This window comes from Streptomyces sp. NPDC046557 (assembly GCF_040645975.1).
Lineage (GTDB): Bacteria > Actinomycetota > Actinomycetes > Streptomycetales > Streptomycetaceae > Streptomyces.
Genome location: NZ_JBEYZH010000017.1, coordinates 55,090 through 111,909, shown reverse-complemented (window position 1 = coordinate 111,909; position 56,820 = coordinate 55,090). Strand labels below are relative to the sequence as shown.

The 56,820-nt window shown below is 69.1% G+C and carries 51 protein-coding genes and 7 pseudogenes (2 of these 58 cut by a window edge); 28 read left to right on the top strand and 30 right to left on the bottom strand.

Translation table 11 applies throughout. The annotated features are described in order from the left end of the window. A protein-coding gene (locus tag ABZ934_RS24770; RefSeq protein ID WP_361317062.1) for a divalent metal cation transporter crosses the window boundary here: on the top strand, positions 1-215 show its 3' portion. The gene continues 994 nt to the left of window position 1, outside the view; only the last 215 of its 1,209 coding nucleotides appear in the window; its start codon lies beyond the left edge, outside the window; the stop codon is at positions 213-215. A 699-nt stretch (positions 216-914) separates the two neighbouring features. Here ABZ934_RS24770 and ABZ934_RS24765 read toward each other — a convergent pair. The 4 genes and pseudogenes from ABZ934_RS24765 to ABZ934_RS24750 form a co-directional block, all read right to left on the bottom strand. Then, entirely contained in the window at positions 915-2,087 is a 1,173-nt protein-coding gene (locus tag ABZ934_RS24765; RefSeq protein ID WP_361317060.1) for a hypothetical protein, read from the bottom strand. Further along, positions 2,087-2,188 (bottom strand): annotated as a pseudogene (locus tag ABZ934_RS24760) (polysaccharide deacetylase family protein); the annotation flags it as partial. The gene ABZ934_RS24765 and the pseudogene ABZ934_RS24760, both read right to left, overlap by 1 nt. 252 nt (positions 2,189-2,440) lie before the next feature. Next, on the bottom strand, positions 2,441-3,706 hold the full coding sequence (locus ABZ934_RS24755) for an MFS transporter (RefSeq protein ID WP_361317058.1): 1,266 nt from the start codon (positions 3,704-3,706) through the stop codon (positions 2,441-2,443). Next, on the bottom strand, positions 3,703-4,758 hold the full coding sequence (locus ABZ934_RS24750) for a RimK family alpha-L-glutamate ligase (RefSeq protein ID WP_361317055.1): 1,056 nt from the start codon (positions 4,756-4,758) through the stop codon (positions 3,703-3,705). The genes ABZ934_RS24755 and ABZ934_RS24750 overlap by 4 nt, the downstream gene beginning before the upstream one ends. A 417-nt stretch (positions 4,759-5,175) precedes the next feature. Here ABZ934_RS24750 and ABZ934_RS24745 point away from each other — a divergent pair. After that, positions 5,176-5,376 (top strand): annotated as a pseudogene (locus tag ABZ934_RS24745) (integrase core domain-containing protein); the annotation flags it as partial. 154 nt (positions 5,377-5,530) lie between these two features. Here ABZ934_RS24745 and ABZ934_RS24740 read toward each other — a convergent pair. From ABZ934_RS24740 to ABZ934_RS24730, 3 genes and pseudogenes are all read right to left on the bottom strand, one after another. Continuing rightward, a complete protein-coding gene (locus ABZ934_RS24740) occupies positions 5,531-6,406 on the bottom strand; it encodes a hypothetical protein (protein ID WP_361317052.1) in 876 nt (291 codons plus the stop codon). A gap of 813 nt (positions 6,407-7,219) precedes the next feature. Continuing rightward, positions 7,220-7,342, bottom strand: a complete 123-nt coding sequence (locus ABZ934_RS24735) for a hypothetical protein (RefSeq protein WP_361317049.1) — start codon at positions 7,340-7,342, stop codon at positions 7,220-7,222. A gap of 486 nt (positions 7,343-7,828) precedes the next feature. Beyond that, positions 7,829-7,973, bottom strand: a pseudogene (locus tag ABZ934_RS24730) (amidohydrolase); the annotation flags it as partial. A 348-nt stretch (positions 7,974-8,321) separates the two neighbouring features. On the opposite strand from ABZ934_RS24730, the gene ABZ934_RS24725 reads away from it, so the two are divergent. From ABZ934_RS24725 to ABZ934_RS24695, 7 genes are all read left to right on the top strand, one after another. Beyond that, a complete protein-coding gene (locus ABZ934_RS24725; RefSeq protein WP_361317046.1) occupies positions 8,322-9,617 on the top strand; it encodes a glycosyl hydrolase in 1,296 nt (431 codons plus the stop codon). Between the two features lie 51 nt (positions 9,618-9,668). Further along, positions 9,669-10,418, top strand: coding sequence for a hypothetical protein (locus ABZ934_RS24720; RefSeq protein WP_361317043.1), 750 nt, complete (start codon positions 9,669-9,671; stop codon positions 10,416-10,418). A gap of 53 nt (positions 10,419-10,471) precedes the next feature. Then, positions 10,472-11,920 (top strand): glycosyltransferase family 2 protein, encoded by a 1,449-nt coding sequence (locus tag ABZ934_RS24715; RefSeq protein WP_361317040.1) that lies wholly within the window; start codon positions 10,472-10,474, stop codon positions 11,918-11,920. Between the two features lie 20 nt (positions 11,921-11,940). Then, positions 11,941-13,179: a hypothetical protein gene (locus ABZ934_RS24710; RefSeq protein WP_361317037.1), complete on the top strand. Its 1,239-nt coding sequence runs from the start codon at positions 11,941-11,943 to the stop codon at positions 13,177-13,179. 534 nt (positions 13,180-13,713) lie between these two features. Continuing rightward, entirely contained in the window at positions 13,714-13,938 is a 225-nt protein-coding gene (locus tag ABZ934_RS24705) for a hypothetical protein (RefSeq protein WP_361317035.1), read from the top strand. Positions 13,939-14,006: 68 nt separating this feature from the next. Continuing rightward, the gene (locus ABZ934_RS24700) at positions 14,007-15,221 is read left to right on the top strand and encodes an SPFH domain-containing protein (RefSeq protein WP_361317032.1); all 1,215 of its coding nucleotides are present in this window, start codon (positions 14,007-14,009) and stop codon (positions 15,219-15,221) included. Positions 15,222-15,397: 176 nt separating this feature from the next. After that, positions 15,398-16,108 carry a hypothetical protein gene (locus ABZ934_RS24695; protein ID WP_361317030.1) on the top strand — a complete coding sequence of 237 codons (711 nt, stop codon included), beginning with the start codon at positions 15,398-15,400 and terminating at the stop codon, positions 16,106-16,108. 706 nt (positions 16,109-16,814) lie between these two features. Here ABZ934_RS24695 and ABZ934_RS24690 read toward each other — a convergent pair. Next, positions 16,815-18,386, bottom strand: coding sequence for a metallophosphoesterase family protein (locus ABZ934_RS24690; protein ID WP_361317028.1), 1,572 nt, complete (start codon positions 18,384-18,386; stop codon positions 16,815-16,817). 379 nt (positions 18,387-18,765) lie between these two features. Here ABZ934_RS24690 and ABZ934_RS24685 point away from each other — a divergent pair, with 379 nt between their 5' ends. Continuing rightward, positions 18,766-19,839 carry a S1 family peptidase gene (locus tag ABZ934_RS24685; protein ID WP_361317025.1) on the top strand — a complete coding sequence of 358 codons (1,074 nt, stop codon included), beginning with the start codon at positions 18,766-18,768 and terminating at the stop codon, positions 19,837-19,839. A 179-nt stretch (positions 19,840-20,018) separates the two neighbouring features. Here the strand turns inward: ABZ934_RS24685 and tatA are convergent, their stop codons facing one another. Beyond that, positions 20,019-20,294, bottom strand: a complete 276-nt coding sequence (gene tatA, locus ABZ934_RS24680) for a Sec-independent protein translocase subunit TatA (protein WP_361317023.1) — start codon at positions 20,292-20,294, stop codon at positions 20,019-20,021. A gap of 197 nt (positions 20,295-20,491) precedes the next feature. On the opposite strand from tatA, the gene ABZ934_RS24675 reads away from it, so the two are divergent. Further along, positions 20,492-22,006, top strand: a complete 1,515-nt coding sequence (locus ABZ934_RS24675) for an LCP family protein (protein WP_361317093.1) — start codon at positions 20,492-20,494, stop codon at positions 22,004-22,006. A gap of 50 nt (positions 22,007-22,056) precedes the next feature. On the opposite strand, the gene ABZ934_RS24670 is transcribed toward ABZ934_RS24675, so the two are convergent. From ABZ934_RS24670 to ABZ934_RS24660, 3 genes are read right to left on the bottom strand one after another with little or no spacing between them, the layout of a single operon-like run. Next, complete coding sequence (locus ABZ934_RS24670; RefSeq protein WP_361317020.1) at positions 22,057-22,719, bottom strand: transglycosylase SLT domain-containing protein; 663 nt, start codon at positions 22,717-22,719, stop codon at positions 22,057-22,059. 24 nt (positions 22,720-22,743) lie between these two features. Beyond that, on the bottom strand, positions 22,744-25,431 hold the full coding sequence (gene mgtA, locus ABZ934_RS24665; protein ID WP_361317017.1) for a magnesium-translocating P-type ATPase: 2,688 nt from the start codon (positions 25,429-25,431) through the stop codon (positions 22,744-22,746). After that, a complete protein-coding gene (locus ABZ934_RS24660) occupies positions 25,415-25,801 on the bottom strand; it encodes a metalloregulator ArsR/SmtB family transcription factor (RefSeq protein WP_361317015.1) in 387 nt (128 codons plus the stop codon). Before ABZ934_RS24660 ends, mgtA begins: the two co-directional genes overlap by 17 nt. Before the next feature lie 274 nt (positions 25,802-26,075). On the opposite strand from ABZ934_RS24660, the gene ABZ934_RS24655 reads away from it, so the two are divergent. Both ABZ934_RS24655 and ABZ934_RS24650 read left to right on the top strand, forming a co-directional pair. After that, positions 26,076-26,432, top strand: a complete 357-nt coding sequence (locus ABZ934_RS24655) for a hypothetical protein (protein WP_361317011.1) — start codon at positions 26,076-26,078, stop codon at positions 26,430-26,432. A 193-nt stretch (positions 26,433-26,625) separates the two neighbouring features. Continuing rightward, positions 26,626-27,202 (top strand): annotated as a pseudogene (locus ABZ934_RS24650) (hypothetical protein); the annotation flags it as partial. Between the two features lie 27 nt (positions 27,203-27,229). Here the strand turns inward: ABZ934_RS24650 and ABZ934_RS24645 are convergent. Next, a complete protein-coding gene (locus tag ABZ934_RS24645; RefSeq protein ID WP_361317008.1) occupies positions 27,230-28,798 on the bottom strand; it encodes an MFS transporter in 1,569 nt (522 codons plus the stop codon). Positions 28,799-28,835: 37 nt separating this feature from the next. Continuing rightward, complete coding sequence (locus tag ABZ934_RS24640) at positions 28,836-30,743, bottom strand: bifunctional metallophosphatase/5'-nucleotidase (protein WP_361317006.1); 1,908 nt, start codon at positions 30,741-30,743, stop codon at positions 28,836-28,838. A 187-nt stretch (positions 30,744-30,930) separates the two neighbouring features. Between ABZ934_RS24640 and ABZ934_RS24635 the strand changes: the two are divergent. Both ABZ934_RS24635 and ABZ934_RS24630 read left to right on the top strand, forming a co-directional pair. After that, positions 30,931-31,032 (top strand): annotated as a pseudogene (locus tag ABZ934_RS24635) (VOC family protein); the annotation flags it as partial. A 209-nt stretch (positions 31,033-31,241) separates the two neighbouring features. Continuing rightward, positions 31,242-32,075, top strand: a complete 834-nt coding sequence (locus ABZ934_RS24630; protein WP_361317003.1) for a ZIP family metal transporter — start codon at positions 31,242-31,244, stop codon at positions 32,073-32,075. Positions 32,076-32,165: 90 nt separating this feature from the next. Here ABZ934_RS24630 and ABZ934_RS24625 read toward each other — a convergent pair whose 3' ends face one another. Beyond that, positions 32,166-33,170: a cytochrome c oxidase assembly protein gene (locus ABZ934_RS24625; RefSeq protein WP_361317090.1), complete on the bottom strand. Its 1,005-nt coding sequence runs from the start codon at positions 33,168-33,170 to the stop codon at positions 32,166-32,168. Between the two features lie 189 nt (positions 33,171-33,359). Between ABZ934_RS24625 and ABZ934_RS24620 the strand changes: the two are divergent. The 3 genes and pseudogenes from ABZ934_RS24620 to ABZ934_RS24610 form a co-directional block, all read left to right on the top strand. Then, positions 33,360-33,489, top strand: a pseudogene (locus tag ABZ934_RS24620) (IS3 family transposase); the annotation flags it as partial. Between the two features lie 17 nt (positions 33,490-33,506). After that, entirely contained in the window at positions 33,507-33,854 is a 348-nt protein-coding gene (locus ABZ934_RS24615) for an IS3 family transposase (protein ID WP_361317000.1), read from the top strand. Between the two features lie 62 nt (positions 33,855-33,916). Next, a complete protein-coding gene (locus tag ABZ934_RS24610) occupies positions 33,917-34,288 on the top strand; it encodes a DDE-type integrase/transposase/recombinase (RefSeq protein ID WP_361317087.1) in 372 nt (123 codons plus the stop codon). A 79-nt stretch (positions 34,289-34,367) separates the two neighbouring features. Here ABZ934_RS24610 and ABZ934_RS24605 read toward each other — a convergent pair whose 3' ends face one another. From ABZ934_RS24605 to ABZ934_RS24595, 3 genes are all read right to left on the bottom strand, one after another. Next, positions 34,368-34,619, bottom strand: coding sequence for a hypothetical protein (locus ABZ934_RS24605; protein ID WP_361316997.1), 252 nt, complete (start codon positions 34,617-34,619; stop codon positions 34,368-34,370). Positions 34,620-35,383: 764 nt separating this feature from the next. Continuing rightward, positions 35,384-35,524, bottom strand: coding sequence for a hypothetical protein (locus tag ABZ934_RS24600; RefSeq protein WP_361316995.1), 141 nt, complete (start codon positions 35,522-35,524; stop codon positions 35,384-35,386). A gap of 146 nt (positions 35,525-35,670) precedes the next feature. Then, positions 35,671-36,219, bottom strand: coding sequence for a hypothetical protein (locus tag ABZ934_RS24595; protein ID WP_361316993.1), 549 nt, complete (start codon positions 36,217-36,219; stop codon positions 35,671-35,673). A gap of 487 nt (positions 36,220-36,706) precedes the next feature. Here ABZ934_RS24595 and ABZ934_RS24590 point away from each other — a divergent pair, with 487 nt between their 5' ends. Further along, positions 36,707-36,922 (top strand): hypothetical protein, encoded by a 216-nt coding sequence (locus tag ABZ934_RS24590; protein ID WP_361316991.1) that lies wholly within the window; start codon positions 36,707-36,709, stop codon positions 36,920-36,922. A gap of 650 nt (positions 36,923-37,572) precedes the next feature. Continuing rightward, positions 37,573-38,322: a transposase family protein gene (locus tag ABZ934_RS24585; RefSeq protein WP_361316988.1), complete on the top strand. Its 750-nt coding sequence runs from the start codon at positions 37,573-37,575 to the stop codon at positions 38,320-38,322. A 68-nt stretch (positions 38,323-38,390) separates the two neighbouring features. Here the strand turns inward: ABZ934_RS24585 and ABZ934_RS24580 are convergent, their stop codons facing one another. The 4 genes from ABZ934_RS24580 to ABZ934_RS24565 all read right to left on the bottom strand — a co-directional run bounded on the left by ABZ934_RS24580 (position 38,391) and on the right by ABZ934_RS24565 (position 44,229). Further along, entirely contained in the window at positions 38,391-40,235 is a 1,845-nt protein-coding gene (locus tag ABZ934_RS24580) for an alpha/beta hydrolase-fold protein (RefSeq protein ID WP_361316985.1), read from the bottom strand. Between the two features lie 499 nt (positions 40,236-40,734). Next, positions 40,735-41,274, bottom strand: coding sequence for a hypothetical protein (locus ABZ934_RS24575; RefSeq protein ID WP_361316983.1), 540 nt, complete (start codon positions 41,272-41,274; stop codon positions 40,735-40,737). Positions 41,275-42,174: 900 nt separating this feature from the next. Further along, complete coding sequence (locus ABZ934_RS24570) at positions 42,175-43,551, bottom strand: ATP-binding protein (protein WP_361316980.1); 1,377 nt, start codon at positions 43,549-43,551, stop codon at positions 42,175-42,177. Between the two features lie 3 nt (positions 43,552-43,554). After that, a complete protein-coding gene (locus ABZ934_RS24565; RefSeq protein ID WP_361316978.1) occupies positions 43,555-44,229 on the bottom strand; it encodes a response regulator transcription factor in 675 nt (224 codons plus the stop codon). Positions 44,230-44,378: 149 nt separating this feature from the next. Between ABZ934_RS24565 and ABZ934_RS24560 the strand changes: the two genes are divergently transcribed. The 3 genes from ABZ934_RS24560 to ABZ934_RS24550 all read left to right on the top strand — a co-directional run bounded on the left by ABZ934_RS24560 (position 44,379) and on the right by ABZ934_RS24550 (position 46,957). Further along, positions 44,379-44,720, top strand: a complete 342-nt coding sequence (locus ABZ934_RS24560; RefSeq protein ID WP_361316975.1) for a hypothetical protein — start codon at positions 44,379-44,381, stop codon at positions 44,718-44,720. Positions 44,721-45,263: 543 nt separating this feature from the next. Continuing rightward, positions 45,264-45,596, top strand: coding sequence for a hypothetical protein (locus tag ABZ934_RS24555; RefSeq protein WP_361316972.1), 333 nt, complete (start codon positions 45,264-45,266; stop codon positions 45,594-45,596). A gap of 422 nt (positions 45,597-46,018) precedes the next feature. Further along, on the top strand, positions 46,019-46,957 hold the full coding sequence (locus ABZ934_RS24550) for a serine hydrolase (RefSeq protein ID WP_361316969.1): 939 nt from the start codon (positions 46,019-46,021) through the stop codon (positions 46,955-46,957). 15 nt (positions 46,958-46,972) lie between these two features. Here ABZ934_RS24550 and ABZ934_RS24545 read toward each other — a convergent pair whose 3' ends face one another. Then, positions 46,973-47,509: an IS5 family transposase gene (locus tag ABZ934_RS24545; protein WP_361316967.1), complete on the bottom strand. Its 537-nt coding sequence runs from the start codon at positions 47,507-47,509 to the stop codon at positions 46,973-46,975. Between the two features lie 67 nt (positions 47,510-47,576). Next, positions 47,577-47,858, bottom strand: a pseudogene (locus ABZ934_RS24540) (transposase); the annotation flags it as partial. Between the two features lie 32 nt (positions 47,859-47,890). On the opposite strand from ABZ934_RS24540, the gene ABZ934_RS24535 reads away from it, so the two are divergent. Continuing rightward, the gene (locus ABZ934_RS24535; protein WP_361316964.1) at positions 47,891-48,388 is read left to right on the top strand and encodes an NUDIX domain-containing protein; all 498 of its coding nucleotides are present in this window, start codon (positions 47,891-47,893) and stop codon (positions 48,386-48,388) included. Here the strand turns inward: ABZ934_RS24535 and ABZ934_RS24530 are convergent. Genes ABZ934_RS24530 through ABZ934_RS24505 form a run of 6 tightly spaced genes read right to left on the bottom strand, consistent with a single transcriptional unit; the run spans position 48,385 to position 54,517 of the window. After that, positions 48,385-48,705 (bottom strand): SMR family transporter, encoded by a 321-nt coding sequence (locus ABZ934_RS24530; RefSeq protein ID WP_361316962.1) that lies wholly within the window; start codon positions 48,703-48,705, stop codon positions 48,385-48,387. The genes ABZ934_RS24535 and ABZ934_RS24530 overlap by 4 nt on opposite strands. Continuing rightward, positions 48,705-50,528, bottom strand: coding sequence for an HAD-IA family hydrolase (locus ABZ934_RS24525; RefSeq protein WP_361316959.1), 1,824 nt, complete (start codon positions 50,526-50,528; stop codon positions 48,705-48,707). Before ABZ934_RS24525 ends, ABZ934_RS24530 begins: the two co-directional genes overlap by 1 nt. A 29-nt stretch (positions 50,529-50,557) precedes the next feature. Beyond that, complete coding sequence (locus tag ABZ934_RS24520; protein ID WP_361316957.1) at positions 50,558-51,625, bottom strand: ABC transporter ATP-binding protein; 1,068 nt, start codon at positions 51,623-51,625, stop codon at positions 50,558-50,560. 14 nt (positions 51,626-51,639) lie between these two features. Next, positions 51,640-52,476 (bottom strand): ABC transporter permease subunit, encoded by an 837-nt coding sequence (locus ABZ934_RS24515; RefSeq protein ID WP_361316955.1) that lies wholly within the window; start codon positions 52,474-52,476, stop codon positions 51,640-51,642. After that, entirely contained in the window at positions 52,464-53,366 is a 903-nt protein-coding gene (locus tag ABZ934_RS24510) for an ABC transporter permease subunit (protein ID WP_361316952.1), read from the bottom strand. Before ABZ934_RS24510 ends, ABZ934_RS24515 begins: the two co-directional genes overlap by 13 nt. Positions 53,367-53,374: 8 nt before the next feature. Beyond that, positions 53,375-54,517, bottom strand: a complete 1,143-nt coding sequence (locus ABZ934_RS24505; RefSeq protein ID WP_361317085.1) for an extracellular solute-binding protein — start codon at positions 54,515-54,517, stop codon at positions 53,375-53,377. 290 nt (positions 54,518-54,807) lie between these two features. Here ABZ934_RS24505 and ABZ934_RS24500 point away from each other — a divergent pair, with 290 nt between their 5' ends. The 4 genes from ABZ934_RS24500 to ABZ934_RS24485 all read left to right on the top strand — a co-directional run. Further along, positions 54,808-55,563, top strand: coding sequence for a GntR family transcriptional regulator (locus ABZ934_RS24500; protein WP_361316950.1), 756 nt, complete (start codon positions 54,808-54,810; stop codon positions 55,561-55,563). 140 nt (positions 55,564-55,703) lie between these two features. Continuing rightward, on the top strand, positions 55,704-56,561 hold the full coding sequence (locus ABZ934_RS24495; protein WP_361316948.1) for an alkaline phosphatase family protein: 858 nt from the start codon (positions 55,704-55,706) through the stop codon (positions 56,559-56,561). Between the two features lie 55 nt (positions 56,562-56,616). Then, entirely contained in the window at positions 56,617-56,751 is a 135-nt protein-coding gene (locus tag ABZ934_RS24490) for a hypothetical protein (protein WP_361316946.1), read from the top strand. 29 nt (positions 56,752-56,780) lie between these two features. Further along, on the top strand, positions 56,781-56,820 hold the 5' portion of the coding sequence (locus ABZ934_RS24485) for a hypothetical protein (RefSeq protein ID WP_361316944.1). Its footprint extends 656 nt past the window's final position; only the first 40 of its 696 coding nucleotides appear in the window; its start codon is at positions 56,781-56,783; its stop codon lies off the right edge, out of view.

Here is a 56,820-nt window from a genome sequence, read left to right as displayed (position 1 = left end):
TCCAGCTCCTCATCGGCACGCAGGTCCTCCAGGGCATGGTCAGCCCCATCGTCTTGGTCTATCTCCTCGTTCTGACCAACCGCCGCTCCGTCCTGGGCCCTGCCGCCAACGGCCCCCGCTATCGCATCGCCGCCACCGTCGTCGTACTGTGCGTCGCCGCCATGTCCACCATCCTGCTCGCCCAGACGGTCCTCGGCTGGGCCGGCTGGGTCTGAGAACCCCTATGGCGATGACCGCGGACATCCCCAGCAAATGAGCGGACCTCCGAGGGTGAGGAAGGCTTCGTGATGTCGTCGAGGAACTCCCGGCGGATCCGCGGGGTGCGCCACCAGTAGACGCGCGCGAAGGGCGTGCGGTGAACCCAGTCGAGTGCCCGGTCCGGAGCCGTGCTAGGTGCCGCTCCGGTTGGCCTGGTCCCATGCGGGCATAAGCGCTCGCGGCGAGCGCGGAGCCCTGTGTGAGGGCGCATAAGCTCGCCATGGAATTCGGGATGGACGAGGACGAGCAGCTTGCCGGCACGTCGAAAACAGTCGCTGGCAGGAGATGCCGGCCCGTTACGGGAACCCCACGCCGACACACGCCCGCTCCGGGTCGGGACGGCCTTCCTCTATTTCCCCAAGTAGTCGCCTTCCCGCGCCCCGGGAAGCCCCACCGCTCGCCTGGTGTGGAGGGCCTTAGTGACTTCGGCTTGTCAGAGGGAGGGTGGTGTATCGAGGGTCAGGCCGGTGCCGGCTATGAAGCCGTCGAGAGTGTGAGGTCGGTATTGGAGGTGTTTGAGGCAAATTGCGTCGGTCTCGTCGTCGTTGACCACCCGCCGGGACGGCGCCTCTTGCCGGTGTCGTCGATCACCACGCGGTGGTGATAGGCATTCCCGGCGTCGATACTGGCGTGCATTCACCCGGATTGCCCTTGCGTCAGCGGAAGATGCCAGTGTGCCCCAGCGAGTAGCGGCCCGGCTGCGGATAGATCGCGAGGCCGTGCGGGCCGCTGCCCACCCTGATGCGGGCGAGCTGTTTACCGGTGGTGGTGTCGATGGCGTACACCTCGGAGCTGTAGCGGCCCGACAGCCACAGGACCTTGCCGTCCGCGGAGACGCCGCCCATGTCGGGGCTGCCGCCGTTCGGCAGGCGCCACTTCTTGGTCAGCCGGTCCTTCTTGAAGTCGAAGACGGAGATGGTGCCCTCGCCCCGGTTGGAGATGTACATCCCGCAGGAATCACGGCTGATGTAGAGGCCGTGGGCGCCCTTTCCGGTGGGCAGGAAAGATGGCTTGGCGAAGGTGTCACCGTCCAGCACCCACAGGCCGTGGGCCATCATGTCGGCGACGTAGAACTTCTTGCCGTCCGGAGAGATCTTGACGTCCTGCGGCATGGCGCCACGGAACGGCAGCTTCTGCTGTCCGATCACCTCCATCTTCTCGGTGTCGACCTTCAGCAGCTCGCCGCTGAACTCGCAGGAGACGATGAAGTACCGGCCGTCCATGGAGAAGTCGGCGTGGTTGACGCCGTGGCAGCTGACCGGGACTTCCTTCGCCACCTTCATCGTGTGCGCGTCACGGAAGACCAGTTGTCGGTCGTTGGAGGCCATTACGACCGCGTACCTGCCGTCCGGCGTGAAGTACAGGTTGTACGGGTCGTGCACGGCGATCGGCCTGCCCGCCTTACCGGTCCTCGGGTCGATGGGGGTCAGGGAGTTCCCCAGGTCGTTGTTGACCCACAGCGTCTTCAGGTCCCAGGACGGCACGACGTGCTGCGGCTGGTGGCCGACCGGAATGGTGTCGATGACCTTGTACGTCTTCGGGTCGATGACGGAGACGGTGTCGGAGTTGGTGTTGGGGACGTAGACCCGGGACCGGAAGCCCCTGACCACGGGGGAGAGCTGGTTCGGGCGGTCGGCCGCGTAAAGGTCGTTCGGGTCGAGCAAGGACGGCATGCCCGGAAGCGCGTGGGTCTTCTGCTGCTGGACGGGGCTCAGGGGGGCCTTGGAGCCGAGGGCTTCATCCTTGTGGGGGTTTGCCCTGCTGCAGGCGGCGAGCGCGCAGAGGGCAGCACCCGCGATCAGTAGGCGGGCGATGGTCGTGGGATGCATCAGCTCAGCAACTCCGTGGTGGTCACCGCATGCGAACCGCATCGGTCGAGTCGGTGGAGGAGGTCGGGGAGGGCGGCGGCCGTGGCCGCGTACCCGAAGTGAGGAACGGGGGTGGTCACCCTCACTATTTAAGGGAGGTCTGACGCGAATATCGACCATTTGACCGTTTGGGGAAAGCGCGGGTCGCGAGCGCCGCCGTCGGGTGCCGCCACACTCGGCTCAGCCATCGCCTGCCGGTCGCACTGGCTGGGCGGGCGTCGGCGCCGGGGCGCCCGGTCACTCCAGGCGTCATCCTCGCGGGCGATAGTGCCTGCGGCAGCGGTCCACGCACTGTGGTGGTGAAGTCCTCCGTCCTACTTGACGGGCGGCTGGCGTCGATGGCTGTGCAGCGCGGCCGCGGCGACGGCAGCCGATACCACTCCGCCTACGGCGAGGGGAGTCCTGGGGCCTGCCGTGTGGGCGAGCCAGCCGACAGCGGGTGCGAGAAGGGGCGTGGTGCCGAGGGAGGCGAGTATGTAGAGGCTCATCACCCTGCCTCGTATGCCGTCGACGGTGTTCTGCTGGAGCTGTGCCTTGGCGATGGTCAGGAAGACCAGCAGGGCGATTCCCGTCGGGACGAGGATCAGCAGGAAGGAGAGCTGGCCGGGCATCAGGCTGCTGGTGGTCTCAAGGAAGCCGAAGGCGAGAGCGGCGAAGGCCATGGTGCCGGCGCCGCTGCGTGGATTGTTGGCTGCGAGCAGTGCTCCGATAACGGAGCCGGCGGCCAGGGCTGCGTTGCCGATGCCGAAGATCGCGGCAGGGGAGTGGTAGACCTGGGTGGCCATCAGGGTGGTGGTGATTTGGAAGTTCATGCCGAAGGCCGCGACGACCGCGACGAGGGTGAGGGTGCGGGCTAGGTCGGGATGGCCGCGCACATATCGCAGGCCCTCCCGTACTTGTTTCTGTGCGTAGGGGACAGGCGGGGCGGGCCTGAGAGCGCGGGTATCCATGCGTAGGAGACAGGCGATGACGGCGAGGTAGGAGGCGGCGTTGGCCAGGAACGCGGGGCCGGGGCCGAAGCAGACGATGACGGGACCGGCCAGCGCGGGGCCCACCATACGGGCGAGGTTGAGGACGGCGCTGTTGAAGGACAGCGCACTGACCAGGTGATCCGGTCCGACCGCTTCCGGAATGAAGGCCTGCAGCGCCGGTTTCTCGACTGCCATAGCGACCCCGAACAGCAGTGCGAGCATGTACAGGCTGTTCACCCCGGCCCTTTGGGTCAGCACGAGGAGGGCGCCGGTCAGCGCCAGGACGCCCATGGCCGCCTGTGTGGCCAGTAGGGCGCGGAGCGTGGAGTACCGGTCCACGAGCACACCGGGGTACGGGCCCAGCAGGAGCAGCGGCAGGAACTGTAGGGCGGTGGTGACGGCCAGGACCCGTGCGTCACCGTGCGACAGCTCTAGAGCCAGCCAGTCCTGGGCCACCTTCTGCACCCATGTCCCCGTGTTGGAGAGCCCCTGGCCCAGGGCGAAGAGCCGGAAGTTGAGACTGTGCAGGAGCGGCCAGCGCCGCAGGAGGCCGTGGGGCGGGCGCTCGCCCGAAGCCGTCGGTGTCTCTCTCGCCTCCGCGCTTGTCACGACGTGGTTCGGGCGGGCTCGGCCGCGGCCGCACTGCCCAGGCGGGAGAGGCAGGCGGCCACGATTGCCTGGATGACGTCGTTGGACTCGTCGCGCCAGCCGGGGTTGGCATTTACCTCGCAGATCGTGAAGCCGCCCCCCGGTGTGAAAAGCAGGTCGACTCCGGCGACCCCCAGGCCCAGAACCTCAGCCGCGCGCACCGCAAGTCCCTCACCCTTCGGATAGCGGCCCGCACACAACTCGGAAGTACCACCCATCGCCAGGTTGGAACGCAAACCCCCGCCGGCCGCCGTACGCGTCAGTGCCCCCGCCACCCGGCCCTCCACCACCAAAACACGCAAGTCGCGGCCGTGGGAGAACTCCACATACTCCTGGAACAGATACGGGGTGCTCTGGCTGAGACTCCCCTGGATATCCCTCAGCAGCCCCGCGTCGGGTGCCAGGAACACCTGCTCTCCACGGTGTCCCCTCACCGCCTTGACCACCGCGGGCTCCGGAACCCCAGCCAAGATCGCCTCCTCCATCGGGGCATCGGCATAGGTGCGGGTGTCGGGCACCGGCAAGCCCGCCCGTGCCAGCTGCTGTAGGTGCCAAAACTTGTTCAGGCAGGCCAGGATCGCGTCGACAGGATTCAGAAGGACCGTACCCATCGCCTCCAAGTGCCGCAGCAGTGTGATCTCCCGATCCACACTGACCAACGGAGTCCAGATCCGGGCATAGGCGACCGCCGGGGCGGCCACCTCGCTCCCGGCGAGGTCAAACAGTGCCAGGCGGCCGCCCACCACACCCATCAGAAGTTCCTCACTGCGTACGACCGCGCAGCGGTCACCGCACTCCCCGGCCAGAGCCCGGGAGAGACGCTGGGTAAACGGCCGCTCCGCCAGCCCCGCCCCCAGAACAAACCAGAAATCAGCGCTATCGAGTTCGGCGTGCGATCGGCCGGAACCTGTCTCTGCCGCAAACATATGAACTCCCGAATCGGTGACAAGACCCTCGGACAACACCTTCGTCCCATAAAGTGCAGAAAAGGGATGTAACAACCCAACTGCCATTCGATCAGTCTAAAAGTGTCCGTCGTGGATGGGGGTACCGCTCCTTGGACTCAGGACCTCCGGTGCGTCCGCTTCAATGGCGCTGCTCGCCTGCTCGCCTGCTCGCCTGCTCGGCACCGTGGTCAGGCCGTCCTGATCTCCGAGTGAGCTGCAGTCCAGGGAACGGGATGCGAGATGTCCTGGTCGGCGACGGTGTGCTCGCCCAGACCGAGCGGGACTACAAGCGGATGTGCGAGTACGTTGGCATGGCCCGTCGCTTCGGAGCCGGTGGGTTGCGGGCCTTCACACAACCGCCGTCGGCCCGAAGTCGCGCCCGTCGACCGGCTCCGGACAGGCGAAGAGGGGTGTTTTGCCCCGGGAGGTTGTGGACGGGTGATGCACGTCTCGGCCGAGACGTCTTGAACGGGTGAGGGCCTTCCGACCAACGGCAAGGTCGAACGGCTGAACCGGACCCTGCTGGAGGAGTGGGCCTACGCCCGCCGCTACCAGTCAGAAGCCGAACGCCGAGCAGCCTTCCCGCAGTGGCTCCACACCTACAACCACCACCGCGGGCACACCGCACTCGCAGGCAAACCACTCGCCAGCCGCGTCCCCAATCTCACAGGGCAATGCAGCTAGGCTTTCCCATGTGATCCCGCTGTACCCGCGATGGACCAAGGGCCCGGCCATCCTGGGCGCCGCCGGCGCCGGCTGCGAGGGCCCCTTCGGGCGCTGGCCTGACGGGGCCGCAGAGCACCGAGCCGGCCGATGCCGCGGTCATGCATGCCTGAGGTCACCGTCTGGCCCCGTTCCCGCGTCCGTTGCCGCCGCCACTTCCGCTTCCGTCCCCGCCACTCGCGGCTTCGTTCCGGCCGCCAGAGCCGCCGCCCTTGGGGGCGTGTGACTCGGTGTGGGCGGCTTGAGGGGTTGCCAGGAACTCTTTCTGGTTGTGGCGTCCTGCGGGCCAGAAGACGGGCTGGTCGATGCCGGGGATGCGGTATGCGCGGATCTTGGCCTGGGTCTCTGGGGACAGGAGGTAGTCCTGCAGGGCGGTTGCGCCGGCTTCATTGACGCCGTGGACCTTGGCCGGGTTGACCACGGTGGTGACCATGATGCGTTGGAGGGCGGGATCGTTCAGAAGCAGGGGTTCGAGGTCGAGAGGATGGTCTTTCACGTACTTGCGAAATGGGGTGAGGCCCCAGAGGACGTAGCCGCCGGCGGCCGCGGCCGCGTCCATGGCTGCGCCCATGGCCAGGCCGTCGTTGAGGAACAGGGAATCGGGGACCTGGGCGTCGATGGCGATGGTCTTGGCGAGGTACTGCATTCCCTCGATGTTGTTGACGACCAGCGGCCGCTGCGCCTGGGCTATGCGCTGGAACGCGACGACGAGGTCGTTCGACCCGCGGACACCGGCCGGGTCCGAGGACGGGCCAAGGAGGCAGACAAGATTGGACAGCACGGTGCGAGGCCAGTGCCCGTAGCCGTTCATGACGAAGGTGTCGACGTCCTTGTGCCCGAAGTGGGACAGGACGATGTCGGCTTCACCGGCGCGCGCCGGGCCGTAGACGTCCTCGCCGACGCTGAGCTGGACGCGGTACCCGGTGGTGGCCTCGAATTCGGGAAGCAGGACGTCGTACAGACCGCCGTCGCGAACCGTGGTGACGCTCATCAGACGCACCAATGGGCCTGTTTTGGCCGCATCCGGGGACGGGCTGCCCTGCGGGCGGGCCGAGTTCGGTCGCTGTACGTCGGTCGTGCAGGCAGCGAGGGCTGATGCGCTCAGTGCGGTGGCGCCCGCGGCGCCGGCCGCAAGGCGCAGGAATCTCCGCCGGCTTGCCCTGGCGGCCGGAGCAGCCGACACCACCGCAGGCAACCGGCGTTCGTCCTCGGCACTCACGGGCCCTCTATTCGCTGGTCGCCGGCTGTCTGCTGTTGAGCGGGAAGCATCGTAACCCACAGAAGGAGCGCATCTGCAAGCGTAAAACTCTCATTGACCGGCAATAGCCAGGCAATATGGCGGGTCAGGCCGTTTTTGCGTTGCATGGGTGGGATTTTCCGTGCGGCGGTGCACATCACTGCTCGTGGTGGAAACGCTCAGGCGGACCGGGACCAGCCGCGCCACGGCGGTCAGGGCTGTTCCACAGAGGAGGTGCCGACACCGACGGTACTGAGCACAGCTTGAGCGGCGGCACCCGCAGCGTGATTGCGGCCGCCCGTCAGCGCTCCTCGGCCAGCGAGCGCGCACACGCGAGTTCGCGGCCACCCGCGGCCCACCACGACCAGCGTCCTCACACCGTGCTCCCGGCAGGCCGGCCCTCAGTCGTCTTCAGCCCGGAGAAACCTTCAGTGCGACGTCGTCATTCCACCTCATGCTGGGCTTGCGTGATGCGTACCAGGCGGATTCCTGCCCGATCGCCCGGAGGACAGCGGCAAGCCAGACCAGGTGGTGTTCCACGGCGCCGTCGGGCCGGCGAGTAGGTCTTCAAGGTGCTGCCATGACCGGGAGGGCTTCACCTATCGTGATCATCGGCCGCCACTCCGGCGTGATCACCAGCCGCAGCGCCTCGGTCTCGCCCGTCTCCAGCAGCCCCGGGACTCCGGACAAGCCGGACTCCCGCGAATCACCCTCATCGGATCTGCACCCCTCGTATGCGCCCCAGGGTCGTGACCACGGGGATTCCGCCGATCTCCAGACGAGCCAGAACCTCTACACCGCTGACCGCCCCGCCAACGAGCCTTCGCCCGTAGCGGATGTGCACTCGGGGACCGTGCCGCACCCAGGACGGCGAGCTGTCGCCGCGATGCACCTGGCAGCTATCCGTACCGACGTGTCGATGCGGACGACGTTGTCGACCGTCACCTGCGACAGGTACGGGAAAAGGACTTCATCAGCTCAACAGCGCGATCCCCGGCCGCGAAGAGCTACCCAAGGATCACCGGGACACCCGCCATCTGGAGCGCCTGTGCGTGGACTTCAAGCCGGACATCCTGTGGGGAGAGCCGCTGGTGCTGCTGGCCGCGTTGCGGCAGAGCGAGGGACCACTGCGTCTTCCGCGGTTGTCGGCGGTTTTCACCCATGGCGACAGCTTCGACGCGCCCGCAGCGGTTCGTACGCCGGATGGGACAGCTCACAGCCGGGTCGAGTGCGAGGAGATTTCGACGCCCAGCAGGCCCTGCTCCAAGGCATGGTCGAGGGCTTCGACGGCGAGCTTGAGGTGCTGGAGGGCTGCCAGGCCCCGCGCTCTCGTCGCCGGGACCCGCCGCATCGCCCTGCTTGCCGTTCATCGAACCGCCCACCTCAGCCCGCGCCCTGCCTCCACAAGGCGATCGGAGAGCGAGCCGGAGACGACCGGCCCTGCATCAACTGCTCGATGACCGTGGCGTATTGTGACGTAGACCCCATGGATTCTGTGCAACCATCCACCGGCCTGCGCGGTCTGTATGCGCGTCCACGAGATGCGCGCAGCCGGGGGCTGCCGGGGTCCGAGGGGGTGTTCGCACTAGTGATACGTCAGTACCTGAAGCGTCGAGATGTCCTCATAGGCGCGGCTGCGACCGCGGCCATGGGTGGCACGCTCGCCGGGGTGGCGGCCAGCACTTCGCGCGCACCCGCCCCACAGCTCCAGAAGGACCTGCTGTCCCGGGACCCCAAGGCATCCAAGGCGGCCCAGGCCGTGTACGGGCTGCTGGCCGGGCTGGAGGCGGACGCCAGAGCCGGCCGCCGTCGCGGTACCGTCATCGGCCAGCACGCCGAGGTGCACAACGAGCGGTACAACCCGGAGTACGGCGACCACAACGGCCCCAAGCCGCCCGGCTACTACTACCGCAAGCCACAGGACATCACGGGAAAGCTGCCCGCGTTCCTTGAACTGGACCTGGGCCCTGGCTACCAGCAGGAGGGTTGGGGCGTGGGGGAGGCGCGGACCTACTCGCGCGCCACCTGGCCCGCGCGCCGGGAACTGTGGACTTATGCGAACGACGTCGTGGACCTTGCCATGGGCGTCTGGCGCGGACTCCCGCGCGCCGCGGACGGCTCGTACAACCCCACCGGCACCGAACAGCTCTGGAACGGTACGAAGACCTCGCTGCCCACCAACGGCGGCGCGCCGGCCGGCCTGGTCGGGATGTCCTTCCACCAGCCGTGGCCGGGCAGCCCGGTCAAGAGCTACGAGCAGACCATGCGCCGCAATTCACCCGCCGCGAAGGATCCGGGATGGATCGGCCGGCTGCTCACTCCCGGTTCCACGGAGCATGCGGCGCTGCTGCTCGACCTGTCGTTCCTCGCGGACCACCTCGGCTATCTGGCCGAGTACGACGTACCGGTGCTGCTGCGCCCCTACCACGAGATGAACTCGCTGGGGGAGGAGCACGGATTCTGGTGGGCCGGGCTCAAGCCCCAACAGTACGTCGCCCTCTGGGAGTTGATGTACCACTACCTCGTGGGCTCGCGCGGCCTGCACAATCTTGTCTTCGTCTGGGCCCCTTCGGCTTGGGACGGCGTCCACGGCAGCGAACCCTGGGACTTCTACCCGGGCGCCGAATATGTGGACGTGGTCGGAGTCGACGACTACAGCGGCTCCCCGGAGCACCCGTTCGGCAAGGACGACTGGACGGCGAAGTGGCACCGGGAGCTCAAGGATTACGGCAAGCCCCGGATCCTCGCGGAGTCCTTCCATGTCCCGGTCAACGCCATACAGCGCGCGACGCTCGACCACGCTCCCTGGGTGTTGTGGACCGTCTGGGGCGACGGACTCACCGCGAAGAACTCCGCGGCGGACGTTCAGCAGACGTACAACGACCCCAAGGTGATCACCGGTGGCCGTGACACCGGCCCAGCCGGTGTCACGTGGTCTTCATTGCAACAGGGAGCGCCGCGGTGAAAGCCATCGGGGGGTATCCCATCACGCAGTCCATACTTTTTAGGAGTGAAGTTGACCGCCTCAACGCCGCGCGCCCACCGGGTAGCCGCCTTCGTGGCGATGGGCTGGGCAGGCGTCCTGCTCATCTGGGCTGTGTACAACTGTTTCTGGCAGGTCGGCGTCGTTGACTTCCTGCGCGGCATCGTCTACTACGGCACCAGCGACGGCTCCGGAGCGTCCGAGACGTTCAACCTCAACTGGGGCCTCGTGTATGTGGCGGGCGGCCTTCTGGTACTGCGCGGCAACACCCTCGGCCGGGGCGTCATCATCGGTGGTGCGGCCATCGAGGGCTACAACCGGCTGCGCAGTCTGACCGGCGCGATGTTCGATGCCAAGCAGACCGACTACTTCACCTCCACCCTCCAGGGTGGGCTGAAGCTGGCGACGTTCGGCGCCGGCTTCCTCGTGACCGCGGCTCTCATCGTGCTGCTGCTCCGGGACTTCGCCGCGTACGAGCCGTGGCAGCCACCGGTCAACCCGTGGAGCCAGCAGGCCCACGCGGCACGGCAGGCACACGAGCAGGCCCAGCGCGCAGCCGCCCAACAAGCCCCGCAGCCGTACGGGGCGCCGCCGTCCTACCAGCCCCAGCAGCCCCAACAGCCGCAAACGGGCTATGGACAGCCGCAGTTGCCGCAGACCGGCTATGGACAGCCGCAGCCCGGTTACGGGGCCGGCCCCTACGGCGGCACGCCCTCCTGGCAGCAGCAGCCGCCCCAGCAGTCGCAACCGCCGGCCCAGCCCCAGCAGCCGCCCCAGCCGTAGGCAGACACCGCCGCAGCGCGAGCTGATCCGGCGATCGCAGAAGGACCACTCCTATGTCCCCCGTCCCCGTCCAAGAGGTCGCGATCACCTCCCGTCGCGACGCGAAGATGATGCAGCGGCATGCCGACTGGAAGCCCAGCGTGCTTGCCTTCCTGTTGCCCTTCCTGATCCTCGTCAGCTTCGGCCTCTGGGTCTTCGAGCCGAACCCGACCCCGCTGGGCTGGACGCTGTCGGTCATCTGGTCGCTGCCCGCGATCGGCGTCATGGTCGGCTTCCAGGGCGTCCTGCTGATCCGTCGTCGCATACGCAAGTCGCACGAGATGGCGCCGGCGGTACCGGTGGAGGAGGACTTCCTCGTCGTGCTGGTCCCGACCATCGGCCGGCACGACACGTACCCGGCGTTGGAACGCTCCGTCCTCAGCTACGTGGAGTACCTGCCCTCCTTCTTCCCCCGTATGAGGGTCGACGTCCTCACCGAGGAGGGCTGCGAGGCGACGGACCGGATCGACGACTTGGCCGCCGTGCACCCGCTGATCAGGGTGGTCACGGTACCCAAGGTGTACGAGACGGCGAACGGGACGCGTTTCAAGGCCCGGGCCAACCACTACGCCCATGAGCTGCGGATCGAGGAGGGGGAGGCGCTCGACGACGTCTGGGTGCTGCACATGGACGACGACACGGGTGTCGGTCCCGACACCGCCGCCTCCATGGCCCAGTTCATCAACCGGCAGCGGCGGGCCGGGGACCAGGCCAAACATATGGCGCAGGGCATCCTCGCCTACCCGCGCGAGAACGCGGTGAACCGCTTTACCTGGCTGGCCGACGCCGTCCGCCCCGCCGACGACATCGCCCGGTTCCGGGCCTTCACCGGTCTCGGGACCCCCGTGGCGGGTGTGCACGGTGAGCTGCTGCTCCTGCGGGCCTCCATCGAGGCGACCATCGGCTGGGACTTCGGACCCAAGGCCATCGTCGAGGATGCCCAGCTCGCCCTCACGTTCTGCCGCAAGTACCCAGGTCGCAGCGACTGGTTCAACGGCCGCTGCTACGGTGCCTCGCCGGCCACCACCAAGGACTTCATCAAGCAGCGCGAGCGCTGGGCGTGGGGCCTGGTCGCCCTCTGCTTCAACCGGACGGTCCCGTTCCGGTACCGCTGGTTCCTCATGCTGTGCATGGTCAGCTGGGTCCTCGGCCCGCTTCAGCATGTCGCGACCGTGCTCCTCGTGGCGTGGTTCATCGGTGACTTCAACACCTCGCCCGTGACCCAGTCCGTCGTGATCATGTGGTCGCTGAGTTTCGCGTACGTCATCTGGACGTACTGGGAGGGGCTGCGGCTGAACTCCCTGGTCTCCGCCGACGGCAAGCGCCGCTGGTGGGAGCCCGTCGCCGTCCTGGGCCTCATTCCCCTGTTCTCCGTGATGGAAGGGCTCGGCGGCCTGCGCGGGCTGATCAAGTTCATCAAGCGCGAAGAGAACAAGTTCGTCGTCATCGCCAAGCCCGCGTGAGCAACCGGAAGCCCCTCATCATGAAGAAGCGTTCCAAGGTCCCCTTGCTCGCGGTCCTGCCGGTGACCGTGACCTCCCTCGTCCTCGGCCTGCCGTTCGTGGTCGGTGACCACCCGCTGCGCTGGACGGCGGGCTCCCTCAAGCCGATCCTGGTCACGAACGACTCGCCACCGGCGCGGAGCGGGACCGGAGACGGCACCGTCCTCGCCGACGGCAGCGGCGCGTCCGCAGGCGGCAAGGTCTCCACCCCCGCCCGGAAGGTGGACAAGCCCTGGAAGCCCGGGGGGCCGGAGTGGGGCGTGCAGATCTTCTGGGAGGACAAGAAGGAACACAGTGAGGAGTACATCGAGAAGAAGGCCCGCGAGCAGGCCGACTACCTCGTCGGACTGAACGCCAACTCGGTCGCCGTGTCCTTCCCCTTCTACACGGAGGGCCGTACCTCGACGAAACTCGCGGCCGGCAGGAACACCCCGACCCCCGAGCACCTCGACACGGTCCTGCGCGTCTTCCACGAGGCCGGCCTGCGCACCACCGTCCGCCCCATCCTCGACGAGGCGGCGCTCAACCCGCCGGAGGGCTGGCGCGGAAACATCAAACCGACCGACAAGGACGCCTGGTTCACGTCCTACGAGGCGTTCCTGGCCCCGTACCTCGAATCGGCCCAGCGGCAGCAGGCGGCGACCTTCGTGATCGGTACCGAGCTGAACTCCATGGAAGGGCAGCCGGCCTGGAATGCGCTCATCGCGGCAGCGGAGAGGCGCTTCAAGGGCGAGGTCTCCTACGACGCCAACTGGGACAACTACGTGGGCGGCCGTATCGACGTCCCCGTCAACCGTCTCGGCGTCGACGCCTACTTCCCCGTCAAAGTGGCCGACGACGCGCCCGTCGAGCAGCTGGTGGCAGGCTGGAACACCTGGCTCGACAAGAAGACCAAGGACGCGCTGCCCCGCGTCGTGCTCGCGGAGGCCGGGATCAGCGCCATGGACGGGGCGTACCACGCACCGGGCGACTTCTACGCGAGGCACCAGGTGAACCCCAAGGTGCAGGCCAACTGGTACAAGGCCGTGTGCCAGGTCGTCCAGCGGCGCAGGATGGCGGGCGTCTACTGGTGGTCGATCTACTTCGACTCCAGCCCCAAGGCCGCTCCGAAGGAAGAGGAGTCCCGATTCAACTTCGCGGGGCGTCCCACGACCGAACAGGAGATCCGCTCCTGCTTCGGCTCCGCTTACCCGGGTCCGGGTCCCACCCCCACGCCGTGACCCGCCGGTCGTGGGAACGGGTTGCGTCACGTCACCCGTATCGGGCTCAGGACGCCGACGGCGGATGCCGGAGCAGATACGCCCGTGCGCGTGCGCTCGGCGCGTTGCGGCAGACCGCCCCGCAGCTCGCGCCGCCCGCCACCCGCTCCGGGTCTGGCGACCTCGATCAACTGGTCACGCGGGCCAAGGGGGCCGGCGTGAAGCGCGATGTGCGGTGGGGGGATGAGCCTTGCGATCTGCCCGCGGAACCGGATCTGGGGGCTTCCGCATCCCAGGGGGCGGGCCCCACCGCGCGCCCCGGAGGCGTCGCGGCGGCAAACGTACCTTCACGGCCAGGTGGCCCACGCGGCACCGCACGTCGGATCCCACGTGGCCGGAATGCTTCCGGCAGGGCGGGTCCGTAGGTCGGCCGAAGGAGTACCGTGGAAGGGTCGGGGGGTGCGACGGATGCCGGATGCCCGCATGCCCCGACGGTTACACCTGCCAGACGAGCGCCATTTCGGCAGGATCCCGTCGAAGATCGGAAGTCCCGGGGTGAAGGATCAGCTTGATACGGACTTCGACCCCGTGGGGATCATCGGGCGGGTCACCGTGTCGATCCCGGCCGACGGGCCGGGAGAGGTTCTGCTGCCCCTGCGCGGCGGGAGCGAGGCCTTCGCAGCCTGGTCGGAGAGGCCCGTCGCCCTGCACACCCAGGTGGTCGTCACCGACCGGACCTCGGCACGGTCGGTGACGGTGGAACCGCTGACCCCCATTTGACATCGCATTGCCATCCAAACTCGGGAAGACGATCCGAAACCGGTCTCATCGGACCAGGAGGGCCTCCCATGTTGTTCTGGCACGTTCCCGCCCCCAACGAAGCGCTGCTCGTCTCCGGCTCGAAGCGTCGGACCGGCGACGCGCAGTTCCGTATCGTCACCGGTCACGGATGCTGGGTCATGCCCGTCAAACAGAAGGCGAGCGTGCTCTCCCTTTCGCTGCGAGAAGCGGAGATAGCCGAGGAATGCGTGACCCAGCAGGGCATACGCATCGGCGTCCGAGCCGTCGCCGTTTTCAAGGTCGGCGACGATCAGACATCCATCGCCAACGCCGCGCGCCGCTTCCTGGACGAGCAGACCAGCATGGAGCAGCTGGTGGGGCGGATCTTCGCGGGCCACCTCCGCTCGATCATCGGCGGGCTGACCGTCGAGCAGATCATCCGGGAACGGGACCGAGTGGCCCAGGAGATCAAGGAAGGCAGCCACTCCGAGATGGAGAAGCTCGGCATCGTGGTGGACGCCTTGCAGATCCAGGAGATCAGCGACGTCTCCGGCTACATCACCAACCTCGCCGCCCCGCATGCCGCGGCCGTGGCCAGCGCAGCCCGTATCGCCCAGGCCAAGTCGGACCAAGAAGCGACCGAACGCGAACAGCAGGCCGCCGCGCTCAAAGCCCAGTACGAGAGGGACACGGCGATCAAGCGGGCCGGATTCCTCGCCGAGACGGAGCAGAGCAACGCCCGCGCGGCGCAGGCCGGCCCGCTGTCCCAGGCCAGGGCTTCTCAGGAGGTCATCGAAGCCCAGACGGCGCTGGCCGAGCGGCAGGCGGCGCTCGCGGCGCAGCGCCTGGAGGCAGAGGTACGGCGGCCGGCCGACGCCGAGGCGTACCGCCAGCGCACCCTCGCGGAAGCCGGTCGTGACCGGACGCGGTTCGAGGCAGACGCCCGCGCGTACACCGAGAAGACGGTCGCGCAGGCGCGTGCCGACGCGAACAACCTCCTTGCCGCCTCGCTTCAACACGGCAACCAGGAGCTCATCGCAGCCAGCCGCATCGTCGAGCAACTCCCCGTCCTGGCCGAGGCGGCGGCCAACGGGCTGACGGGCGCCCAACTGACCGTGCTGAACGGCGCCGACGGCGTCAGCCAGGTCATGTCCGGCATCGTAGGCCAAGGCCTCGCGATCCTGGACACCCTGCAGAGGAAGGCAGTCGGCGCTCCGCAGACCAAGGGGACGGAGCCCGTGCCCGCATTCGTGAAGGTGAATCAGAAGCCCTCCGAATCCTGAGGGCCTCCCGTCCTGTCTGAGCTTGCGCCGGCCGCGCCCGCAGCCCGCTCCGCCAGTGCTTCGGTCGGCGCCTCGCGGGGTGACTTCGCGGCGTCCGGATGATCAGCGGGCACACCTGTGACATCGCACCGAGCCGTCGGTGGACACCGGCGTCCCCGCGCTACCACCATGGCCCCGTGACACACCCTCCCGAATACTTCGAGTTCCCCAGCAGCCCGGAGCACCGCCCGCTGCCCGCTTGGCGGCGGGTGACGCGGGGCGAGAATCGATGGGCCTCGACCGCCGCCGTGCTGACCGCCGTCGCGCTGCAGTGGACGCTTCCGGAACGCCTGACGATCAAGCCTGAGTGGCTGCTGCCCGGACTTGAGCTCGTGCTGGTGATAGCGCTTATCGCGGGCAACCCGCGCCGGATCGAGCGGTCCTCACGGATCTATCGGATCGCCGGGCTGGTCCTGACGGCCGTCATCAGCGCGGCCAACGGCTGGTCCGCGGTCTGGCTGGTGATCGGCCTGGTACGGGGAACGGAGGGTGCTGACGCACCGTCGCTGCTCGTGACCGGCGGCGGTATCTGGCTGACGAATGTGATCGCCTTCGCCCTCTGGTACTGGGAGGGGGACCGGGGCGGCCCGGCCGCCCGCGTACTCGCCACGCACACGTACCCGGACTTTCTCTTCCCGCAGATGGAGAACCCCGAACTCGCCCCGCCGCAATGGGAACCGGCCTTCCCGGACTATTTCTATCTCTCGTTCACCAACGCCACCGCGTTCAGTCCCACCGATGTGATGCCGGCGACGCGGTGGGCGAAGATGCTGATGATGCTGCAGTCAGCCGTCTCGTTGCTGACCGTCGTGCTCGTCGTGGCGCGCGCCGTCAACATCCTCAAGTAGCCGTCGGCGATCACTGATCGTCGGGCAGGTTGTCATCATGGGCGTCGAAAGACCCCTTAGGGTGCACCGGCGGGGACATGGCCTCTGGCTCGGCATGTCCATGCGCGAACACCGGCCGGAACCGCAGAGCGACAGCACGGCAGGGGAGCACGCGATGAGCGGCAGGCACGACGCGGTGGCCGGCGAAGGCTGGGTCTGGTTCGTCACTGGGACCAGTTCTGGCTTCAGACGAGAGCTCATCCGGGCAGTGGTCGCTCATGGTGACCGGGTGGTGGCCACGCCCGGGATGTCGTGAACATCGATGTTCTGGACGGACTCGCGCCGGACCGGGTCCGAGCGCTCTCGCGAACGACGCGGTTGCGGACTGCTCGGCGCGCTCGAAGAGCTGAGCGCCGAACTGCTGCACGGAAACCTTGAGGTGAAGCGTCTCCGGCGCGAAGGCGGTCATCCGCCCTGCGCTGGGTCACCGCCCCGGGACGGGTAGACCCGCATCACGGAGTGGGCGCCGGCCGATGCCGCCCGCCGTAGGTGGTGGCCGATCTGAGCGGCGATGATCCGCCCGGCGAGCGACCCCCGAGGACCGGATCAGCCTGTATCAAGGGCTGATCCGGTTCCACATCGCAACACTGATCACCGACCGACCGACACCGACGGGTTGGGCAGGCAGATGGAACCGATCAGCCGGCCGACTCGCCCGATCGACGCACTAGCTGCCGCGCTGGATCTCGAAGTGGTCGATGCGCGCGCCTGTCTCGGCGAGGGCGCTGACCTTCAGCTTCGGGTGGTGGCCGGTCTCGACCTCCACCGCGAGGAACGAGTAGTTGGTGTAACGCACCCGGGACCACTCGACGGTTTCGGTCGCCTTCGTGCCGCCCTTGACCCAGCGGTAGGTGTCTACGCTGTCGCGGTCCTCGACGTGGCCCTCGTACGAGTCCGGCACCGGGAAGCTGTACAGCGAACGGCCCGCCGCGCCGGCCGTGACGTACACGATGCCGTCCTGCGTCGGGTCGGTGCGCTCGCCGATCGGCACCTTGCGGGCGACTTTGTTGCCCTTGATGGCGTCGGTGCGCTCGTACACGTGGTTGTGGCCGTTGATGACCAGGTCCACCTGGTGCTTCTCGAACAGCGGCACCCACAGGTCGCGCACCCCGCCCTCCGAGGCGTGTGAGCTGGTGGTCGAGAACGCGCAGTGGTGGAAGAACACGACGATGAAGTCGACATCGCGGTTGTGGCGCAGCTCGCCGAGGCGCCGGTCGAGCCACGCGGTCTGCTTGCCCGCGCTGATGCCGAAGTTGGCCGGGATCTCGTACGAGACGTCGTTGGCGTCGAGCGCGATGACACCGACGTTGCCGTGCACGAAGGAGTAGACGCCGGGCTGGTTGACCGGGTCCGGGCCGTTGGCCGGGAGGGACCAGCGGGCGTTCTGGCCGCCGTAGCCCTGGGGCGAGTACCAGGCCTCCATGTCGTGGTTGCCGGTCGTCACCATCCACGGCACGGTCTTGGCGACCGTCTCCGTCTGCGCCAGGAACTGGTCCCAGGTGCGCGCGTCGTAGGCGTCACCCGAGGTGCCCGAGCCCGACGGGTCGGCATAGCAGATGTCGCCCGCGTGCAGGTGGAAGGCCGGGTTCTGGGCCAGCAGCACTGCGTCGTTGCCGAGTGCGTGGTAGCTGACGCCCTGGTCGCCGAAGGCGGTGAAGGTGAAGTCTTCGGCGCGCGGGGGCGCGGTGGTGAAAGTGCCGAGGGTGCCCAGGTTGCGGTGGTCCGCCGGGTCGAACCCGTCGTGGCCGACGCCGTAGTAGTACGTCTGGCCCGGACGCAGCCGGTCCAGGCCGACGTGCAGGTAGAACTGCTCTGCGGCCGCTATTTTGCCGCCGTTCAGGGCAGGGGTGGTCAGGTGCCGGACCTCGGCGTCGATCTTCCGGCTCAGCGACCAAGGGCTGGTGCCGACTCTCAGGTACGGCTGCTTGACCGCGAACGGGACCTGCCAGGAGACCCGCATCTGGGTCTTCGGGTCGGCGCCGTACTGCAGGTGGCGGCCGAACGGCGCGGCCAGTGCGCCGTCGACACCGCGGCGGGCGGTGGAGGTCAGCACCGCGGGTGCTGCGTAGGCCGGGGTGACCGCGCCGCTGCTCAGGCCGACCCCGGCGACGGCCGCCGTGACCGCGCCCGCGCGGAGCGCGGCGCGTCGGGTGAACTTCGAGCGCAGGTAGTCGTGCTGCTCGGCCATGCTCATCCGTGAGGCGAGCTTCTGGGGGATACCGAAACTGGGAAGGTCCATGGCGCGAAACATTCTCTCCTCAGACGACGCGAATCTCACTGCCAGGTGAACGTGGGAGGTACGGATCCCCATGAGACTTCCCGGGATTCTCCCGATCCGATACCCCGGGCCGGGCGATTGGGCCGGGACTCGACGTCGAACACGGGTTGCGGGACGGCGGTCCGGGTGAACGGTGAACGCGACCGGCGCCACCCCCAACTCCACCACGCATGACGCACGTTCATGGTTGCGCAAGGCTGCAAGGATCGGGATACTCGGCTCGTTGATTGGCATGGACGCGACATTGCGACTGTCGGACCCCGGCGGGCGCGTCCGGCCAGTACGTCCTCCGGGCCCGGCGACCCCCTGGCCGGGCCCATCCCCCACTGGAGGTTCGGAGTTGAAGCAGCAATGGATGTCCGGGCGGCGCGCGGCCACAGCCGCGGCGGGAGCCCTGGCGCTGACCGGTGCGATGCTGGCGACGCAGAACGCGGCCGCCGCCCCCCTACCCGTCCCGAGCGCCCTTTCCGCCGCCTCGGCGCGGCAGTTGGCGCATCGCGTGGAGAGTGATTTCGCGGACCGCACGGCAGGCTCGTACTACGAGGCCAAGACCGGGAAGCTCATCGTGAACGTGGTCGACGACGCGACCGCCGACAGCGTCCGCAGAGCGGGCGCCGAACCCCGCGTGGTCAAGCGCTCCATGGCTCAGCTGAACTCGGCGCGCAGGACACTCAAGGATCAGGCATCCATCCCCGGCACCGCCTGGTCGGTGGACCCCTTGACCAACAAGGTGGTGGTCAAGGCCGACCGGACGGTCACCGGCGACCGCCTCGCGAGGCTCACGAAGGTGGTCCGGAGCCTTGGTGACTCGGCCATGCTGAAGACCACGTCCGGTACGTTCCGGCCCCTCATCGCGGGCGGCGATGCGATCTGGGGGAGCGGCGCCCGCTGCTCGCTCGGCTTCAACGTCACCGTCGGCGGACAGCCGTACTTCCTCACGGCAGGGCACTGCGGCAACGACGTTTCCCACTGGTCCGACCAGCAAGGTGGTTCGGACCTCGCGGTTACCCAGGCATCGACCTTCCCCGGCCACGACTACGCTCTGGTGCGCTACACCGTCGACACGGACCACGCGAGCGCCGTCGACCTGTACGACGGCTCCTCCCAGCCGATCAGCGGGGCCGGCTACGCCACCGTCGGCGAGCAGGTACAGCGCAGCGGCTCCACCACCGGTGTCTACGGCGGCCAGGTCACCGGTCTCGATGCCACGGTCACCTACCAGGAGGGTCAGGTCAGCGGCTTGATCGACACCACCGTGTGTGCCGAGCCCGGCGACAGCGGCGGCTCGCTCTTCGACGGGGAGACGGCGTTGGGCCTGACCTCCGGCGGTAGCGGCGACTGCAGCTCGGGCGGCGAGACGTTCTTCCAGCCCGTGCCGGACGCACTCCAGGCGTACGGAGCACAGATCGGGTAATCGCCTGTCCCTCGCGGTGGCGCCTCGTAAACCAGTGGCCTCCGTACGGCAGGTGCCAGAGGGCTACGGACTCCGGCTCCCGCACCGCTTGTTGCGTGTGGGAGCCGGAGTCCGCGCGCGCTGATCCGCGTCTCTTCGGCTCCAGGGGGGCGGCCCCTGCGCCTGCACCCGGTGGAAGGTCAAGGGGTCCGGGTCCCGCTCTCCGGCACAGGGACGGCCGAGGCCACGTCTCCCGGAGCTGCCTGGATCGTCCGCGAGGGAGTCTGCCCGGTCGGTGCGGTCTCTGCGGACGGGGGCATTCCGTCCTCCTTCATCGCTTTGGCCTCGCTCTTGAGGATGCGCAACGACTTGCCCAGCGAGCGGGCGGTGTCGGGCAGCTTCTTCGATCCGAACAGCACGATGAGCACGATCGCCACGATCAGCAGGTGCCAGGGTTCCAGTCCATTGCGCAGCATCGCCGGCCGCCCTTTCCTTGCGTGTAGTGAGGACGCGGCACGACGGCCACCCCCACAAGAAGAATTGCTATATTGCGCAACTGTACAACTCGGGGGTGCGTTCGGTCGTCTTTCCGTGCGGAGCGCGACGCATCACATATGAGACATGAGACGCGAGACCGGACAAAGGAGGGCGCGCGGTGATACGCAGCCCCCGGATGGCACCCACCCGCGCCGACGGCGTGCAGTTCAAGACCTCCGGCAGGCGGAGAGGACGCAGCCGGGTACGGCTCTCGCTCGCTACTGCCCTGTCGCTGCTCGTACTCGTGACCGCCGGCATCGGCTGGGCCTATTTCAAGTTCAACGGCAATATCGACACGTTCGGCGCGGACGGGATCTCCGGCAACCGGCCCGCTGCCTCCCGGGATGGGCAGAACGTCCTGGTCATCGGCTCGGATGCGCGCACCGGCGGGAACAGCGACCTGGGGGGCGGCGACAAGGCCGACACGGGTCGCTCCGATACCGCCTTCCTCCTGCACGTGTACGGGGACCACAAGCACGCGGTAGCCGTGTCCATTCCCCGCGACAGCCTCGTGGACATACCGCCCTGCAGGCTGCCCGACGGCCGCTGGACGAAGCCGCAGAGCAAGGTCATGTTCAACTCGGCCTACTCGGTGGGCGACACGGCCAAAGGGAACCCCGCCTGTACCCAGAACACCGTCGAGCAGCTCACCGGCCTGCGCGTCGACCATACGATCGTCGTCGACTTCATCGGGTTTTCGAAGCTGACCGAGGTCGTGGGAGGCGTGCAGGTCTGCGTCCCGAAGGACATCTACGAGAACGACCTCAATCCCCACCTCGCCACGCGCGGCCGGCGCATCTTCGGCAAGGGTGAGCAGACCGTGTCCGGCCAGCAGGCCCTTGACTACGTGCGCATCCGGCACGGCATCGGCGACGGGTCGGATATTGGCCGCATCAAGCGCCAGCAGGCATTCGTGGCGAGTCTGCTGAAAAAGGTGAAGAGCGACGGGCTCACCCCGACCAGGCTGCTGCCGCTCGCGAACGCGGCCACGCAGTCCATGACCGTCGATCCGGGCCTGGGTTCGCCGGACAAGCTGGTCTCCTTCGCCATGTCGATGGCGGACATCGACCTTCACAACACGAAATTCCTCACGGTTCCGTGGCGCTACGAGGGCGCGCGCGTCGCGATAGTCGAACCGGACGCGGGTGCGTTGTGGGCGGCGCTGAAGGCAGACCGGACCCTCGACGGCCAGGACGCCGGCGGCAAGGGCTCCGGTGCCAAGGACGCCAAGCAGGCCCCCGGGCCATCACCGGCGCCAAGTGCGAGCGGACCGATCTCCGGCAAGGGCATCGACATCGCCGTCTACAACGGCACCACCGTCACCGGGCTGGCTGCCCGCGCGACCGAGGCATTGAAGGCCGCTGACTTCAACATCACCCGCACGGCCACAGCGCGCACCCAGGACTACCGCACGACGGTGATCGAGTACGGCCCCGGCCGGAAGGACCAAGCCGAAGCGGCGGCACGGCTCTTCGCAACGACTGACCTGCGCACCACCACCGACGCGGGCGTCAGCGTGATCCTCGGGCAGTCGTACGCGGAGAGCGCCTCGGGCCCGGCGGCCGCCGGGCCGACCGCACTGCCCTCGGCCGTCGCCGCCGAAGCCCGCTCCGGGGACGACGACCTCTGCACCGGCCTCTCGAACGGCTGAAGGCGGGGGAGCGGGGAACAGGCACTGGGGCGGACGAGACTGGGACGGGGTCAGGCCCCGACGGCTGCCGCGGCCTTGCTCCAGTTGTCGCGAAGCCGGTCGAGATAGGACTGGGCCAGGCTGCCCGGTGTCGCGCCGCGGGCGAATGCGTCCATATTGCCCGCCCCGGCGTTGTATCCGAGGGCCAGCAGTTCGTCTCTGTTGTAGGGGCCCGACCAACGGTCGGGTAGCTGGCCGGCGAGGTCGTGCAGGTGCCAGGCAGCCGCCTCGATGGCCAGATCCTGGTCATCGGGCAGTTCCTCCCACCGGCGGGCGGCGAAATCCCGTCCCTGCTTGGCCTCCTCGAAGGCGGCCCGGTGCATGTCCGCGATGCCGAAGGCGGAATCCGGCTTGTGGCGTTGCCAGGCCCGCTCCAGGTCCGGGTCGTGTGGCTTGTACGACTCGTTGTACAAGATCGCCATCACCAGTTGCGGGCTGACGCCCGCCTTGCCGGCCCACGCCCGGACCTGTGGGGCGAAACGAGCGGGATCGTAGTCCGAGCCGGGCCGCGGCCCTGACCGACTGATGCTCGCGCTCGGGGAGGGAGTGTCCGAGACCGCCGCCTGTGGCCGGTCCTCCGGACCCTCGGCAGGACCGCTACGCGCCATGGCCCAGGCGGCCACGGCCGCACCCGCCCATGTGAACCACCACCAACGTCGTCGGGCTCCAGCCATCCGTGTCGTCCTCCCGCAGGGTCTCTATTGATCCGCTTGGTGATCGTGGTACCGGTGCTTGGCCGCGGCCAGAGCGGCCGCGTAGAGCGTGAGCACGGCGGCGAGCAGTACGTAGTACGCGGGCGGAAGCCCGGACATGGCCAGGGGCGGGCCGAGCGGGGACTGGGGCAGGACGATACCGATGACACCCAGCGCGCTGGCAGCCCACAGGACCGGGCTCCGCCTTCGGGTCAGGCTCCGGCTCAGGCCCGGGCTCCGGCGGCCGGTGCGCAGCAGGAGCATCACGATGCTCTGGGTGAGGAGGTTCTCCGTGAACCACCCGGCGTGGAAAGCGGCTTGGCTGCCGCCGTCGACGTCGGGTCCGGCATGCAGGGCGAGCGCGAGGGCGCCGAAGGTGGCCAGGTCGGCGAGGGAGTTGAGCAGCCCGAAGCCCGCGATGAAGCGCAGGAATTCACGGGGGCGCAGCGCGCTCGGTCGGCGGAGTGCGGTCGGCGCCGGCCGGTCGTATGCGAAGGCGAGCTGTGCACCGTCGAAACACAGGTTCTGCACGAGTACCTGGGCCGGAAGCATGGGCAGGAACGGCATCAGGATGCCGGCCGCGAGCATCGCGATCACATTGCCGAGGTTCGAGGAAAGCGTGATGCGGAGGTAGTCGGCGATGATGCTGCTGCTGTGCCGTCCCGCGCTGATCGCGTGCCCGATGGCTGTGAGGTCCTTGTCGGCAAGGACCACGTCGGCGCTCTCCCGGGCGATGTCGACGGCGTTGCGCGGGCAGATCCCGGCATCGGCGGCGCGTAGGGCGGGAACGTCGTTGATGCCGTCGCCAAGGAAGCCGATTGTGTGCCCGCCGGCGCGTAGGGCGGTGACGATGCGGGCCTTGTGCTCGGGTGTGCAGCGCGCGAAGACGGTGGTACGGCGGGAGACCTCGGCAAGCTCCGAGTCGCCGAGGTGTTCGATCCGGTCGGCGGTGAGCACCTCGCCGGGGTGCAGGCCGAGGTCCCGGCAGGCGCGGGCAGCCGTGCCCGGGTGGTCGCCGGTGAGGATCTTGACGCTGACACCCCGGTCGGCGAGGACGGCCAGGGCCTCGGAGGCGGTCGGGGCGAGCGAGTCGCGCAGGCCGACGAAGCCGCTGAACGACAGTCCGCGTTCGTCCGCCGGGGTGTAGTCGCGACGGCGAGCGGGCCGTTCGGCGGTGGCGATCGCGAGGAGACGCAGACCGCCGTCGGCCAGGTCTGCGGCGAGGCCGAGCAGGCGAGTCCGCTCGTCGTCGTCCAGCGCGCACCGCTGGAGTACGTCCTCGGCAGCGCCCTTGACGACGAGCGTGCGGGTCCCGAGGCCGCCGGGGGAGCGTACGACGGCGGTGGCAAGACGGCGTACCGGATCGAAGGGGATCACGGCCACGCCCTCGTGGCGCAGCAGCTCGTCCTCGTCGACCGCGTCCAGGATCGCCTCGTCGAGGGAGTCCGGGGCAGGTAGATCGGACAGCTGGAGAGTCCACCACGCATGCAAGGCCGCCCAGCGCAGCACCTGGGGATCCGGGCGGCCCCGCGCGTCGATTGCGCGGTCGAGAACCGGCCGGTCCTGGGTGAGGGTGCCCGTCTTGTCCAGGCACAGCACGTCGAGGGTGCCGAGGTCGTGCAGGGCGGGAAGCCGTTTGACGATCACCCCGTGTTCGCGGGCCAGGCGGGACGCCCGGCGCGCGAGGACGGTGGTGACGACGACAGGGAGCATCTCCGGGGTGAGACCGACCGCCACGGCCACCGCGAAAGGCAGCGTCTCCAGGCCCCGGCCGCGCAAAGCGGCGTTGGCCATGAGCACCAGCGGCGGTGTCAGCAGCATGAACCGGATCAGGATCCAGGAGATACCGTGCACGGACTTGTCGAAGGCACCCGCCCCTCGCCGCCCCGGGCCGGTGTGGGCGGCGGCGAACCGCGTCCGTGCCCCGGTGGCCACGACAACCGCGGTGCCGCTTCCGGAGGCCACACTGCTGCCCTGGAAACACAGCTGCGGCTGCTCGAACACCCCGTCCGACCCGCCGTGCTCCGGAGCCGGTGCGTCGACGGGGTACTTGGCGACCGGTGCCGACTCTCCCGTCAGCGGTGCCTGGTGCACCGTCAGCCCGTTCGCGCGCAGCAGCCGCACATCGGCGGGGACCAGGTCGCCAGGGCTGAGACGGATCACGTCACCCGGCACGAGCTGGCCGACCGGGATCTCCCGGGCCCACGGTTCCCTGTCCTCGTCGGCGCGCCGCAGCACGGTAGCCGTACTGGCGACCAGTTCCCGCAGCCCGGCCATGGACCGGTCCGCCCGGTGCTCCCCGGACGCGCGCAGCACACAGCTGACCACCACCAGCGAGAGGATCACTCCTGCCGTACCCCACGCCGAGACCGCCGCGGATACGAGCCCGAGACACAGCAGCACCGCGGTGAACGGATCCCGCAGACTCTGTACGAAGCGGCGAGGCCAGGACGCCACGCGCCACATCGGGACCGTGTTCTCACCGAACCGGACCAGACGCTCCTCGGCCCGCGAGTCGACGAGCCCGCGCGGCCCGCTGTCCAGCTGCCGCAGCAACTGAAGAGACGTGAGTGCAGCCGTGGACGACGCCGTGCTGTCAGCGGGAGAGCCGCCGGGTTCCGGCCGAGCCCACGCCTGCCCTGTCGTCGAGGGACCGGTGCCGCGGGCTGCGGTTGCCTCAGGCACCGAGGTCACGCAGGCGGCGCACCGGCGACCGCCCGGTGCGCTCCGACAGCTGTCCGACCATCAGCCGGACCACGGTCACCACGTCGGAGTCGTCGACGAAGTAGACCTGCCGTCGGCCCTCCCGCCGGGACCGTACGAGGCCGGCCAGTTTCAGCTTCGTCAGATGCTGACTCACCGCCGGCAGTGCGCCCCCCACCCGCTCCGCGAGCCCGGTCACATCGCACTCGCCCTGCGCCAGGGCCCATACGATGTGCAGTCGGGCGGACGAGGCCAGCAGCCCGAACGACGCGGCCGCTTCCGCCAACACCTCGGCAGGCGGATCCTCGAAGTCGCCGACACCTGCCGCCACAACCGCTCTCCCATCCGGCCCTCGGGCCATGTCCCTGATGCCGGCCAGTCTAGGCCCGTGCCGCCGTCCGGTTCATGTCATTGAGGTGCGCCCTGACATCCCAGGGCCTCAAAGCCGGGCATATCGCCCGCCCCTCCGTACGCACGCAGATTTACTTGCTATATTGCGCAAATATGCATGTGATCCGTGATGCGAGCATGCGTGCAGGGCTGCTGATCAGAACGGGCCAGGGGGGAGAGTGAAAATGCGGAGCGGCCGCCTATCGGATGCGCGCAGTTGGGCCGGCCACCGTAGGAACGCCGAGATGCTGCTGGTCGTCTTCGCCGTCCTCGTCGCTGTCTTCGGTCACGCGTCCGTCGGCCTGGCCATGGAGGGTGCACTGCCCTCCGGGATCTGGGTCCACGGCCTCGGCCTGGGTGCGCTGGCGATCACCGCGCACGTCTTCGCGGGTTACCTGACCGCCAACCGGGATGCCCTGGCCTTGGTCGGACGCCGGTTCTGGGGCGTCAGCCTGCCCCGTGGCCGCAACGCCGGACCGGTCATCGCCGTCTGGGTGCTCAGCCTGCTGGTCCTGGTCGAACGGGACCTGGGCACCTCGCTCGTCTTCTTCGGGGTGTGCGTCCTCATGCTGTACGCCGTCACCGGCGCACCAGCTGGGTGATCTTCGGATTGGTCATGGCCGCAGCGGGTGCGTTCGTCGTCGGCTCGCTGGAACCGCACGTCCACGGCCGCGTGGTGGCCTCATTGCACCCCTTCGACATCTACCTGCCCGCCGCGCAGCGTCCCCCCGGCCTGGTGTCCGACCAAGCCGCGCAGGCCCTGTTCAGTTTCGGCAGCGGCGGGCTCATGGGTTGGACATCACCGCCTTCGGTGAGGAGTAGGACCGGCTCGATTTCGCTCCATCCGAGCCCGGTGCGACGGACGCGATGCGCGAGGACTACGCCCAGGCCCTGGACGCCTACGACAAGGCGAAGGTCCAGATGGCCGCTGCCGTCCAGGCCCCAGGACGTGCAGCCGGTGACCGCCACGGCTGACGTCCAGTGGGCCCCGCCTGGCGGGACGGTACGCCCCGTGCCCGCCTGCGCCGCCCACACGGCACGCGTGAATGCCGGCGAGGCCCCCGACACCCGCATGGTCGCCACGGATCAGGGACCGCAGCCCTACTGGAACGCGGGCCTCGCTTATGCCCCCTGGGCAGGCGGCTATTTCGGCGTCACCGGTGGCGTCCTCGGCGGCCTGCTGGTGGGCACCATGCTCGGAAGCCTGCTCAGCACGCCCGAGGCATTCGCCGCCTCCGACATCCCAGGGCCCGAACTGCCCCGCGGCGGAGAGGTCACCGGATCCGACTTCAACACGTCGGACTTCTCCGGCGGATTCGGCGGCGGCTACGGTGGCGACTCAGCAGGGGACTTCGGCGGTGGAGACTGGTAACCGTCATGCGTCCGGCCTCCGGTGGGACTACCGCGTCGGAGAACGTGTGGCGCGGGCCAACACGGGCAGTACGGCGGCCAGGGCCAGCGCGGTGGCGCCGGAGGCCAGCAGCGGTATGCGGCCGTCACCGTGCCAGGCGAGACCGGCCCAGATTCCTGCGATCAGGACGGCGGCTCCGGTGACGCCCTGGTAGAGGCCCTGCGCGGTGCCCTGCTGGTGTTCGGGAACCAGCGAGGAGATCCATGCCTTGCCGACGCCGTCGGTGCACGCGGCGAACCCTCCGTACAGTGGCAGGATCACGAACACCAGCCAGGGTGTGTGGATGAGGCCCAGGCCGAGGTACCCGGCGGCGAAGAAGACCAGGCCCGCAGCGAACACCAGCGCGCGTGGCAGGCGGTCGGAGAGGGCCCCGGCGGGGTAGCTCAGCGCGGCGTAGGTGAGGTTGTAGGCGGCGTACGCGGCGATCACCGCGGCCGTCGAGAGGCCCAGGTCATGCGCGCGCAGCAACAGCAACGCGTCGGGGAAGTCGACAAGGCCGAAGGCCGTCAGCGCCGCCAGGACGCGCCAGTATGGCCGGGGCAGGGCGCGCCACGGAATGCGGGCCGGTCTGGCCCGCGGCGTGCCTGCCGTCGGGGCGCGGGGGTCTCGCACGGCGGCGACCAGGGCCACGGAGGCGAGCGCGGGCAGGACGGCGACCCAGAACAGCGGGCGTAGGCGTTGGTCGAGCGCCTCGTACAGGGCCAGGCCGATCAGCGGGCCGACCACCGCGCCGGCGGTATCGGCGGCGCGGTGCAGGCCGAACACCTTGCCGCGCTCCGTAATGGGCACCCCGCTGATCAAGAGGGCGTCGCGGGGCGCGCCGCGCAGGCCCTTGCCGAGCCGGTCGACGCAGCGGGCGAACAGCACCAGAGGCCACACGGTGGCGACGGCGATCAGCAACTTGCCGAGCGCGGCCAAGCCGTAGCCGGCGCCGATCAGAGGCCGGCGCGAGAAGCGGTCGGCGAGGCGTCCGGCGGCGACCTTGGTGAGGGACGCCGCGCCTTCGGCCACGCCCTCGATGATGCCGACGGCGGCGGGTGGGGCGCCGAGCACTGTGGTGAGGAAGATCGGCAGGATGGGGTAGAGAAGCTCGCTGGCGGTGTCCTGCAGGAACGAGACGCCGCACAGCACCTTCACGTTGCGCGTCAGCCACGAACGTCCGGCGGGGGCCCCCGCCCCCTCCCGCTCCGGCATGGTCGGGCCAGTCACCGCTACGACACCTCCAAGACAGAGGCCCGGCACACACGTGGCGGCGGCCGGCGCGAGAACAGTCTGCCCGGCGGCCGTCGCGGCGTCCCAGCCGACGCTCTGGTGCTCCGGCTGGGCGCCTCCCTGCGAGCGGGAGACCCTGCCCGGCCGGGTGTGGCGCGTTCGGTCAGGCAGCGCAGCCCGGCGAGCTTCTCCTCGCGGCCATTGACCCACGTCGGGGTGGCAGATGAAGCCCGCCTCCAGGATGGCGTCGAGTACCGCTCGGTCGAGGCTGCCCTGCTCCCGCAGTCGGCGGTGGAGGGTGAGTTCTGCACGCGGCAGCGTGGCCGGCAGTTCGATGTGGCCCATGGGGGCTCCGACGGCCCTGCCGACGGCATCTCCCGGTTCAGCACGGTGGTCGGAAGGCGCCCGTTCCGGGCGGCGCGGTTGTCATAAGCCTGGCCGCGGTGAGGAGCGCGGCTTCGGTGCGCGGCATGGGGGTGCCGTCGGGCAACAGGGGGAGCACGGGGTCTACGACGGTTCCAGGGTCGGCGGTGGCCGCTGTCGGCTGCTTCACGGTGACACGGTCCGTCGGCCGGGGTGAGAGGGACTGCCGGTCGCGGATGAATGCGATGAAGCTCTCGTAGTCGCGTTGGTGGCGGTAGGGCTCCTGGAAGCCGGAGAGTGCCGGGTAGCCGTCGGAGGCGAGGAACGTGTAGGAGGGGGCCGCCAGCCGGTACCTCCGGGCGGGGTCGAGCCGGCGGCCGTCGATCAGGACGTCTGCGGGCGCCACTCGGTCGCCCGGGGCGCCGAGCGCGTCGAAGCTGTAGCGCACGTTGTGGGAGACGGCGAGCGGCGCGAAGCGCAGTTCTCCGGTGGGGGTGAGGGTCCACTGCTCTTCCAGGGCGTCGTGGATCTGCTGCCCGCTGACCCACGCCGCGACGACCGGGTCGCCGAACCCTACGGCCCGCCATGCCTGGCCGAAGGTCATCACACCGTCGGAGGCGGCGTCGTATACCAGATCGCCGGCGATGATCGCCACGCCGGCGCTGGGTGCGACGGCGACGACGGCGAGCTCGGCCGGAGCATTCGGGTGGATGTTGGCGTCGTTGGCGGGGTCGGTCGGCCTGCGGCCCGCCCACAGCGCCCAGTCGGCGACCAGGTCGCCCATGGTGCTCTCACCCGCCGCGTTCCGGGTGCGCAGGAAGGAGCCCGTCTGCCGCCCGATCCCGCTGCGATCGCGTTCGGATGCCTGCCCCGCCCAGAAGCGGGTGAGGTCGGTGAGCCCCCGGTGCGGGGTGATGTCGTGGCTGTTGGGGTGGTTGGTGGAGGTGGTGAGCTGGCGGATCACCTCGCCGGTGCTCGGGTCGAGCCGCAGGTTGATCTCGTTGATGACCTGTCCGTAGCACCCCGCCTCGACGAAAGGCCGCGGGACACCGTCCGGGTCGGGGACCATCATGTTGAAGCGCGTGTGCCAGTGGCCGGCGACGATCGCGTCGATGTCCGGGGAGACACGGAGCGCGAGGTCGAACGCGGGGCCGGAGGGGTCGACGCCGCTGTTGAAGTCACCGCCCGCCACGGCACCGTCGTGCACACTGAGGACGATCGCGTTGACCCCGACCTTCTTGAGCTCCGCAGCGTAGCGGTTGGCGGTGGCGATCTCGTCCAGGGTGGAGATGCCCGGCTGAAAGGACCCGGGGAACGACTCGGTGCCGAGGGCGGTGAGGTGGATGAACCCGACGGGGAGCTTCCCGCCGCCGGGGGTGCGCACCCACTCGATGTTGTACGGCGGCAGGACGTTCAGCCCCGAGGCTGTCCAGGTGGTGTTGGCGCTGTAATAGGGGAAGTCGGCGCCGTGGAAGACACGGCCCGAAGAGTCGGGGAAGGAGGTGTCCCGGCCCGCCACAGGGAACGGAACGCCTTTCTCCATGTGCAGTCGCATCATGCCGGGCGACTTGTCGAACTCGTGGTTCCCCGCTGTGGCGAAGTCCAGGCCCATGCGGTTGAGGGCCTCGATGGTCGGCTCGTCGGCGAAGGCGCAGGAATCGAACTCCCAGCCTGAGAAGAGGTCTCCGGGCGCGAAGAAGATGGAGTTCAGGCGCCCATCGCGGAGCCGCTCGAGGTGGGCGGCCATGTAGGCGACGCCACCGACCAGATAGCTCTTACCGCCGTTGCCGTGGATGACGGAGTACCCGGCGGGCGCGCCCTGGAGATACCCGTGCAGGTCCGTGATGCTGAGCAGCTGTACGTCGACGTACCCGTCAGCGGTTCCCCCATCACGCGCTGCGCCCGTAGCGTACGCGGGAACGCCCATGGCCACGGTAGTGGCGGCAGCGCCCATTGCTGTGAGGAATCCACGACGCCCCATCCCGCCCTCGTTTGCACTCCGACCCCAGGCCCGTGTCTGCGTCTCCCGTCGCTTCATCACGGGCCTACCCTCCCAGCTGCCGGGAGCCGTCCGCGATACCCCTGACGGGTGGCGCGGGTTCCGCACTGTAACGTATCGCCGCCCCACTTGGCCGGACGCCTCACAGGAGAAGCAGGCCCATATAGGAATAGGTGTCGACAACTTGGACGCCGCTCATGCCGACCTGCTCGCTCTACCTCGCCTGCAGCCTCATCTGCTGGAGGCGCCTCAAGAAACGCGATTCGTGATCGTGTGCGTCCGGCGGTTCGCCCGCACCCTGGCTGACCGAGCTTGGGCTACCGAGTCGTCGCCGATACCTGACACTGTGTGAGTTGTTAGGTAAGGCTCACCTGCTCTATGTTCTGGTCGCCCCTCCTCCCCGTCCGCAGCCACTTGGAGCGCTCCGTGTCCGGTTCGCAGATCACCCTGCTCGGCGCCATTGCCGGCTTCACCATCTTTCTCGGCCTGCCAATAGGCCGTCTGCGTAATCCCGCGCCCGGCCTGAGGGCGGCTCTGAACGCGGTCGCCATCGGCGTCCTGACTTTCCTGCTCTGGGATGTTCTCAGCGCCGCCTGGGAGCCCACCGACGCCGCCCTGAGTGACCGCGAATGGGGCACCGCCGCCTCCGGTGGTCTTGTCCTGGCCGCCGGCTTCGCGGCCGGTCTTGCCGGTCTCGTCTACTACGACCGCTGGACCGCGCGCCGTCAGAGCGCCGAGCCGGCACCCTCGTCCGAGGGGCCTGGAGCGGCCGCCACGAGCGAACTGGCCCCCAAGACCCGCTCCGAGGCCGGGAACCTCGCGCTGATGATCGCGACCGGCATCGGCCTGCACAACTTCGCCGAGGGCCTCGCCATCGGCAACTCCGCCGCCCAGGGCGAGATCTCGCTGGCCGTGCTCCTCGTCGTCGGCTTCGGCCTGCACAACGCCACCGAAGGCTTCGGAATCGTCGCCCCCCTCGCCGCGGCAGGCACCCGCCCCTCGTGGGGCACCCTTGCCGTGCTCGGCCTCATCGGCGGCGGCCCCACCTTCATCGGCACACTGGTCGGCCAGCACCTGGTCAACGACACCCTCTCCATTGCCTTCCTCGGTCTGGCCGGCGGATCCATCCTCTACGTGATCATCGAACTCCTGGCCGTCGCACGCCGCGCCGCCCTCAAGGAGCTCTCCACCTGGATGATCATGCTGGGCCTGTTCCTCGGTTTCGCCACCGACGCCGTCATCACCGCCGCCGGGATCTGATTCCCAGCCGCACCGACACCTATGATCGTGGCGGGTACGCCCGCGATGGCGTCCCCCAACGGACACTCCCAGAACCGGTCCGGACGGGGACTACGTCCGAGGGCTCTGCTTGCGCAGGCGCTCGGCGACCGTGCTGTTCTCCGTCTCCCACCAGGGGCGTACACGATCGGGGTTCGCGCTCCGCGCCTGGCCCGGCGCGGGCGCCGCGGGGATGAGCTCCGTATCCAGGCGGCGGTCCAGCGCCAGTGTCTGCGCACGCTCGAACCGGACCCACTGCACCAGGATCGCGAGGAGGAACGGCACCGAGACCAGCTCGGCGATGCTGAGCATCGCGCCACCTCCGAGCTGCTGGTCCTGGTGGATCTCCGGCGCCCACGACGGCGCATGGCTCAGATACCAGGCACCGGCGATCAAGGTGCTGTGGGTCATCACCACGATACCCGGCACGGCGTCGACGATCCCGTCGACGAAAACCAGTGCGGCCCGGACCGGATGGGTGCACCAGGCGGGCAGTGCCTGCTCGTGCGTGAGGACCGGCACGACGAACAGACTTCCCGTGAGCAGCAGTTGCAGGTACATCAGCTCGTGGAGCCAGCCGTTGGCCAATGCCGTCTCGAAGTAGGGAGTGAAGTACACCGTCAGTTCCGTTGTCAGTACCAGGGCGGTACTGACCAGGGGGAACGTGAGGACGCGCACCAGACGACCCCTCATCAGCCGCCGAACGAGGTCGGCGCCGTGCTCAGGGAGAGCCTGGACAGCGAGCCGTAGCGGATCGCCCAGTGCCAGGCCGAGCGGTGCGATCAGGTCGAGGAGTACGTTCTGGACGGCGGCCGGCCAGAACAGCGCACGATTGTACACCGCGAGCGCGGACATCGTCGCGACGGAGAGGGTGCCGAGACCGAGCAGCGCGAAGGCCGCGGTGCGGGCGGCGGACCAGGGCTCGCCCCGGCCCTTCAGCCGAAGCAGGCCCCAGCCGTACAGCGCGGCCAGCACCATGATCACGAGCAGTGCCGGCACGTCCGGCTCCCACGAGGACAGGAACCGTCCCACCGTGAGCTCAGGCAGAGTCGGCGGCGTACCTTCGGATAGCGACATCACAGCGTTCGGCTCGTCTTTCTTCCGCCCACAACGAGGGCGCTCCACAGTAGACGACTCTCTTCGGGGGCCTGCACGGGGTGGGGTGCCGCGTTCGCGACAGTCCGGTCGGCGGGGGAGCTTCGACGGGCCGGCCCGGCGCGCCGGCGGGCGGCGCAGCGGCGGAAGCGGCCGGACCCGAGTTCACCCCAGCCCGAGGTCGACGCGGGCGAGCCGTGACGGGCTGACCAGCAGCGAGCGCGAGGAGTTGGCCGCGCTGCGGCGGGAGAACCGCCGCCTGCGCGAGGACGTCGACATCCTCAAGCGGGCCACGGCTTTCTTCGTGAAGGAGACCCGGTGACGGTGCACCCGTTCATCGAGGCGGAGAAGCAGAGCAACCACAACGTCAAACGCGCCTGTGAACTGCTCAAGGTCTCCCGCACCGCCTTCTACGCCCGCCGCAACGGCACTCCCGGCCCCCGGGCGGTCCGCGACCTGGAGCTGACCGAGAAGATCACCGAAGCCCATGAGAACTCCCGCGGCACCTACGGTGCCCCGCGCGTCCACGCCGCCCTGCGACGCGAGGGCGAAAGATGCGGACGGCGCCGGGTCGCCAGGCTGATGCGGACCGCCGGACTGACACCGGCACCGCAGACGACGGCACCTGACCACCATTTCCGATCCGCAGGCCGCTGCCCGGCCTGACCTGATCGCCCGGGACTTCCGGCCCGACCCCACCGGGCTGGACGCCCGCTGGCTGCGGCGACATCATCCGCATCCCGACCCAGGAAGGATGGCTCTATCTGGCCACCGCCACCGCCATCGACATCGCCTCCCGCCGCGTCGTCGGCTGGGCTACCGCCGATCACCTGCGGACAGACCTGGTCGCCGACGCCCTCAGGGCCGCCTGCCGACAGCGCCGCCACACCCGCCCGGTGATCCTCGGATCGCGGCTGCCAGCACACCAGCCGGCAATTCACCGCCCTGGAAACCGAGTTCGGCGTTCCACTCTCGGTCGGGCGCACCGTACAGTGCTGGGACAACGGGCTCGCCGAGTCACTCTTCGCCACCATCAAGCGCGAGTTGCCCGGCACCGCAGCCTGGCCCCGGCGGGCGCCGCCGCCCGCAAATACGCGTGACGCAGCACACCAGCGTCCCGCCCTCCCGAAGGAGAGCGGGGCGCTGGTCCCTGGCCAGAGCACATCGCCGGCGAATGGCCTACTTCTTGGTGCAGACCTTGTGCGGCTTGACCCAGACCTTCGATGCCTTGCCGTTTTTGTGGACGGTCTTGTAGTAGCCCTTGACGTTGTGGCAGTTCTTCGCGGTGGTGGCGTGCTGGCTCGTGGCGGCCGCGCTGGTGCTTGTCGTCGGCGCCGCGATGGCGGTCCCCGTTGCGGCGATTGCTGCTCCACCGGCCAGTACTGCTGCGGCGGTACCGGTGGCAAGAGCGCGTGCGATTCGGCTTCCCATTACTCGCAACCTCTCTGTCATGGGTTTCCCCCTATGCCATTCTGCCGCACCTTGTCCCATATGCATCTCGATCAATAGCCAGGCTGGCTCACACCTCTGCTCCACGCCCGAGGCGCCCTACAGGGCGCTGAACCGCGCCGGGTTGGGTAGACATCTCAGGTTGTGGCTGTGACCTGGGCTCTCGTGGTTTGTGTAGTAGCTGGTCCCGTATTCGGGGCGGGACGTGGTCCATCTGATCGTGGAGTCGCGGTGGTGATAGCAGTCGACCCACTCGGCCGTGGCGAGCCGGTGCCTATTCGTGGTGCCTCGCCAACGGCGTTGACGGCGCTCACCCGTACGGTGACTGTGACCGCGGGCCGGTCACGACCTGGTTGAGGGTTCTCTATGAAACGACGCTCCGATCTCATCCGGTGCGGTCACTAGCTCGGCCGCCACTCCCGCGTAACCACCAGCTGCGGCTCCTCGGTCTGGCCCGTCTCCAGCAGCCCGTGCAGCTCCCGGAAAAGCCAAACTCCCGCGCATCACCCTCATCGGATCTACACCCGACCTCGTATGCCGCTCCAGGTCGTGACCACGAGGATTCCGCCCATCTCCAGTCCAGCCGGCACCTCGATAGCGGCACGATGACGACGCACAGGCGTACCCGATCGACTGCCTCTCCGCATATCCCGACCGGCAGGGACAGCCCTGCCGCAGCGGGCACCGCCACCGCCAAGGCGACCGGCTGGGGCTCCCTTCCCGGAGGCGGCCCATTCGGTCCCGGTTCAGCGTAGGCGTCCGAAGCGGATGACGCTGATCCGGACCTGCTGGTCACTGAACACCTCTCGCACCCCGTCCGGATGGCCCTTGGCGAACCGCTCCGCCTGGGCGAGGGCCTCGGGCTCCCGGATGACCTCGTAGCTCACGCCTCCCCTCCACCGAACACGCGGCGGTACGTCTCGTCGTGCCCGAGGGCCGGTCCTGGCGGAGAGAGGGGCCCCGTCGGATGGGGCGGGGGCGCTCCCGTCGCCACGACGGACTGGCGGCGGGAGCGACCCGGCCGGCCGGTGGATCAGCTCAGGCCGAGCCTGGACAGCGCGGTGGTCCAGTCGGTGGCGATGGCGTTCTGCGCCGGTGCGAGCTGAACCGTTCCTGCACAGACCGCCTTGTACAGCTTGTACTCCACGGTGTCCTTGTCGACCGCCGTGGAGCCGCCCGCCGAATACCGCGGCTCGGGCCACAGGTTCAGCGGGCTGCGCGGGTTCCCGCCGAGCGAGAGCGGTATCAGGTGGTCTTCTTCGTAGTCGGCGGTGTTGGTGTCGCTGTAGCCATACTGGCCGATCTGCTGGACCTTCAGCGCATTCGTGTAGCTGACGGGCGGCCGGATGGAGGAGCTGTAGCCGGAGACGCAGATCGTGCTGTGGATGGTGCTTTGCGTGACGGCGGAGTTGAGTGCGCCGGGCTGGCAGGAAGAGTCCGGCAGGGGCAGGTAGCTCTGCGAGCAGGTGGTGGTGGGGGCGGGCACGGGTGTGGCGTGGGCGGCGCCGGTGCCGACGATTATGCTACCGGGAACAAGAAACAACGAGGAGGCGCAAAGGGCGAGTTGGCGCATGCGGGGCATGGGGGACTCCTTGATCGACGTTTTCGTCTGCCGATAGGCTCTGGCATAGCCATGACAACAATCTGCGGCCGATCCGGGTAGGTGGTGAGCATGAACAGGTCATGGCTGATGCGCAATCATGGCCCGGCGTTGGGGTGACCTTGGGTGAATCGTGGCTTGCGCGGTCAGCGGTCTGCGGTCCGAGCGGTGGCCCCGCTCGACGCGGCGGGTCTGCGGCTCGGGGCCCGTGCCGATCTTCGCGGAACGGCGGTTGGAGCGCCGGGCGAATGCGGGGGCGGAGAGATTCTGCCCCTCCAGGCCTGGTGTCCGACCGGGCCGCGCAGGCCCTGTTCAGCTTCGGCGGCGGCGGTCCTCACCGGCACCGGACTCGCCAGGGGCAGCCTTGGCTGATCGGCTTCGCCGGGCGTAGTGGCAGCCCGGCAGCGATCCAGCCGACGAACATGGATGTGTCGTAGTAGCGGCGTGCTCCGGGCCTACGGCACTGGTCGTGCTGTTGCTGATCACGGCCGCCGCGTTCATCCCCGATACGGCGCACGCCGCAAGCGGTACGACCGATGTGGCCGATGCGTTGAAGAAGAGCCCGGTCTACGTCGACCATCGGGCCGAGAGCCGGCTGCCCAAGCCGGAGGCGGAGGCGCTCGCGAAGAAGATCAGAGACGCGGGCAGGCCCGTCTTCGTCGCCGTGCTGCCCCAGACCCCGTAGTTCCCCGGGGAGACGGTACTCAAGGATGTGCGAGCACCGGCATCGCCGGCGTGTACGCGATCAGTCTCGGTGATGGCTCCAACGCCGGTGCCGATCCTCAGGTGATGTCCAAGAACGCCGTCGACAACCTCAACAGCATCGAGACCGTCTATGCCGTCAAACCAGCCTCACCGTCGGGCAGGCCGATCCCGCCCAGTTCGCGACCCTGATCCGTGAGCACTGCCAGATCGATGCCCTGCGCCACGTCGGAGACATCACGTTCGTCGAAGGCGCCTCGCACTTGCGAACCGGCAACGCGTCCTGGGCATGGCCACCTGGCGCGACCTCGCCATCGGCGCCTGTGACTGGCCGGCGCGACCAACATCGTCGCCGCCCTGCGACGCAACGCCCGCGACGCGGACCGCTCGCTCCCCTCCTCGGCCTGCCATGATCACGAAACAAACGACCTGCCACTACGCCGAAACCCCGCACCGCAGGGCGGGCGTTCCTCGCGTCACTCGGTGGGGCCCTGCATGTGCTCACTGAGCTCTTTCAGAGTGGCCACTGATCGAGTGACCTAGGATGAGTCAGGATGAGGACCGCAACGCACAAGGCTCCCGCGCCGTTGAGGGAGGTGTTCGAAGTCTCAACCCATCGGCACAGGAGTGCTGTTGGTTCCCCATCCTGCCGCACTCGACCTGCCTCATGCTCTGGTCGAGTGGGTATCCATGCTCATCGTCACCCGTGAGGGTGACCGACGCTGCAAGCTGCCGCCTCACCAGCGTGCTCTCGTCGGCCTCGTCTACCTGCGCCGGCACGACCCGCTCGCACAGATCGCTGTCGGCTTCGGGATATCCGTCGGCACCGCCTATGCCTATGCCACGGCCGTCGTCGAGCACTTGTCCCGCCAGGCGCCCGGACTGCTGCGGGTCCTGCGGGAAGCCGACCCTGATCACGTCCTGCTCGACGGGACACTCGCCGAGTGCGACCGTGTCGGCGACAGCCGGGCCGACTTCTCCCAGAAGCACCGCCGGCACGGCGTGAACGTGCAAGTGGTGACCGATCCCACCGGCAACCTGCTGTGGATCTCGCCCGCGCTGCCCGGCCGCACTCACGACCTGACCGCGGCCCGCACCCACTGCATCATCCGGATCTGCGAACGCCAGGGTGTTCCGATCCTCGCCGACCGCGCCTACATCGGCGCCGGCCCCTGGGTGACCACACCCATCAGACGGCCTCCTCGCCAGGACCTCACCACGACTCAGCGAACAGTCAACCGCGCCCTGTCAGCGGCACGAGCACCGGTCGAACGAAGCATCGCGCAACTCAAGTCCTGGCGGATCTTCCGCCGAGCCCGCTGCAGCCCCAACCGCATGACCGCCATCGCCGCAGCCATCCTCACCCTGGAACGTCAACGCTGACGAAGCTCATTGGCGCTCCAGGGCGAGGACGGATTGGCGACGGCAGCCACATGCGGTTGGGAACCGTCTCACGACCAAACGAGTCGGCCTTCGGTGACCCCACAGACCGGGTAGCTGCCATCGGCGATCTTCGTCAGCATCTCCGCTACGGAGTCGAAATACTGGGCCAGCGATTCGTACTCGCCCGTGACCGTGATCTCACCCACGAACCACCTGCCGACACGCCCGTCCCGCACATCGATGAACTTTCCCATCCAGCCGTCCTGGTCCGACAGGAACGGGATCCACTCATTACGCCAGAACGGGTAGTCCGGCTGGTCCGGAGGGTCGAATCCGCAGGACGTGGAGCGGTTCGCGTAGAGCCTCTCCATCGCCCGGATGCCCAGAAAGAAGCTTCCCTCGTCTGGAAACCCGTCGAAGCCGCAGCACATCACGTCGTCGTCGAAATCTTCCTCCGGCAGATCCAGATTGTTCTGCAACAGCCACGTCCGCAGGTCCCCATGAAGGGAGATCCCCATCCGTTCCTCGGCTGCTGCGAGCATCTGCTCCGTAGCGGGCCCCGGCAGATCCGCGTGATCGGCCGGCGCGTGCTCCCGAAGAAGACTCATCACACGCGACCAACTCTCAGCCACACTCATCGCCCTCTGCCCTCTGTCCTCTCTACAGGGATGTCTCCGTCCGACTACGCCACTGCGGAGGTTGGGAAGCCGGCCGGAGAACCTTGCAGGGATGGTACTTCGAGCATGCGTTCCATCCCTCCCCACGATCATCTTCCGCCCCGAAGCGCAGGGCCGGCCCCTCAGCGAAGTGACCGCCCGCGACTTTTCACAGACAACCCACCGTGCCCGGCGGGCCCAGCCTCGGAGCTTCCAGGACTCAAGCGAGGGCCACGGCGTCACCCTGGAGTGGCGAAGCTGAAAACGCTCACTGATCCACTGGATCAGGCCGCTGCTCTCCATGTTCGGCACGTAAGTGGCGGCGTTGTGCTCGCCACCTTGAATTACGTCGTACTTGGTCTTGACCGGTCCTTTGTTGCCGAGTTTCGCGATGAACGTGTCGATCGGGGGCTTGGCCGGTTCCTTGGAACCGACCTGGAGCCCCAAGTACACGTCGGGGCTGCCTTTGGCTATGAGCCGCTGGGCGAGCACGTTGGAGTCGTTGTGCGCCTTTCCCTTCTGGTGGCCGGCCCACAGGCGGGAGTCGGCAACGATGTCGGGGCCGGAGGCGATGACGGCCTTGAACTTCTCCGGTTTCTGCAGGACGGATTTCAGGCCCGCGGAGCCGCCGGTGGAAGAGCCCATGAAAGCCCAGCCGTCACGCGACTTGATTGTGCGGAAGTTTGCCTTGATCAGGTCCGGGACGTCCTCGGTGAGCCAGGTACCCATCTTCGGCTGCCCGGGGATGTCGCTGCCGTCCCAGTAGAGGGCCGATTGCGGGTTCTTGGGGTCCTTGTCGTGGTTCTCGGGGTTGAGTACCGGCATGGCGATGATGAAGGGCAGGCTCTTGCCTTCCTGCGACCACTTGGAGATCGACGACTCGATGACCCAGACCTTGCCCGTGAAGCCGGATCTCTTGCCCTGGTAGGTCGTGACAGCAATCTTGCTGCCGTCCTCGGGGACCGTACCGGAGATCCTGAAGTCGGCGGCAGGCCCGGTGGCCATGAGGGGCTTGGAGCCGGCCGACTGCCGGCTCCCGCCATCGGAGGGAGCCGTGCCGCCGAAGGCGATCGAGTCACCGTTGCCCGAGAAGGCATCGAAGTAGTTCAGGGTCGGCCAGGCGGCCGCGCCGAGTACGGCCGTGCACGCCGCGATGAGGCTCCAGTCTTTGCCGCAGGAGGGCCTGCGGCGCCGGGATTGGCGGGTGGTCGGCGGGGTGTATGTCATCGAAGGAACTCGCTGCGGGTCGCGCTGCATGTCTCATCGGGCCCGGGTGTCGGTTACACCCATGGAGACACGCGTACGAAGCGAGAGGTTCCGCACTTCGGATGATCAAAAGGATTTGGTGTCCCCGCGGGTCAGCCGGCTGACTGATGCGAGGACTCGGGCTTCCGTCAGGAACCCGTCAACGCCTGGGTCGCTGCGTGGTCCAGCGCCCCGAGGAAGTGCGTACGGACAACGACGGCGGGGCCACCGACCGGTGCCCGCTTGAGGGCCGGTGCCGCCGCGTGTTTCGCCCCGACGGGGATGTCCTTGACCGTCCCAGCCGGGCGGCCGGGCCGAGGCGCCGAGTCCGGGATCGCCGAGGTAGTCGAGGTCCAGGCTGCGGCTGACGCCGGTGCCGAGGCCCTTGAGATATGCCTCGGTAACGACCACCCGGGGCGCCGCCCTGATCAGCGCCACTCGATGCCGTTGTCGAGCTGTTGTCGGTGACGTGCCGGCGCCCTGCCGCACGGGTCTGTCAAACAAACTCCTTTTACAGACTCCGATGTCCTTCCAGAATGTGTCGGCGGGTGACCTTGGTCAACTCGTGCCAAAAGGGGACAGCGGTGAGATAGAGACCGAGGCCGGACATGATGCCGACCGCTACGTCCACGCTGATCCGGCCTTGCTTGGCCCAGTAAACATCTTGGAGATCCAGAAGAAGCGCGAATTCGTCCGCGATGAGTGCTGCCCCGGCGCCGTAGGCCGCCCCGACGCCGGGGTGCCCGACGAGTGGCGCGTCCCCCCGGACGGCGACCAGCCCCACGCCGGCCAGCATGGCGATTCCGAGGTTGTAATGATGCAGATGGGTGCCGCCGGCCGAGACATTGCCCCAGGGCAGTCGTCCGCTGCGGATGCCATGGGTGATCAGGCGGGCGGTGCCGAACGTGGCCCCGAAGGCGAGCCAGGTGGCGAGGAGGGAGCGCTGGGTGGGACCGGTGCGCTCGTCGACCGTCTCCCGCCAGCGTCGCAGCAGGCCGGGACGATGGTCGTCCCGCTCGCCGGGGCTGTGCTGCTCAGCGTTCTTCGCCATCAGGTCTCTCCCGCGTCGTGGAGTCGTCCCCGCCATAGGACCATCTCCCGCGTCAGGGCGCGCTGGATGACTTTGCCTGGGTCAGACAGCAGCCGGCCGGTGCGCGCCTCGTTCCCCGGCTTCCCCGGGCTTCTACGAGCCATGTCCGATCACAATCGCCCAGTCCGCCGACAGGGCGTGCTCGGAGACGAGGTGGGCGACTCCGACGAGGCGGGTGAGGGAGGATTGTCCGGCATAGAGGGCCAGGACGGCATCGGCTGCCAGGGTGAGTCATCCGGGGATCAGCATGGCGCAGAGCGCCGTGTAGATGATGCCGGTACGGGGTCCGCCGACCATACGGCCGGCCAGGCTGAGCACGGCGGAGTACGTGCCGAGCCGGGTATCCTTCGCGGCGATCTTTTTTGGCGGTGAGGTGGCGGTGTTCCTCCAAGAGGGTGTCCTGGGGCGGTGTCGGAATACGGCTCGGTGGCAGCGTCCACGTCGAGGAGCAGCCAGGAGAAGACCCGGACCCGGCGTTGGAGGGCGTTCCATCGCTTGAAGGAGTGGAACCGGGCGCGGGCGCTGCGTAGCGCTTGGCACGGCTCCTTGCGACATCCAACGCGGTCAGGAACCGGCACCAGCGAAGCCGGTCGAAGGCATAGGAACGGCAGGAAGCCGGGCTGCCGGGTCAGTGCCGGGGTCAGCTGCGGGAAAGGTGTCCGGGTTGCCCACCACCGGGGCCGGGCGGCGGACAAGACAGTGGCGGGGCTTCTTGACCAAGCTTCTATGAGGTGATGGTCGCCCGTCCGGTCGTGCGATGGCCCCTCCGAACGAGCCGACAGATCCAGCGAAGGACAGCCGGTCGGCGTCAGTCGGTCCGTGAGTCAGACTCGCCGGAGGAACCACGTCTCACCCTCACTGTCAGTCCTCGTCGGCCGGGAGGCGTACGACGACGCGGACCCCCGGGGTGTTGTCCTCGATGTGGATCGTGCCGTGGTGGGCGGCGACGATGTCGCGGACGATGGCGAGGCCGAGTCCGCTGCCACCGGCGTCTCTGGCCCGGGCATTATCCAGCCGGGTGAACCGGTCGAAGGCGCGTTGCCGGTCGGCCTGGGGGATGCCGGGTCCATCGTCGGCGATGACCAGGTGGGCGGTGGCGTGGTGGACGCCGAGCTGGATGTCGATGCGGCTGGTGGCGTAGCGGGTGGCGTTGTCGAGCAGGTTGCGTACGACGCGCGCGAGGGCGTCGGGGTCGCCGTCGAGCCGGGCTGCGCCTACCGCGTGTTCGTCGATGGCGAGGGGAGCGCCCTGGCGGGCGCGGCGGACTTCGGTGAAGACGATCTCGTCCAGGTCGACCTGACGGCGGCGAAGTTGGGGGCGTGCGTCGAGGCGGGCGAGTTGTACGAGGTCGTCGACGAGCCGGGAGAGGCGTTCGCCTTCTTCGACGAGGTCGGGGGCCAGCGTTCGCCAGTGGGTGGAGTCGGGGTGGCGGACGGCGACTTCGAGTTGGGTGAGCAGGCTGCTGAGGGGGCTGCGCAGTTCGTGGGCGGCGTCGGCGATGAACTGGCGCTGCTGACGGGTGGCGGTGTCGAGTCGGCTGAGCAGGTCGTTGAGGGTGCTGGCGAGTCGGCCGAGTTCGTCGTGGGAGGCCGGGACGTGAAGGCGACCGTTGAGGTCGGTGGCGGTGATGGCGGCGGCCTGGGCGCGCAGGGTGTCCACGGGGCGCAGCGCGCGTCCGGTGAGCTGCCAGGCGATGACGGTGAGGAGGGTGACGATCACGGGCACGGCGGCGGCGAGTACGGCGCTGAGCTGGGCCAGGCTGTGGTCCACGGTGGCGGTGGGGACGGCGACGTAAACGGTAAGCGAGCCGAAGGGCCGGCCGGCGGGGATGGCCATGGTGCGCCAGGATCCGTTGTCGCCCAGGGGCAGGCCGCGCACTGTGTGGGCGTGGGGGTCGCCGGAGGTGCTGGCGGCGAAAGTGAAGAGGCGCGGTTCACCCTCCAGGTTGGCGGAACTGGCTCTCACGGCGCCCTTGGAGTCGATGATCTGTACGGCGGTGTCGCCTTCGGCGGAGGCAGGGAGGGAGGGGGTGAGCCTGCCGGTGTCGACGGCGGCGGCGATGACCTGGGCGCGTTGCAGAGCGGTCTGGTCGAGGCCGCCGGTGAGGCTGGCATCCAGCCAGGTGACCAGCAGCACGGCGGCTCCGGCGAGACCGGCCGCGGTCACGACTGCTGCGGCGGCGGTCAGGCGCAGGCGTAGGGACTTTCGGGCCCACCACCACGCGATGCGGGTGCGCACTGCTCACCCCTCGGTGTTGAGCCGGTAGCCGACGCCGCGGACAGTGTCGATTGTGTGACGGCCGAAGGGAGTGTCGATCTTGCGTCGCAGGTAGCGGACGTAGACCTCCACGATGTTGGTGTCACCGTCGAAGTTCTCGTCCCACACGTGAGTGAGGATGTCGCTTTTGCTGACGACCTCGTCCGGGCGGCGCATGAGGAACTCCAGGAGCGCGAACTCTCTTGCCGTCAGCGGGATTTCCTGACCGGCACGCTGGCACTTGCGGCGGGAAGGGTCCAGGGTGAGGTCGGCTGCCGCGAGTACGGCCGGGCGGGCCGGCGCCCCGCGCCGCAGCAGCGCCCGAAGGTGCGCGACGAGCACGACGTAGGAGAAGGGCTTGCTGAGGTAGTCGTCGGCTCCGAGGTCCAGGGCATCTGCTTCGTCGTACTCGCCGTCCTTGGCGGTCAGCATCAGCACTGGGGTCCATACCCGTGCGGCCCGGAGGCGTTTGAGAACCTCGTACCCGGACAGGGCGGGAAGCATGATGTCCAGGATGATGACGTCATGTGGCTGGTGCGTGGCGCTCCACAGTCCGTCGACCCCGTTGAGGGCGGTGTGGACGGTGAAGCCCTCCTCGGTGAGTCCGCGGGTGATGGCCGCCGCGAGCCCACGTTCGTCCTCGACCACCAGCACGCGCATAGCCGCCTCTTCTCCTACCGTACGCCGCACCGTAGGGAGCGCCTGCTGAGAGGAGGCTGAGAGCTCCCCGGCCTCTCAGCCTCCTCTCAGAGGCCTCGTCGCAGGCTGGGTGCGTTCACAAGACCATTCCCACCAGGGAAAGAGGGATCATGACCATCATCCGACGCAGGCTGGCGCTGATCGCGGGAGCGGCGCTGCTGGCGGGCGGTGCGGGCAGCGGTATCGCGATGGCGACTACCGTCACCGCAGCGCCGGTCACCACACCGGCCGCCGCAGTCAGGCACGACACCCCTGACCCGGGCGAGAACTCCACCGGCCCGGACCGCGACAACATCCAGCAGGGCGACCAGAACGCCCGTGACCGCGGCACGAACGGCGAGGGTCAGGAGCAGCAGCGGGCCGGCGAGGCATCGGAGGGTGTCTCCGACGGCCCCGGCGGGCACGCCGACGCCAACAGCTCCGTCGACCACCGGTTCACCGGAAAGGAGTGACCGGACGGGCCGTGGTGCCCTTCCGTACCGCTCGGCCAGAGCAGGAACGGCACCACTGCCCGTCGCCTCCGGACCATCGCGACCACCGGCCAGTGCAGCAAGCCGATCCGGCCGTCCCGGATCGGCACCGCACCCGCCACCGAGCCGGGCGGGCCACGGTGGCAGCCGTAGAGGGGATCGGCCGGAACACAGCCGCCCGACCCGTGGCACCGGACCCGGCTGCCTTGCCTGCCGTCATTCTGGGGCGGCGGCCTGGCATCCTCGCGCAGGGATGCACAGCGCGGGAGGCGCGGATCGCGGATGGGGAGAGGCCCAGATACAGACGCCTCTGCGGCGCCCGGGGTGAGGCGAGGGGGGCGACTGCGTTTCGACGGTGAGCGCAAGTCCCTCCACGCCTTGATCGGGCGGCCGAGGACAAGAGCAGGCAGCCAACGAGGAGGACGCACCGGGCGGCCCGGTGGGAGCTGGGCCGGTACGGGGGCGGCGCGAGGAAGGCGGCCACCCGGCGCGGCCTCTCACGGAGCGTGCCGGTGCGGGGCGGGCGTGCGAGGGCGTCACGGAGGCGGCGAGGGCGACCTCGTCGACCGCGCGCGCCGCCAGGCGGCGGTCACCGACCGCGGCTGCGGCGGTTTCGTCGGCCCATTGCTCCGGCTGGGAATCGAGCGGGTGGCGGGCGGGCCGCCGGGTGGGGTGCGGGCAGACGGCAAGGGCGGCACCGAGGAGGAACAGGGGGTGGCGTCCGGCCAGTCCGCGCTCATGGCCGAGGAGGACTTCTCGTTCATTGGCGCGCAGGCTGCGCAGCACCCCGGCGGCGGCCATCCGCCGGCCCTACCGGCCCGGCAGCGCGTAGGCGTCCGGCCCAGGAGATGCCGGTAAGGCAGCAGCCACTCCGAGATGGAGAAGATCGGCATTGTGGGGACGCCTGCACGGCCAGCATGCCGAGGACGATGTCGCCGTACCCGCCGCCCGGATCCGCCACCGCCGCCCTGTCCGCAAGGAGACGGCAACTCATGGGCTCGGACGACGAATGGGTTGACGAACATCACACTTACGAAAGTGCGCAATAGGGACATATGGTCATCCGCGCCGTGCTGCAGTCCGAAGGCCCCCTGTTATTGTCGCCGTGGATTCCCGGACCTGGAAGTTCGTCAGGCTATGCCGGTGAACACCTCCAATACCCCTGCGCCGGCGCCCGCTCAGCCGTGCCGGTCTTCGCCCGGCGCGCGGGGCATTCGCCCCGGAAGCACGATCGCGGGCCGCGGCCGCCTACTTCCACAGGGCCTCGGACTCGCTGCCGATTGCGTCGGGACCAGCCGTGGCGACAGGAAAGAGAAAAGGACGGAAGCTTCATGCCCGGAACGTGCACATCGCGCCGCGCGCTGCGGCGTCTGGCTGCGATCACGGCCGCCGGGGCAGCTCTCGTAACACTCGCCGCGCCGGCCGCGGCCGCCGCCGACTCCGCCAGTGCCTCGGTCGGCAGCTCACAGGTCACGTGCACTTCCCGGCAGCCGAAGCTGGCGGCCCGACTGTCGCAGGACATCGCCGACGCACTGCGCGGAAGCCGGGGGTCCTCAGCTCTCGCGCTCTACGACCGCCCCACGGACACCTCGTGCACATTCCGGGGCGACGCGACCTTCGACTCGGCAAGCGTGGTCAAGGTCACAGTGCTCGGAGCTCTGCTGCGCAAGGCCACCGCCGAGCACCGAGGCCTCACACCGGCCGAGGTGGATCTGACCACGGCCATGATCACCAAGTCGGACAATGACGCGACATCCGCTCTGTGGCGAGAGGTCGGGCACAAGGACATCCAGCGCTTCCTTTCCTTGGCGGGAATGTGGCACACCGTTCCAGGACCACAGGGACTGTGGGGGCACACCCAGATCACCGCCGACGACCAGCTGCAGTTGCTCCGGATACTCACCTCCGACAACTCCGTCCTCGACCGGAACGCACGCTCCTACGTCCTCGGCCTGATGAACCGAGTCATCCCCGACCAGCGGTGGGGAGTGCCGGCCGGGGTATCCGGCACGGCGACTGTCCATGTGAAGAACGGGTGGCTGCCGCGCGCGACCAACGGCTGGCGGGTCCACAGCATCGGCGCATTCACGGGCGGCGGTCACGACTACGCAATCGTCGTGCTCTCGCACGACAACCGCTCGATGAAAGAAGGCATCGCCACCATTGAAAGCGCTGCTGGAGTCATCAACCGGGACTTGCCCCCGCCCCCGACCGCCTAGGACTTGTCCGGTCGATCATGTGCGGAGCCAGATAGTGAGGGCTGCGGCGGTGGCGGTGCCGAGGTAGATGTAACGGCGCTTGTCGTAGGGGGTAGCCACCGCCCGGTGCTGGTCGCGCTTGAGCCTGTTGATGGCTCGCTCAACGGTGTTGCGCTTTTTGTACCGCTCTGCATCGAAGCCGGGTGGCCGCCCGCCGCGTGAGCCTTTGCGCAGGCGGGCGGCCTGGCTGTCGGTCTTCTCCGGGATCGTGTGCCGGATGCCACGGCGCCGCAGGTATTCACGACAGGGCCCGTTGCTGTAGGCCTTGTCGGCCGCGACGCTGTCGGGTTTCTTGCGAGGCCTGCCCGGCCCCGATTTCGGGACTCGGATCTTCTCCAGCACCGGTTTGAACTGGGTGCAGTCCGCTCGCTGACCGGGTGTGACGATCAGAGACAACGGGCGGCAACGGCCGTCCGCGCTCAGGTGGAGCTTAGTCGTGAACCCGCCGCGCGAGCGGCCCAGGCCCTCACCTCCCGCACCACCTCCACCAGGCGGGCGTGCAGACTCTGCCACGGCGTTTCGTCCTGATGTTCTGACCCTTCGGCCCCCTTTGAGGCGGGCGCCGGCGGCGGGTCGTGCGGGCACCCGCCGCACCCGCCGCCGCCTGGACCTGCTGAAGCAGACGCTCCCATGTCCCGTCTGCTGACCACAGTCGGGGCCGTTCGTAGACCGTCTTCCACGGCCCGAACCGTTCGGGCAGGTCACGCCACTGCACCCCGGTCCGCACCCGGTGCAGAATCCCGTCGATTACCTGCCGGTGATCCCTCCACCTGCCACAACGCCTATTGCTGACCGGCAGGAACGGCCGTAGCCGTTCCCACTCGGCATCCCCGTCCCATGCCCACCACAACGAAATCGGCATGCCGGGGAAACTCCCGTCTCACGCTATCGGTCATGCCCACTCACAACCCGTCGTTCACTGTCAACGACGACGTGCCCGTTCCCGCCTCAGGCGAGGTCTGGACCGTCGGCGCCGTCATCCTCAACCATGACGGCCGGGCGTTCGCCCAGAAGCGGAGCCCACACCGTCGCCTGTTTCCCGACACCTGGGACATCGTGGGCGGCCACGTCGAGGCCGGGGAAACGGTTCTGGAGGCCCTCGCACGCGAGGTTGAGGAGGAGACCGGCTGGCGCCTGATCCACGTGCGGCGGTTCCTTGGCACCACAACCTGGACGGGGGACGACGGCGATGGACTCCGGCACGAGGCCGACTATCTCGTCGAGGTCGACGGCGACTTGGGCCACCCCACACTGGAATGGTCCAAGCACTCTGCCCACGACTGGTTCAACCGCGACAACCTCGCCCGCCTCAAAGAGAACCGCAGACCCGGGGAGTTCTTGATCCACGGCCTCATCGCACGAGCCATCGAAGATCGCCCGGACAAGTCCTAGCGATGACCGAGTTCCAGAGCGAGCACCCCGGCCGCCACCAGCGCTATGCCGCCGATCTGCGTCCACGTGAGCCGGTCACCGAAGTACACCGCTCCGATGACCGATACGATTGTCACGCCGACCGCCGACCAGATGCCGTAGACCACTCCCAGCGGGAGTCCCCGGGTGAGCACACGCGAGAGCAGATAGAACGCGGTGACGTACCCGGCGACCACCACCATGGAGGGTATGGGTCGGCTGAAGCCGTGCGAGGCGCGCAGCGCGACGGTGGCGGTGACTTCCGCTCCGATGGCCCCGGCGAGAAGCAGCCACAGCATCAGCGGACGGTGAAGGTGGTGATGACGGCGGCGTGGTCGGAGGGCCATTCGTTGGCCTTCACATCGGGATACGGGCGCGGAGCGCCGGTGACGTGGGCGACGGCGTCCCGTACGTCGAGGCGGTCCCCTGAGAACAGGACGTAGTCGATGCGGTCCTGGGGCTCGGCCCGGCCGCTGCCGTCCTCGTGCAGAGGGTGGAGCGGGGACCAGGTCGTACCCGGGGCGCGGACGGGGTCGGGGTGGGCGACCCGGTAGGAGTCGCGCAGCCCGGCGGCTTCGGTCGCCTTGGTGACCGGCCACTCGACGGGGCCGCACCCGCCGTGCAGCGGGGCGGCGGCCTCGGTCCAGTCCAGGTGCGAGGGCGCGTTGAAGTCGCCGACGAGCAGCACGGGCGTGGTGCCGGACGTGGCGAGGTCCGGCGTCATGGCTCCGAGGATGACCTGGATCTCGCGCAGGCGCCCGGAGGCCGTCTCGTGCTCGATCAGCACCGGTACGGGCAACCGGTCGAAGCTCGCGTCGTAGGGGCCGTATGGGGTGTAGTTCAGATGCGCGTTCCAGACAGTGACGTCCTGCGGAACGCCGTCCCGGGAGTCCAGGCGGACGGTGACGCCGGCGGCGCCGTAGCCGGAAGGCGCGGGGTCGCCGAAGCGGGCGGTGATGGGATAGCGGCTGAGGATGCCGAGGTTGTGGCCGGCCTGGTGGTGGTGCCAGCCGAGGGCCGCGGCGAGTTCCCTCGTGGAGGTGCCGGCCGTCTCCTGGAGGCCCACGATGTCGACGTTCGCGTCGAGCAGGACCTTGAGCTGCTTGTCGCGGTGGCCGTCGACCGGGGCGCCGCCGAGCCACAGGTTCCAGCTCATCACCTTGAGCTCGCGTACCAGGGGCTCGTCCGCGCCGACGACCGGGATGCGGACGGTGACGCGGGCACCACCGGTGGCCTTGACGACGACCTCGGCCCATCCCGCCTCGGCCGGCGTTCCCGTGACTGTCCCATCGGCGCCGACGTGCGCCCAGTCAGGGCCGGACGCCTTGACGAACCCTGCGACCGTACCCCCGCGCAACAGGCCGGAGACGGTGGCACGGAGCGGCTCGCCGACGCGGGCGTTGCGCGTGGTGAAGGCCGGGACCAGGAAGGAGGCGCCGGTTCCGGACGCGATCGCCTCGAGCAGGGCGACGTCCGCCTGCTCCAGGCTGCCGAGGACGGTACGTCCGGGGGCGGCGGCTATGGGCGTGAGGGAGGGCACTGCGAGCACGGGGCAGCCGGCGGCCTCCGCGGAAGCGACGCCGGTCGGGGTGTCCTCCACGGCTACGCAGGCGGCGGGCGGTACGCCCAGGGCGCGGGCCGCCGCGAGGTAGGGATCGGGGGCGGGCTTGGTGCGCGCCGTGTCGTCGGCGGTCACAGAGACCGCGAACCGCCCGGGACCCAGGCTGCGCAGCACGATGTCGGCCACCGAGCGCGGGGAGGCGGTCACCAGGGCGATGTCGATGCCCTGCTCGTGGAGCCGGTCGAGCAGCTCGACGGCACCGGGCCGCGGCACGATACGGTCCTCGACGCGGGTGGCGAACTCCCGGTGCAGGCCGGCGGTGAGCTCGGCGAGCGGGACGGTGTTGCCGGCGGCGCTGTGCAGATGGGCGGCGGTGTGCTCGACGGGACGGCCCAGGACGTCGGGCAGATCGGCGTCGGTGAGCTCGTACTGCAGCCCGGCCGCCGTGTGCTGGACGGCCTGCCACCACAACTCCTCGGTGTCCACGAGGGTGCCGTCCATGTCGAAGAGGACAGCCTTCAGGGCGGGGGCGTCGGGGGTGTCGGTGCTGTTGTGGGACACGGGTTCTCTTCTGTCGGGGGACGTCGGGGTCATGCGCGCGCGGCGGCGAGCACCGGGCGGTCGGGCAGGCTGAGGGTAACCAAGGCGCCCGGGGCGAGGGTCGCGGCATCGTACGTGGGCAGGTCGGCCTTGACCGCTGTGCCGTCGGGCAGGGTCACGGTCAGACGGGTGACCGCGCCGAGGAAGGCGGTGGCGGTGACGCGGGCCTCGCCGTCCTCGGCGGCCGTGACGCGGACCGCCTCGGGGCGGACCAGGACGTCGACGTCCGGACCGGCAGGTGCCTCTCCGTCGACCGGCAGCCGACGGCCGAATACCTCGACGGTTCCGGAGCCCGCGGTACGGGCGGGGATGCGGCTCATGGTGCCGACGAACTCGGCGACGAAGGCGGTGGCCGGGCGTCCGTACAGCTCGGCGGGGGTGGCGCACTGCTCCATACGGCCGCCGCGCATAACCGCGACCCGGTCCGCCATGGACAGCGCCTCCTCCTGGTCGTGGGTGACGAACACGGTGGTGATGCCCAGCTCCTGCTGGACGCGCCGGATCTCCTCCCGGAGGGTGAGGCGCACCTTCGCGTCCAGCGCGGACAGTGGCTCGTCGAGCAGCAGCACACGGGGGCGCAGGGCCAGGGCGCGGGCGAGGGCGATGCGCTGCTGCTGGCCGCCGGAGAGCTGGTGGGGGAAGCGGTCGCCCTTGTCGGGCAGGCCCACCAGCTCCAGCAACGCGGCGGCACGGGCGCGCCGCTGCGCCGCGGGCACCTTGCGCATGCGCAGGCCGAAGGCCACGTTGTCCAGGGCGGTCAGGTGCGGGAAGAGGCTGTAGGACTGGAAGACCATGCCGGCGTCCCGGCGGTGCGCGGGGACGGCGGTGATGTCCTGGCCGTCCACGAGGATCTGCCCGGAGTCGGGGTGCTCGAAGCCGGCGAGCATGCGCAGGGCCGTGGTCTTGCCGCAGCCGGACGGGCCGAGCAGGGCGAGGAGTTCGCCGGGTCGTGCGGTCAGGTCGAGCCCGTCGAGGGCGACAGTGGTGCCGAACGCGCGGCGCAACGCGCGGAGTTCGACAGAGGCGGCAGTCACCGTGGTGGGAGCCTCAGCGGTCATCGTGGCCATCGTGGTCATCGGACGGAAACCTTCCGGTCGGTGGTGGAGATCCTGGCGCGGCGTCCGCCGAGGAAGGCCAGGACGAGCAGCAGCACCCAGGTGATGAGCAGACTGAGGACCGACACGGCCACGGACAGCCGGGCCTGGGAGCCGCTGGCCCCCACGATCCAGACGGCGAAGGGCTGGAAGCCGAGCACCCTGGCCACGGTGAACTCGCCCAGTACGAGCGCGAGGGTAAGGAAGGTGGCATTGAGCAGTGCCCCGCGCAGGTTGGGCAGGACGGCGCCGGCGACGGCGCGCGGCCATCCGGCCCCGCAGCTGCGGGCCGCTTCGACGAGGGTACGTACATCGATGGCGCGCAGCCCCGCGTCCAGGGAGCGGAAGACGAAGGGCAGGGACATCACCGCGTAGGCGATGACGAGCACGAGCGGGAAGGAGGGGTTCTGCAGGGCGGTGAACGCCTGGAACAGCGGGGTGCCGGCAAGGTGGTCCGGTCCCCAGCGCAGCACCGTGCTGATGCCGGCGACGAGGGCGATCGGCGGGACGACGAGTGGCAGCGAGCAGACGACCTCGAGCAGCGGGCGCAGCCGGGGCGCCCCGAGCCGTACGGCGAGTGCGGCGGGTACCACCAGCAGCAGTACCAGGGCCACGGTTGCGGCCGAGAGGGCGAGCGAGAGCAGCAGGCTGGGCAGGAAGCCGTCGGCGTCGAGGATCTGCTGGTAGGCGTCGGCGGTCAGGCCCTTGCCGGGGACGTCGATCGTGAAGACGACCGAGGCGGCGAGGGGGAGTAGGAAATACAGCCCGGCCAGGGCGAGCGTCGCGCTGCCGCGGGGTGCCGTCAGTCGAGCCATCGGGTGCTCCGTCGTTGCAGGGGGAGGTGCACGGCCATGACCAGGCCCGCGACCGCGACCATGTCCAGGCTCAGGGCGAGGGCCACGTTCTCCTGGCCCACCAGGACGTTGCCGGAGATGGCGTCGGCGATCTGGAGGGTGACCAGCGGGATCGAACTGCCGACCATGGCGGCGGCGGTTGCGTAGGCGGCGAAGGCGCTGCCGAAGAGCAGCACCAGGCCGCCGAGCAGGGACGGGCCCAGCACGGGCAGGGCGACGTGCCGCCAGTACTGCGCCGTGGTCGCACCGTTGTTCTGCGCGGCTTCGCGCCACTGGACGCGCAGTCCCTCGAGGGCGGGGGTGATGGTGAGCACCATGAGGGGGATGAGGAAGTACAGGTAGGTGAGAGTCAGGCCCCAGAAGCTGTAGAGGCTCCAGCCCGCGTCGCCCAGACCCAGGTGCCGGGTGAGGACGCCCGAGTTGCCGAGGGTGGCGACGAAGGCGAACGCGAGCGGCACCCCGCCGAAGTTGGCCAGCACGCCGGAGCCGGTGAGCACCGCCTCCCGCAGTGTCCGGGAGCCGAAGGAGACCACCGCCTGGGCGAGCAGCAGGCCCAGGACGGCGGCGATCCCCGCCGAGACGGCGGACAGCTTGACGCTGCCGAGCAATGAGGTCAGGTAGGGACCGTGAAGGGAGGTGGTGAGGTTGGCGGCGGAGAAGGCCTCGGCGCCGGTGGCGGGGTCCTTGACGGTGAACGCACCGGTGAGCATGGCCAGGGCAGGGGCTCCGAAGCCCACGGCCGCGAAAGCGAGCAGTGGCAGGGCCGCGAGCCAGGCGCAGGAGCGCCTGCGCTGTATGGCGGCCGTGGGCGCCTGCTCCCGGACCGTGGGGGCGAGGGCGGCTGAGGTCATGGAGGGCATCACCCGGAGACAGCCTGGCCCCAGCCCGCGGCCAGTGCCTGCTTGGCCTTGGCCTGCTGGGCCTCGCTCGGGAAGGCCGGGGTGCCGGCGACCGGCGGCAGCTTGGCGGCGGCGTCCTTGTCGAGGGTACCGGCCTTGTCCAGGGCGGCCATCAGCGCGGGGCGGGCGTGGCCCTTGAGGTAGAGGTTCTGCCCCTCGGCGCTGTAGACGTACTCCTGCCACAGGCGGGCCGCGGCGGGGTGGGGTGCGTCCTTGTTGACGGCCTGGGAATAGTACAGGGAGAACTTGCCGTCCTCGGGGACGGTGACCTGCCAGTCCACGCCCTTGTTCTTGAACTCTTCGGCGTAGCCGGCGTTGAGGTAGTCCCAGTCGATGGTGATGGGCGTCTCGCCCTTCTCGATGGTGGCCGGGGTGGCCTCGACGGGCGTGTAGTTGCCGTTCTTCTTCAGCTCGCCGAAGAAGTCGACACCCGGCTTGATGTCGTCGAAGGAACCGCCGTTCGCGAGGGAGGCCGCGTAGACGGCGGCGAAGGCGGCGCCGGCCTTGGTCGGGTTGCCGTTGAGGGCGACCTGACCCTTGTATTCGGGCTTGCGCAGGTCGGCGAAGGTCTTCGGGCACTCCTTGACGCGCTTGGCGTCGCAGGCGATGGACACGTAGCCGCCGTAGTCGTTGTACCAGCGAGCCTGCGGGTCCTTCTGGGCCTGGGGGATCTGGTCGAAGGAGGCGACCCGGTACGGGGCGAGCAGGCCCTGCTGGGCGGCGCTGAGGGCGAAGGACTGGCCGAGGTCGACGACGTCGGGGGCCCGGTCCTGGCCCTTGCGGGAGGTGATGGCGCTGATCTCGTCCTGGCTGGAGCCGTTGGGATTGTCGACGTTGACCTTGATGCCGTACTTGGCGGTGAAGCCGTCGATCAGGGCGCCGTAGTTGGCCCAGTCGCGCGGCAGGGCGATCGCGTTGAGCGTGCCCTCTTTCTTGGCTGCGGCTACCAGGGCGTCCATGCCGCCCAGGTCCTTGGCCGAGGCCGCCGTCGCCGCCTTGCCGCCGGCCGCGGAGCCGGAGCTGTCGGAGGAACCCGAGCCGCACGCGGCCAGGACGAGTGCGCTCGCGGCGAGGCCGCAGGTGATGGCGGCCGCCTTGGGCAGGGCCTGGGCGGCCCGGCGGTTCCGGATGGTGATCACGGATGTCTCCCTCAAGCTTGTCTGTACAAGTTGGCCTCAGTAGGCACGGCGTCCGTGACCGGAAGGTGAACGAGAAGGGAAAGCAGGTCGCCGTCGAGGAGTCAATCAAGCACCTCGTGATCAGCTACTTCTATGGTCAGAGGCGTCGGGTGACCGGTGCTGCCCACAGGCCCAGGCGTCAGTTACGCTGAGCCCCCACTGGGAGACTGTGCGCACAGCGACTTCGTGGGCGCTGCGGAACGGAGGGGGGACTGGTGGGGGCACGATACGAGGAGATCGCCGACGAGCTGCGGTGCGCCATCGATGCCGAGGAGTACCCGGTCGGGGCGCGCCTGCCGTCGGAATCCGAGCTCGCCGCCCGCTATGGCGTCTCGCGCGGCACCGTCCGCCAGGCGGTCGCGACCCTGACCTCCGAAGGCCTGATCGGCTCTCGGCAGGGCGCGCGGCGCGTCGTCCTGGCCGGTCGACGCAGCCAGAGCTTCGCCGAGCTGCGCAGCTTCGCCCAGTGGGCCGACGCCATGGGGCACACCTCTACCGGCCAGGTGATCTCGAGCAGCCGTCGGCCGGCCACAGCGGAGGACGCCGCCCGGCTGCACCTGGCGGACGGCGCCGACGTGCTGGAGGTGCTGCGTGTCCGCGGACTCAACGGTGAACGGGTCCTGCTGGAGCGCACCGTCTACGCGGACTGGGTCGCCGCGGACGTCGAACGCATCGAGCCGGACTGCGAGTCGGTAACCCAGCGGCTCTACGACACCACCGGGCTCGTCTTCAGCTACGGGGAGCACCTCATCGACGCCGTGGCGGCCGGCACCGCCGACGCCGAGCACCTCGGCGTCCGGCGCGGCAGCCCCCTGCTGCGAGTCCGACGCGTCACCACCACCCGTACGGGCCGCCCCGTGGAGTGGTCCGACGACCGCTACCGCCCGGACGTGGTCAACTTCAGTGTGCACAATTCCATAGGCTCCAACCCTCTGGCCCGGCAGGCGGGTCCGGGTATTGCCGGGCACTGACCGCCAGGGGCCGCCGCACCCCGAATCGACGTCCCCGAAACGCCATGCGGGCGACACCTTGCGTTCCCCCGTACGCCAGTGCCCGGTACCTGCCCGGCGCATCGTGGTGCCCGCACCGCACCACCGAAGGGACCCCGGCGATGTCCGCCAACCCCACCATCCCTCAGCCCCGTGTCCTCGTCGTCGGGATCGACGGCGTCCGGTACGACCTGCTGCAGGAGCTGCCCACCCCGAACCTGGACGGGATCGCGGAGACCGGCTTCCTGGCCCCCGTCGAGATCGACCCCGGCACCCCCACGATGTCCGGCCCCTGCTGGGCCACGATCGTCACCGGCGTCACCCCGGCCAAGCACGGCGTCTGGGGCAACAACTTCGCGGGCAACCGCCTGGACGTCTTCCCCGACTTCGCCACCCGGCTGGCCCGACTGGACGGGCGGCGCACCTTCGTGGCGGCCGGCTGGGACCCGCTGGTGATCCAGCGGGACGGCGGGCCGCTGTTCAGGGCCCCGAGCCGGTTGTCCTATGTGGCGCCCGCCGCGCATACCGCCGAGGCGTGGGAGGAGTGCGACGAGCAGATCACGGCCGAGGCCGTGCACGTGCTGTCGACCTCCGACCCGGAGGTGTCGTTCGTCTACCTGGGCGCCGTGGACGAGACCTGCCACCTGCTGGGCTGCGGCGACGACTACCGCAAGGCGGTGATCCGCGCCGACGAACGCCTCGGCCGGCTGCTCGCGGCGATCCGCCGCCGCGAATCCTGCGTCGAGGAGGCATGGACCGTCCTGGTCGTCACCGACCACGGTCACGTGGACGCCGGCGGCCACGGGGGCGACAGCCCCGAGGAGCGCACCGCCTGGCTCGCGGGTACCGGCCCGCACTTCCCGCCGGGCGTGCCCGCCGGCCCCGTCCGCCACGTCGACGTCGCCGCCCAGATATACGCCGCCCTCGGCCGTACGATCGACCCGCACTGGACCTTGGACGGCCGCCCGTTCGCCGGCTGACACGTCTTACGTACAGCGAAGACTGCGCCGCGCACCGCCACGACATTCACTACCAGTGAACCTCCGCGACGAGTTCGCAGCCCTGGCCTTCGTCCGACTCCACATGTCCGAAGGCACCGAACCGGACCCGGAGGAGTTCGCCGGGCACGACGGCATCGGTTCCGCCGAGCGGGCCCGCGAGTCTTTGTAGGCCGTCGCCGGCCTTGCTCGGATCAAGGGGTGCTCCGCCTGCCCGTCGGCGCACATCTGCACCCGCGAC

Coding starts and splice junctions, on each gene's coding strand:
- ABZ934_RS24765 (WP_361317060.1), bottom strand. CDS start 2,087: ATGCATCCCACGACCATCGCCCGCCTACTGATCGCGGGTGCTGCCCTC.
- ABZ934_RS24750 (WP_361317055.1), bottom strand. CDS start 4,758: ATGGCAGTTGGGTTGTTACATCCCTTTTCTGCACTTTATGGGACGAAG.
- ABZ934_RS24740 (WP_361317052.1), bottom strand. CDS start 6,406: ATGAGCGTCACCACGGTTCGCGACGGCGGTCTGTACGACGTCCTGCTT.
- ABZ934_RS24715 (WP_361317040.1), top strand. CDS start 10,472: ATGTCCCCCGTCCCCGTCCAAGAGGTCGCGATCACCTCCCGTCGCGAC.
- ABZ934_RS24710 (WP_361317037.1), top strand. CDS start 11,941: ATGAAGAAGCGTTCCAAGGTCCCCTTGCTCGCGGTCCTGCCGGTGACC.
- ABZ934_RS24700 (WP_361317032.1), top strand. CDS start 14,007: ATGTTGTTCTGGCACGTTCCCGCCCCCAACGAAGCGCTGCTCGTCTCC.
- ABZ934_RS24690 (WP_361317028.1), bottom strand. CDS start 18,386: ATGGACCTTCCCAGTTTCGGTATCCCCCAGAAGCTCGCCTCACGGATG.
- tatA (WP_361317023.1), bottom strand. CDS start 20,294: ATGCTGCGCAATGGACTGGAACCCTGGCACCTGCTGATCGTGGCGATC.
- ABZ934_RS24675 (WP_361317093.1), top strand. CDS start 20,492: ATGGCACCCACCCGCGCCGACGGCGTGCAGTTCAAGACCTCCGGCAGG.
- ABZ934_RS24670 (WP_361317020.1), bottom strand. CDS start 22,719: ATGGCTGGAGCCCGACGACGTTGGTGGTGGTTCACATGGGCGGGTGCG.
- ABZ934_RS24660 (WP_361317015.1), bottom strand. CDS start 25,801: ATGGCCCGAGGGCCGGATGGGAGAGCGGTTGTGGCGGCAGGTGTCGGC.
- ABZ934_RS24655 (WP_361317011.1), top strand. CDS start 26,076: ATGCTGCTGGTCGTCTTCGCCGTCCTCGTCGCTGTCTTCGGTCACGCG.
- ABZ934_RS24645 (WP_361317008.1), bottom strand. CDS start 28,798: ATGGGCCACATCGAACTGCCGGCCACGCTGCCGCGTGCAGAACTCACC.
- ABZ934_RS24640 (WP_361317006.1), bottom strand. CDS start 30,743: ATGGGCGTTCCCGCGTACGCTACGGGCGCAGCGCGTGATGGGGGAACC.
- ABZ934_RS24625 (WP_361317090.1), bottom strand. CDS start 33,170: ATGTCGCTATCCGAAGGTACGCCGCCGACTCTGCCTGAGCTCACGGTG.
- ABZ934_RS24605 (WP_361316997.1), bottom strand. CDS start 34,619: ATGGGAAGCCGAATCGCACGCGCTCTTGCCACCGGTACCGCCGCAGCA.
- ABZ934_RS24595 (WP_361316993.1), bottom strand. CDS start 36,219: ATGCCCCGCATGCGCCAACTCGCCCTTTGCGCCTCCTCGTTGTTTCTT.
- ABZ934_RS24580 (WP_361316985.1), bottom strand. CDS start 40,235: ATGCAGCGCGACCCGCAGCGAGTTCCTTCGATGACATACACCCCGCCG.
- ABZ934_RS24575 (WP_361316983.1), bottom strand. CDS start 41,274: ATGGCGAAGAACGCTGAGCAGCACAGCCCCGGCGAGCGGGACGACCAT.
- ABZ934_RS24565 (WP_361316978.1), bottom strand. CDS start 44,229: ATGCGCGTGCTGGTGGTCGAGGACGAACGTGGGCTCGCGGCGGCCATC.
- ABZ934_RS24560 (WP_361316975.1), top strand. CDS start 44,379: ATGACCATCATCCGACGCAGGCTGGCGCTGATCGCGGGAGCGGCGCTG.
- ABZ934_RS24535 (WP_361316964.1), top strand. CDS start 47,891: ATGCCCACTCACAACCCGTCGTTCACTGTCAACGACGACGTGCCCGTT.
- ABZ934_RS24530 (WP_361316962.1), bottom strand. CDS start 48,705: ATGCTGTGGCTGCTTCTCGCCGGGGCCATCGGAGCGGAAGTCACCGCC.
- ABZ934_RS24520 (WP_361316957.1), bottom strand. CDS start 51,625: ATGACCGCTGAGGCTCCCACCACGGTGACTGCCGCCTCTGTCGAACTC.
- ABZ934_RS24515 (WP_361316955.1), bottom strand. CDS start 52,476: ATGGCTCGACTGACGGCACCCCGCGGCAGCGCGACGCTCGCCCTGGCC.
- ABZ934_RS24510 (WP_361316952.1), bottom strand. CDS start 53,366: ATGACCTCAGCCGCCCTCGCCCCCACGGTCCGGGAGCAGGCGCCCACG.
- ABZ934_RS24495 (WP_361316948.1), top strand. CDS start 55,704: ATGTCCGCCAACCCCACCATCCCTCAGCCCCGTGTCCTCGTCGTCGGG.